Annotated in this window: 48 protein-coding genes, 3 pseudogenes and 1 riboswitch (1 of these 52 running past the window's edge); of the genes and pseudogenes, 39 read left to right on the top strand and 12 right to left on the bottom strand. The window is 43.7% G+C overall.

The window, feature by feature from the left end; all coding sequences use genetic code 11:
* Positions 1–150, top strand: partial view of a helix-turn-helix domain-containing protein gene (locus tag UQ64_RS12750; protein WP_082651112.1) — the 3' portion only. It extends 123 nt beyond the left edge of the window; 150 of the gene's 273 nt are visible here — the last part of the coding sequence; the start codon falls outside the window, past its left edge; its stop codon occupies positions 148–150.
* A 172-nt stretch (positions 151–322) separates the two neighbouring features.
* Positions 323–904: a 50S ribosomal protein L25 gene (locus UQ64_RS12745; RefSeq protein WP_060623857.1), complete on the top strand. Its 582-nt coding sequence runs from the start codon at positions 323–325 to the stop codon at positions 902–904.
* Positions 905–969: 65 nt separating this feature from the next.
* Here the strand turns inward: UQ64_RS12745 and UQ64_RS12740 are convergent, their stop codons facing one another.
* A complete protein-coding gene (locus tag UQ64_RS12740; RefSeq protein ID WP_060623856.1) occupies positions 970–3267 on the bottom strand; it encodes a UvrD-helicase domain-containing protein in 2298 nt (765 codons plus the stop codon).
* Positions 3268–3462: 195 nt separating this feature from the next.
* On the opposite strand from UQ64_RS12740, the gene UQ64_RS12735 reads away from it, so the two are divergent.
* From UQ64_RS12735 to UQ64_RS12715, 5 genes are all read left to right on the top strand, one after another.
* Entirely contained in the window at positions 3463–3831 is a 369-nt protein-coding gene (locus UQ64_RS12735) for a hypothetical protein (RefSeq protein WP_156417536.1), read from the top strand.
* Positions 3831–4061 carry a helix-turn-helix domain-containing protein gene (locus tag UQ64_RS12730; RefSeq protein ID WP_060623854.1) on the top strand — a complete coding sequence of 77 codons (231 nt, stop codon included), beginning with the start codon at positions 3831–3833 and terminating at the stop codon, positions 4059–4061. Before UQ64_RS12735 ends, UQ64_RS12730 begins: the two co-directional genes overlap by 1 nt.
* Before the next feature lie 67 nt (positions 4062–4128).
* The gene (locus tag UQ64_RS12725) at positions 4129–4716 is read left to right on the top strand and encodes a hypothetical protein (RefSeq protein ID WP_156417535.1); all 588 of its coding nucleotides are present in this window, start codon (positions 4129–4131) and stop codon (positions 4714–4716) included.
* Between the two features lie 62 nt (positions 4717–4778).
* Positions 4779–5615 carry a DUF6492 family protein gene (locus tag UQ64_RS12720; RefSeq protein WP_060623852.1) on the top strand — a complete coding sequence of 279 codons (837 nt, stop codon included), beginning with the start codon at positions 4779–4781 and terminating at the stop codon, positions 5613–5615.
* Positions 5616–5626: 11 nt separating this feature from the next.
* On the top strand, positions 5627–6988 hold the full coding sequence (locus UQ64_RS12715) for a sugar phosphate nucleotidyltransferase (RefSeq protein WP_245237951.1): 1362 nt from the start codon (positions 5627–5629) through the stop codon (positions 6986–6988).
* A gap of 98 nt (positions 6989–7086) precedes the next feature.
* On the opposite strand, the gene UQ64_RS12710 is transcribed toward UQ64_RS12715, so the two are convergent.
* Both UQ64_RS12710 and UQ64_RS12705 read right to left on the bottom strand, forming a co-directional pair.
* On the bottom strand, positions 7087–8811 hold the full coding sequence (locus UQ64_RS12710; RefSeq protein ID WP_060623850.1) for a sensor histidine kinase: 1725 nt from the start codon (positions 8809–8811) through the stop codon (positions 7087–7089).
* A complete protein-coding gene (locus UQ64_RS12705; RefSeq protein WP_060623849.1) occupies positions 8789–10357 on the bottom strand; it encodes a response regulator in 1569 nt (522 codons plus the stop codon). Before UQ64_RS12705 ends, UQ64_RS12710 begins: the two co-directional genes overlap by 23 nt.
* A gap of 251 nt (positions 10358–10608) precedes the next feature.
* Between UQ64_RS12705 and UQ64_RS12700 the strand changes: the two genes are divergently transcribed.
* The 4 genes from UQ64_RS12700 (at position 10609) to UQ64_RS12685 (ending at position 16423) form a co-directional block, all read left to right on the top strand.
* A complete protein-coding gene (locus UQ64_RS12700) occupies positions 10609–12321 on the top strand; it encodes a type 2 periplasmic-binding domain-containing protein (protein ID WP_060623848.1) in 1713 nt (570 codons plus the stop codon).
* 22 nt (positions 12322–12343) lie between these two features.
* The gene (locus UQ64_RS12695) at positions 12344–13234 is read left to right on the top strand and encodes an ABC transporter permease (RefSeq protein ID WP_060623847.1); all 891 of its coding nucleotides are present in this window, start codon (positions 12344–12346) and stop codon (positions 13232–13234) included.
* 18 nt (positions 13235–13252) lie between these two features.
* On the top strand, positions 13253–14131 hold the full coding sequence (locus tag UQ64_RS12690) for a carbohydrate ABC transporter permease (protein WP_060623846.1): 879 nt from the start codon (positions 13253–13255) through the stop codon (positions 14129–14131).
* 63 nt (positions 14132–14194) lie between these two features.
* Positions 14195–16423 carry an amylo-alpha-1,6-glucosidase gene (locus tag UQ64_RS12685; protein WP_060623845.1) on the top strand — a complete coding sequence of 743 codons (2229 nt, stop codon included), beginning with the start codon at positions 14195–14197 and terminating at the stop codon, positions 16421–16423.
* Positions 16424–16502: 79 nt separating this feature from the next.
* On the opposite strand, the gene UQ64_RS12680 is transcribed toward UQ64_RS12685, so the two are convergent.
* Positions 16503–17366, bottom strand: a complete 864-nt coding sequence (locus UQ64_RS12680; protein ID WP_060623844.1) for a Cof-type HAD-IIB family hydrolase — start codon at positions 17364–17366, stop codon at positions 16503–16505.
* A 273-nt stretch (positions 17367–17639) separates the two neighbouring features.
* Here UQ64_RS12680 and UQ64_RS12675 point away from each other — a divergent pair, with 273 nt between their 5' ends.
* Positions 17640–18881, top strand: coding sequence for a DUF445 domain-containing protein (locus tag UQ64_RS12675; RefSeq protein WP_060623843.1), 1242 nt, complete (start codon positions 17640–17642; stop codon positions 18879–18881).
* A 156-nt stretch (positions 18882–19037) separates the two neighbouring features.
* Here UQ64_RS12675 and UQ64_RS12670 read toward each other — a convergent pair whose 3' ends face one another.
* Positions 19038–20141, bottom strand: coding sequence for a glycosyltransferase family 4 protein (locus UQ64_RS12670; protein WP_060623842.1), 1104 nt, complete (start codon positions 20139–20141; stop codon positions 19038–19040).
* A 182-nt stretch (positions 20142–20323) separates the two neighbouring features.
* Here UQ64_RS12670 and UQ64_RS12665 point away from each other — a divergent pair, with 182 nt between their 5' ends.
* The gene (locus UQ64_RS12665) at positions 20324–21097 is read left to right on the top strand and encodes a YheC/YheD family protein (protein ID WP_245237950.1); all 774 of its coding nucleotides are present in this window, start codon (positions 20324–20326) and stop codon (positions 21095–21097) included.
* Here the strand turns inward: UQ64_RS12665 and UQ64_RS12660 are convergent.
* Entirely contained in the window at positions 21090–21905 is an 816-nt protein-coding gene (locus tag UQ64_RS12660) for a hypothetical protein (RefSeq protein ID WP_060623841.1), read from the bottom strand. The genes UQ64_RS12665 and UQ64_RS12660 overlap by 8 nt on opposite strands.
* A gap of 383 nt (positions 21906–22288) precedes the next feature.
* On the opposite strand from UQ64_RS12660, the gene UQ64_RS12655 reads away from it, so the two are divergent.
* The 23 genes and pseudogenes from UQ64_RS12655 (at position 22289) to UQ64_RS12545 (ending at position 47588) form a co-directional block, all read left to right on the top strand.
* Entirely contained in the window at positions 22289–24493 is a 2205-nt protein-coding gene (locus UQ64_RS12655; RefSeq protein WP_060623840.1) for a PAS domain S-box protein, read from the top strand.
* Positions 24493–25116, top strand: a complete 624-nt coding sequence (locus UQ64_RS12650) for a C39 family peptidase (RefSeq protein ID WP_060623839.1) — start codon at positions 24493–24495, stop codon at positions 25114–25116. Before UQ64_RS12655 ends, UQ64_RS12650 begins: the two co-directional genes overlap by 1 nt.
* A gap of 121 nt (positions 25117–25237) precedes the next feature.
* Positions 25238–27193 (top strand): type I pullulanase, encoded by a 1956-nt coding sequence (gene pulA / locus UQ64_RS12645; protein ID WP_060623838.1) that lies wholly within the window; start codon positions 25238–25240, stop codon positions 27191–27193.
* 294 nt (positions 27194–27487) lie between these two features.
* Positions 27488–28972, top strand: a complete 1485-nt coding sequence (locus tag UQ64_RS12640) for a glutamate synthase subunit beta (protein WP_060623837.1) — start codon at positions 27488–27490, stop codon at positions 28970–28972.
* Positions 28973–29103: 131 nt separating this feature from the next.
* Complete coding sequence (gene yfcE / locus UQ64_RS12635) at positions 29104–29652, top strand: phosphodiesterase (RefSeq protein WP_060623836.1); 549 nt, start codon at positions 29104–29106, stop codon at positions 29650–29652.
* 146 nt (positions 29653–29798) lie between these two features.
* Complete coding sequence (locus UQ64_RS12630) at positions 29799–30827, top strand: agmatine deiminase family protein (protein WP_060623835.1); 1029 nt, start codon at positions 29799–29801, stop codon at positions 30825–30827.
* A 53-nt stretch (positions 30828–30880) separates the two neighbouring features.
* Positions 30881–31756, top strand: coding sequence for an N-carbamoylputrescine amidase (aguB, locus tag UQ64_RS12625; protein WP_060623834.1), 876 nt, complete (start codon positions 30881–30883; stop codon positions 31754–31756).
* Between the two features lie 129 nt (positions 31757–31885).
* A pseudogene (locus UQ64_RS12620) lies at positions 31886–32147 on the top strand (ATP-binding cassette domain-containing protein); the annotation flags it as partial.
* A gap of 157 nt (positions 32148–32304) precedes the next feature.
* The gene (locus UQ64_RS12615) at positions 32305–32751 is read left to right on the top strand and encodes a tellurite resistance TerB family protein (protein ID WP_060623832.1); all 447 of its coding nucleotides are present in this window, start codon (positions 32305–32307) and stop codon (positions 32749–32751) included.
* A 126-nt stretch (positions 32752–32877) separates the two neighbouring features.
* Positions 32878–33474 carry a TerD family protein gene (locus tag UQ64_RS12610; protein ID WP_060623831.1) on the top strand — a complete coding sequence of 199 codons (597 nt, stop codon included), beginning with the start codon at positions 32878–32880 and terminating at the stop codon, positions 33472–33474.
* Positions 33475–33503: 29 nt separating this feature from the next.
* Complete coding sequence (locus tag UQ64_RS12605; protein ID WP_060623830.1) at positions 33504–34079, top strand: TerD family protein; 576 nt, start codon at positions 33504–33506, stop codon at positions 34077–34079.
* 52 nt (positions 34080–34131) lie between these two features.
* On the top strand, positions 34132–34713 hold the full coding sequence (locus tag UQ64_RS12600) for a TerD family protein (protein ID WP_060623829.1): 582 nt from the start codon (positions 34132–34134) through the stop codon (positions 34711–34713).
* A 247-nt stretch (positions 34714–34960) separates the two neighbouring features.
* Positions 34961–36253: a TerD family protein gene (locus UQ64_RS12595; RefSeq protein WP_060623828.1), complete on the top strand. Its 1293-nt coding sequence runs from the start codon at positions 34961–34963 to the stop codon at positions 36251–36253.
* A 26-nt stretch (positions 36254–36279) separates the two neighbouring features.
* Positions 36280–37020 (top strand): TerC family protein, encoded by a 741-nt coding sequence (locus tag UQ64_RS12590; protein WP_042123539.1) that lies wholly within the window; start codon positions 36280–36282, stop codon positions 37018–37020.
* 171 nt (positions 37021–37191) lie between these two features.
* Positions 37192–38403: an HpcH/HpaI aldolase/citrate lyase family protein gene (locus tag UQ64_RS12585; RefSeq protein ID WP_245237949.1), complete on the top strand. Its 1212-nt coding sequence runs from the start codon at positions 37192–37194 to the stop codon at positions 38401–38403.
* Positions 38348–39778 (top strand): phosphoribosyltransferase family protein, encoded by a 1431-nt coding sequence (locus UQ64_RS12580; RefSeq protein ID WP_082651110.1) that lies wholly within the window; start codon positions 38348–38350, stop codon positions 39776–39778. Before UQ64_RS12585 ends, UQ64_RS12580 begins: the two co-directional genes overlap by 56 nt.
* Positions 39775–40926: a cysteine protease StiP family protein gene (locus tag UQ64_RS12575; RefSeq protein ID WP_060623827.1), complete on the top strand. Its 1152-nt coding sequence runs from the start codon at positions 39775–39777 to the stop codon at positions 40924–40926. Before UQ64_RS12580 ends, UQ64_RS12575 begins: the two co-directional genes overlap by 4 nt.
* A complete protein-coding gene (locus UQ64_RS12570; protein ID WP_060623826.1) occupies positions 40923–41756 on the top strand; it encodes an HAD family hydrolase in 834 nt (277 codons plus the stop codon). The genes UQ64_RS12575 and UQ64_RS12570 overlap by 4 nt, the downstream gene beginning before the upstream one ends.
* The gene (locus UQ64_RS12565) at positions 41753–42808 is read left to right on the top strand and encodes an ATP-grasp domain-containing protein (RefSeq protein WP_060623825.1); all 1056 of its coding nucleotides are present in this window, start codon (positions 41753–41755) and stop codon (positions 42806–42808) included. Before UQ64_RS12570 ends, UQ64_RS12565 begins: the two co-directional genes overlap by 4 nt.
* Before the next feature lie 34 nt (positions 42809–42842).
* Positions 42843–43547, top strand: a complete 705-nt coding sequence (locus UQ64_RS12560) for a hypothetical protein (protein ID WP_060623872.1) — start codon at positions 42843–42845, stop codon at positions 43545–43547.
* Between the two features lie 11 nt (positions 43548–43558).
* Positions 43559–44659, top strand: coding sequence for a toxic anion resistance protein (locus tag UQ64_RS12555; RefSeq protein WP_060623824.1), 1101 nt, complete (start codon positions 43559–43561; stop codon positions 44657–44659).
* A 360-nt stretch (positions 44660–45019) separates the two neighbouring features.
* Complete coding sequence (locus UQ64_RS12550; RefSeq protein ID WP_060623823.1) at positions 45020–45808, top strand: formate/nitrite transporter family protein; 789 nt, start codon at positions 45020–45022, stop codon at positions 45806–45808.
* A gap of 178 nt (positions 45809–45986) precedes the next feature.
* Complete coding sequence (locus tag UQ64_RS12545; protein WP_060623822.1) at positions 45987–47588, top strand: ATP-binding protein; 1602 nt, start codon at positions 45987–45989, stop codon at positions 47586–47588.
* 14 nt (positions 47589–47602) lie between these two features.
* Here the strand turns inward: UQ64_RS12545 and UQ64_RS32105 are convergent, their stop codons facing one another.
* From UQ64_RS32105 to UQ64_RS31275, 3 genes are all read right to left on the bottom strand, one after another.
* Entirely contained in the window at positions 47603–47815 is a 213-nt protein-coding gene (locus tag UQ64_RS32105) for a rhodanese-like domain-containing protein (protein WP_342447586.1), read from the bottom strand.
* Positions 47816–48338: 523 nt separating this feature from the next.
* Entirely contained in the window at positions 48339–50669 is a 2331-nt protein-coding gene (locus UQ64_RS12535) for a TPM domain-containing protein (protein WP_060623821.1), read from the bottom strand.
* 171 nt (positions 50670–50840) lie between these two features.
* Complete coding sequence (locus UQ64_RS31275; RefSeq protein ID WP_167348483.1) at positions 50841–50984, bottom strand: hypothetical protein; 144 nt, start codon at positions 50982–50984, stop codon at positions 50841–50843.
* 292 nt (positions 50985–51276) lie between these two features.
* Between UQ64_RS31275 and UQ64_RS12530 the strand changes: the two genes are divergently transcribed.
* Complete coding sequence (locus UQ64_RS12530; protein ID WP_060623820.1) at positions 51277–54399, top strand: EAL domain-containing protein; 3123 nt, start codon at positions 51277–51279, stop codon at positions 54397–54399.
* Positions 54400–54574: 175 nt separating this feature from the next.
* Here UQ64_RS12530 and UQ64_RS12525 read toward each other — a convergent pair whose 3' ends face one another.
* Positions 54575–55669: a GGDEF domain-containing protein gene (locus UQ64_RS12525; RefSeq protein WP_060623819.1), complete on the bottom strand. Its 1095-nt coding sequence runs from the start codon at positions 55667–55669 to the stop codon at positions 54575–54577.
* A gap of 209 nt (positions 55670–55878) precedes the next feature.
* A riboswitch (purine riboswitch) is annotated at positions 55879–55978 on the top strand.
* Positions 55979–56045: 67 nt separating this feature from the next.
* Here UQ64_RS12525 and UQ64_RS30065 point away from each other — a divergent pair.
* Positions 56046–56449: pseudogene (locus UQ64_RS30065) on the top strand (NAD(P)-binding protein); the annotation flags it as partial.
* A gap of 55 nt (positions 56450–56504) precedes the next feature.
* Here UQ64_RS30065 and UQ64_RS31270 read toward each other — a convergent pair.
* On the bottom strand, positions 56505–56648 hold the full coding sequence (locus UQ64_RS31270; RefSeq protein WP_167348482.1) for a hypothetical protein: 144 nt from the start codon (positions 56646–56648) through the stop codon (positions 56505–56507).
* 303 nt (positions 56649–56951) lie between these two features.
* Here UQ64_RS31270 and UQ64_RS12510 point away from each other — a divergent pair, with 303 nt between their 5' ends.
* Positions 56952–57158, top strand: a complete 207-nt coding sequence (locus tag UQ64_RS12510) for a hypothetical protein (protein WP_060623817.1) — start codon at positions 56952–56954, stop codon at positions 57156–57158.
* Between the two features lie 409 nt (positions 57159–57567).
* Here the strand turns inward: UQ64_RS12510 and UQ64_RS30825 are convergent.
* Positions 57568–57671 (bottom strand): annotated as a pseudogene (locus UQ64_RS30825) (IS30 family transposase); the annotation flags it as partial.

The raw sequence follows: 57671 nt of genomic DNA, 5'->3' as shown, positions 1-57671 counted from the left end.
GAGATGGTACAGTATCCCAGAGACTTGCTCTTAAAGCTTTGTTTATATTTTAATGTACAGCCTGGGGAACTCATCGGAATCGAAGAGTTGAATGAAAGTGATTGTACAATAGAAGAAGTGATAGGTGAAAATGGATTAAGTAAGAGTTAAATAAATTGAGAAAGTGCAGTTGGGAAGAGTTGAGGAATGGGAAGTTGAATTCACTCAAGTCTTCTTTTTTGTGTGGAAAAGGGAGAATTCTGCTAAATTTGACTAGATTATATGGTCATGTTATAATTAGATTGACAAGAATTTATGGTCAAAGAGAGCAGGAAATAAAAAAATGAGTAAATTTATTCAATTAAACAAGCGTACTGGCGAAACAAAGTCCCAAAAAAAATTAGCGAGAGAACAGGGACGTATCCCGGCTGTGTTGTATGGAGTGGGTAAAGATACTTTGAATGTAGAAGTAAATGAAAAAGAGCTGTTGGATACTTTGAAAAAAAATCCACGGGCTATTCTGCAAGCAAAAACTATGGACGGTGAAGCAATGCCGATCATTGTTCAGCATATTCAAAAGAATTCTCTGTCAGCTAAAATCTTGCATATCGATTTCCAGCATGTGAACATGTCTGTAAATATGGATAGTAAAGTTACGATTCATTTTGCGGGTGAAGCAATCGGTGTGAAATCCGGTGGCGTACTGCAAGTGGAATTGTATGAAGTAGAAGTACGTTGTATGCCGGGTGTTTTGCCTACTTCTATGGAAGTAGATATTAGTAAACTTGATATTGGCGATCAGCTGCTAGTTTCTGACCTGATTTTCCAAGATGGAATCGAAGTGCTGACCGATCCGAATGCAGTAATGATTCAGATTAAGACTGTACATGAAGAAGTTGAAGAAGCAGTAGTAACTACAGCCTAAATATATATTTATATTAAAAAAGCAAGTTTCCAGGGAAGAGGAAACTTGCTTTTTTTGCGTGTAAATCATACGGGAACTTCTCTAGTATCCTTCGTCATAGGTGAGCTACATAAGGGGCAGGGCTTTGAGGTTAGATGATCCTCAGCTCCGCCAGCTTTCATGCGTGTCCAACCAGGACAACTATTGCCCGTGCAGTTCCATACCGGAACGACATGGGTTTTTGTAGCGGCTGTTCGGCTGGTCGGCAAGGATCTTGTTGTCACTGTTCTGCTCACCGTAGTCGCTGCTGTGGAAGAAACCGCTGAACGGAAGGCGGATAACATGAAGCGGGAGACCTCCGCTTTTTTACCCCGATGCTGTGCAGGTGAGCTGATAAATAGCTCCTCGCGGGCTCTCGTAACGGCCACATATGCCAGTCTCCGTTCCTCCTCCAGTGCTGCTAAGCTTGAAGCTCCGCTGCTTCCGGCCGCAAGCTTGCGGTCTTTCAGCCGATCACCCTCCAGTGCAGAGCTATGCGGAAGAATCCCCTCAGACGCTCCAATTAAAAAGACTACAGGGAACTCTAGCCCCTTTGATTTATGAATGGTCATTAATGCGATCCGGTTGCCTTGCTCTTTTGTGCCAGGTTGACGATTATGCTCGTTACGCTCCGTGACATTATCTATGAAATCAAGAAAGGCAGGGATGCTGTCAAAACGCGCCGCCGAGGATTCTAGTTCATCCAGCATTTCTTTTAACGTCTCGCGATGTAAGGTTGCTTGATGCCGTTCATTCGCTTCGATGAAATAATCGTAGAATTGGGTACGAATCTGCCGGATTGCTTGTATTGGGGTCAGTTCGCGTATATTCCGGATTAGATCGAGCCGATCTCTTAGCTTGGTTCCTTTGAAATCCTCCATGCCGGGCATGGACAATAAGTGGATTAACGGTCCTTGCTTGGGCTGTCTAGCTTCCATCTGGCGGATGTGATTCATGCCTTTTTCACGGTTCATATATAGCGTCGGCAGGATATTCTCCATCGCTGCAAAATTTCGCCGATTCACGGAGAGTCGCAAATGATCCACTACCGGAGAGATCAGCCAGTGCTCGTACAATAATTGCCCTTCTCCGTAATCAATATAGGGAATATCGCGTAAAAGGAGTAGTTCGAGAACGGCCCGATTGCTGCTCGACGCCCGGTACAACATGGCGAAGTCGCTATATTCTCTTTTGCCGCTAGAAACCTCGTTTAAAATATGCTCAATCATCTGCTCGGCTTCTTCGTCTGCAGTTTGCGGACGCATATATCGTGGCTGACTTCCACTACCTTTTGCGGCTTGCAGGGTTTTGGAACGCCGACGTGTATTGTGCTTGATAATGCCGTTGCCAAGGCCAACGATAGCTGGGCCTGAGCGGTAATTAATATCGAGCGTAATAACCCGTGCTCCGGGATAGAGCTTCTCGAACTCTAGAATGAACTCACTGCGCGCCCCGTTGAAGGAATAAATCGTTTGATCATCGTCACCAACTACCATTAGATTGTGCTGGGGGTGAGCTACCATTTTGACAAGTTCGTACTGCAAGGCGTTTGTATCCTGGAACTCATCCACCATCACGTACAGATATCGCATCTGCAATTCTTGCAAAAGCACCGGACGCTCCTTCAGCATCCGATAAGCGATTAAGAGAACATCATCGAAATCGATTTTGAAATTGTCTAGTTTCCATTGTTCATATATTTCCAGAATGGATTTCATTTCTTTTTCGGCGGTGGTGCCTTCTGGCAGATCTTCCACGGTGCCCATGTTCATTTTACAGGAAGAGAGCAGCGAGAGTAGGGTTTCCGGTGGATAAGCATCCTTCGGCAGTCCGAGCTCACGCATGATCTGCTTCAATAGGATATGCTGACGCCGTGTCTCGCTGAAAATTTCCTGCTGCAATCCCTGTCTGCGCAAGAAAAATAAGAAAAAGGAATGGAACGTGCGGGCCTGCAGCCTTGCGACGTCCGCTGTGCTGACTCCCGGCAGCAGGGCGATTCGTTCGCGCATTTCTGCCGCGGCTTTACTCGAAAAAGTCAGCAATAGCAGCTGACTCGGCGAGACGCCGCGTACGGACAACAAATAACCGGTTCTGCAGATCAGAACCGAGGTTTTGCCGGAGCCTGCTCCGGCCAGTGTCAGCAGCGGCCCTTTATGATGCCGCACCGCAGCAATCTGCGGGCGGTTGAGCAGGATGCCGCCTTCCTCCAGCCTGCGGAAATAAGCGGAGTCCCCCTCCTCCCGCTTCACTAACTCCTTGCTAGTCTGCGCAGAAGCTACTGCCGCTTGCGGGATGCGTTCGCCGGTTGCTCCCAGCGGGATATTATGAAATAAGAGCTTATTCAATAGATTCACCTTCATATATTTCTGAATAGAGTGAGCTCAAAGAATCTAAATTCTATGATGCTTTGAGTTCATCTTAAATAGTGTCTTAAATTTAGCCAATCTACAATATACCATCCCAGCGTTTTTGCTGCACAGAAAAAAATGCTGGATATAGTGTAGGGGATAGGTGGAGTTTAGTTGTGATAGTGGGACTCTGTGAGCGAAATGTACGGTATAAATCCCGTAGAAAAGCGGGAATCGGGGGCCGCGAACGAAAAGAAAAGCAAGAGTGCCTCGAAAAAGAGAAAAATGGGCTCTGCGAGCGAAAAGAAAGGCAAAAATGCCTCGGAAAAGAGAAAAATGGGCTCTGTGAGCGAAAAGAAAGGCAAAAATGCCTTGGAAAAGAGAAAAATGGGCTCTGCGAACGAAAAGAAAGGCAAAAATGCCTTGGAAAAGAGAAAAATGGGCTCTGCGAGCAAAAAGAAAGGCAAAAATGCCTCGGAAAAGAGAAAAATGGGCTCCTTGTGCGGGATGAAGCTATTGAGTTGTAGTTGTTGGGGGGAAAACGGACGACGCAGCAGCTAATGAAAGAACTGGAGGATATTCCGCAAGCGACTATGTACCGTCATTTGAACAAATTGCTTAAGGCGAGAATTCTGCACGTAGTCGAAGAGAATAAAATACGTGGAACCGTTGAGAAGGTGTATTACCTAGCAAATGGGGGAGAAGATATCTCACCAGCTGATGTCACAGAGCAATCCTCAGATGAGCACATGAATCTGTTACTAAAGATCATCACTTCGCTTATGATCTAGGTCCATCTAAGTTGAGCATAAGCCTGATCCCACACCTGACCCGAAGCTTCAAGACTCATTTGCAGATGTGTCAAAAAGATCTCTGAGATTTTTACCGCTGTTTATTCTCATTCCTATTCTATACTGGGCATTATTTAAGTCGATGGGTTATGACCTGAACTGGAAGGCATTCGGACTTGGAGCTTTTGGCTGGGCACAATCGGTAGGTCAAGGCTGGGCTGCAATTGAAGTGTTATACACAATGATTAGCGTCATCATGATTACTTCCATCATTAATCGTACGGATGAGAAATCCATGCAAGCCAAAGAAATACTACAGGCGCAGGGGAATCTTCAGGCTAGCCCGCTTTGGGGAATATTAGAGCGCATTTGGGCATCGGCTTTTCATATTGGGGCAACATTAGTTATTGCTAGTTCGGCATGGCTCGTCATCCCGCTCATTATCGTGCATAGTGGACTCAACTTAGTCGCTGTTCGGATAGCTAAGATTTCAATGTTCGGAACCAATATGTTCGTTGCTGCGGTGGGCTTGATTACGCTGGGCGTTGGTCTGTTTCTTTTTTGTCCGACACACGAACCCTTGAAACTCCATTCAGCCGTACAATTCTGTGATGCCTATTCCTCTTCGTGTCCCTCTCTTATGTTTACAGTGTAGCCCATTCCCTTTCCTTATTATCCTCATATCCTAAAGCAAAATCATGATATGGAGATGACCGTATGCCCTCGCCCATAAAGGTTCGTATAAGACATGCCGCTACCATAGATGTACTGATTCCGGCTATCGAGAAGGATTTAGCTACACTCCCTCATGTTATTGACGCTGTCCGAACACATGTTAAGCATCCGATAGGTCGAATATTGATTGTTGCTCCAAAAAAGACACGGATACTGGATTTCTGCCGGAAAAAGGGCTGCACCTTTGTTGATGAGAATACGGTCCTACCGATTACTAAAAAAGATATTCATTACCGTTCACGGAAATGGGAAAGATCCGGTTGGTTGTTCCAGCAATTGTTGAAGCTGAATGGTGATAAGCTGTGTACGGCTGACTATTTTCTGGTCATCGATGCAGATACGGTCTTAATCGCTCCTCATCGGTTCCGAGAGAAAGGAAAGACGATTTTTTACAGCCGCAATTGGAGTCAGCCGCAGTACTTTGTAACCTATAAGAAGCTGATGGGTAGGAAGGCGGCATCTGGTTCCTCTTTTGTGACGCATTATATGCTGTTTGAACGAAGCCAATTGACTCAAATGAAAAGAGAGATTGAAGTTAAGCATCAGAAGCCTTGGTATTCGGCGATTCTACACAGCATGAACCGCACTAAGCAATTTGCCTTCTCTGAATTCGAAACTTACGGCAATTACCTGTATTCAAAAGATCGTGGGGGCATGAAGATCCAAAAAGCTCGCAATAAAGGTCTCCATATGAATGCAGGTCAGCTTTCCAAGCAGAAGCTGAATGCGCTGGCGGAAAAGTATAGATCATTGTCTTTTCATAAACGGAAGGGGTATGTGAGAACAGCGAGTAGTAAGTCTAGCGCAGGGGGGCGATAGGGTTGCAGATCGTGCTCCTTTCAGGCGGATCGGGGAAAAGGCTGTGGCCGCTGTCGAATGAGATCAGATCAAAGGCATTTTTAAGACTTCTCCCAACAGAAAATGGGGGCATGGAGTCGATGATCGAGCGAGTATGCAGAGGGCTGGATGAGGCAGGACTGTTGGATTCATGCTGCATTGTAACCCATCGCAGTCAGGTGGAGATTACCCGCAAATCTGTTGGCGATCAGATTGCCTTATTAGCGGAGCCGCAGAAGCGTGGGACCTTTACAGCGGTTGCTCTGGCGGCGAGTTATTTGCATTCCGTGAAGAAAATAGACTTAGAAGAGATCGTTGTGGTCATTCCGGTGGATTCATACGTGGAGGCATCTTTTTTCAGTCAGCTTCGGCAGTTTCCCAGCGTGCTGTCCGAATCACAAGCAGATATTGCTCTGATCGGTGTTACGCCTGAATTCCCATCCACCCAGTTCGGGTATATTTTACCGAGTGATGGCTCAGGCGGTATGTCCTTCCTAAAGGTTAAGCAGTTTGCAGAGAAACCAGACGAACTGGCGGCGGCCGATTTCATTTCCCGTGGAGGGCTGTGGAACTGTGGAGTGTTCTCCTGCTCATTAGGGTACTTGCTCTCAAGCATGGTGGAACGGAAGCTTTCAGTAGATTACATGGAGCTATTGGAGCGTTATGACGATTTTCCAGAACGAAGCTTTGACTGTGAGGTGCTGGAACACACGCAGCGAGCGGTAGTTATCCCCTACACTGGGGTTTGGGCGGATATTGGCAGTTGGGATGCGCTTACCCCTCATTTGCAGGAAAAGGCAATTGGCAGGGGGAGCATTTCTGAGGATTCAAAAGGAACCCATTTGGTGAACGAGCTCTCTTGTCCAGTGCATATCATTGGTGCTCCGGGTTTAATCGTGGCGGCGGGTCCAGATGGTATTTTGGTTGCTGGGATCGAGCAGGCGAAACGAATTAAGCAGAAGCTGGAGGGTCATGCCGCAAAACCGATGATTGAAGAAAAGCGGTGGGGGAGCTCACGCATTTTAGATTTCTCACGAACTGCAGCAGGAGCTGAGGTTACAACTTCCAAAATCACGATGTTGGCAGGGAAGCACACCAGCTATCATTTTCATAGGCATACCAAAGAAATATGGTCTTTTCTTTCCGGGAATGGAGAGTACTGTATGAACGGCATTCTTCATGTGGTTGCAGCCGGGGACACAGTCATGGTTCCTATCGGTGCGAGTCATGGTCTGCGGGCGATTACACCGCTCGAATTGATCATCATTGAACTGGTGACGTCTTCTGATGTGGGGGATTATGTACGTGTTTCTGCCGAATGGATGGGGGAGGAAAGCGCTCCTGATTATTTGTAATTCAATAGATTGAAAAAAATCAACCGGGTTTAATCCAGCGTACATGTCCCGGTTGAATTTTTGAGTGCAGCTAGCCAACATCACTGCATTTAAAAGAGTTATAGATCAGAGCCACCTTCGTATCTTTTGGATGGGAATCGGAATGTGACCTCCGTTCCCAGTCCTAAAATACTGGTAATGGACAAGCCGTATTCTGGTCCGTACATTAGCATAGCCCGGTCATTTACATTTTTAAGTCCGTAGCCTATGGACTGGGATTTAAGCAGAAGATTGAGTCGTTCTTGTGGGATGCCAACGCCATTATCCTTTACTTTGAAGATGATACACTCCTCCACCATTTCTCCGGATAGAATAATTTTGCTTCCTTCTTCTTCTCCTCTATTCTCGATACCATGAATAATAGCATTCTCAATTAGAGGCTGAAGCATCAGGTTAGGCATGTAATAAGAGAGAATGGTCTCGTCGATCTGATATTCTACCTCGAAGTTGTTGCTGTGCATGTTAAGCTGAATCTGTATATAAGATTGTACATTCAATAGTTCATCTGAAACTGAAATAATATTATTCCCTTTATTCAGCGTAGTCCGATAGAACGTGGATAGAAGCTGCGCCATTTCACTTATATCTGTTGCATGGATTCGAATGGCTCTCCAATTGATGAGCGAAAGAGCATTATATAGAAAATGTGGATTAATCTGAGCTTGAAGGGCTTTCATTTCATATTCTTTTCGTGAAATTTCCTCAATATAGACCTTATCGATTAATACTTTAGTTTTGTCAACCATGTTACCAAAGCCTCTGATTAAATCCCCAATTTCATCTTTGGATGTACTGGTGACGGTGACTTCCAGCGATCCCTCTTCAACGGTGCGCATATTTTTGCGCAGACGTTTAATTCGCGAATTGAACTTTCGAGAGAATAGATTGGCAGTTATAGCAACGGCAGCAATACAGGCAACAATAACAAGCCCCACAGTCGAGAGGATTTTCCAAGCAGAATTGGTAATCATCTTCGTAGGTTTGCATAACATCACTGTCCATCCTGATATAGGAACTTCGGATTGCAACACAGTGTACTCCGTATTTTTCCAATGCAGCGTATCCAAGTTGTCTGAGTTATTGGAAGAAATATATCCTTCTATACCAGGTGAGGCATAGATCGACTTTCCATAAGCATCCTTGACGAGAATCTCTGAACCTTGAGAGAGTAGGGGTTCAAAAGGTTTGAATAACGAATCGTAATTCACACGTGCATACAGCACATTTTCCTTAGGATCTTTCTGTTTCGTATTAATAATGCGTCGAACAGCAAAAATCTCCTTGTTATCCGTAAACCACAGGACATCGACTGATTTCATCAATGCCGGATACCAATGTTTCTGTTTAATATCATTTAGGGCTCTGACAGTATTGCCATGTGCCAGAAGATTGGTTCCTGTATACAGTGTTATTTGTTCGACACCTGTATTTAGATACCGTGCCGTATTGAAATTTTGGTCAATTACATGGGTTAACTGATCATACATTTCATACATACTTGTATAGGTATGATTGGCTGAATTAATAATTTCCTGATTAAAACTCAAGAAATTCATGAGTTTATTGTAGACATCCAAATGACTATTTAAAGCTAAAGCCCCTTGATTTAAGGCTGCATTCAGATCAGATTTGGATTGCTTAATGAGGGATGATTTAGCTTCTTGATAGCAGAAGCTGCCCAATACAATAACAGGAATCATACTGATTAACATAAATGAAAGCATGATCTTGGTTTGAAACCTCAAGTCGCGAATATTTTGCTTAAGTGTCCGCCAAAGTTGCATAATGCTCCTCCCGATATACAGAGGACTTCTGATTATACTGTCTATATTTTTCTGGTGTGTACCCATAGAAATCCCTGAAATTTTGGCAGAAGTATGAAATATTGCGATAGCCCACTGCAGTGCAAATATTTGATATTTTTTGATGCGTATTTGTTAACAACTCTTTTGCGTTTTGCATGCGGACATTCTTAATATATTTATTAAGCCCACAGCCTGTCTGCTTCTTGAATATAGAGCTGAGATAATGTGGAGACAAATACACTTTAGCAGCAAGCATTTCCAGACTTAGATCATCTGCATAATATTGTTCGATATATTGTTTGACGGCATCGACATCCCGGTTCTGAGTAGGCTCATGGTTGGTGGAGTTCTGATCAATCCGAGCGATACCTTCAAATATGATATCTTTGATATCCCGCAAATCTTCAGATCCATATATGGTCTCGACGGCAGTCTGCAGCTCCATTTCTGATATAGGTGCGGCTTGTGTCATGATTTCTTGATAGATGGTGGAGAACATATACTTTACATACAAATGTGAATACTGTACTTGATGTACGTATTTTTGATATAAAATTTCAGTGTTTGCCCGTAAGCTAAAAAGATCTTGATCCTTCAGATTATTTCGAATCTGATCTAGTAGATGGCTATCTGTAAGGTCTGGATACAAGGCCTCAGAGAAATGTAAGTCATTTTGTGTATTAAATACAAAGGTATCTGGGAGAAAAAAACGATATTCCATCAATTCTTCTAATGAAGTCAAAAGTGAACCTAAATCTAGTATTGAGGTTACTTCTTCTTTCATAGCGAGATAACAATTCACTTTATATTTATCATGGATACAATGATGAAGGTGTATCGCTGAATGATTATCAAACTGGGAAGAAGGAAACTCTTGCTCGGGAAACAGTAGTAGACTCTGACATCCGTTTAAATTTAAGTAATCAGCAGATGTGTCTACTAAACCAAGTACAAACTCTTCGAACTCCGAATCCACAGTTTCAAAAAAAGGCTTATCGAATTCTAACAAAAGCATTTTATTGTAATGGCTGGGTAATTCAATAGACAGCTCTTGAAGAGGAGGAGGGCTTCCGATACCGTTGACTAGAGAGAAGAGTAGATGTTTTCTCACATAGCTTAGCTTTCTTTGTGACGCTTCTTCTTTTTGCTGCTGGTTCTTTAATTCCTGAATGACTTTTTCTAAAGTAGTCTGGAATGCTTCAATGTTAACCGGTTTTAAAAGATACTCGGATACGCCCAGGGAGAGGGCTGTTTTGGCATATTCAAATTCAGCGAATCCACTGAATAAGATCACCTTTAATTTGGGGTATAGCTTTAATGCTTCCTTGGTTAACTGTAATCCATCCATTATAGGCATCCGTACATCGGTAAATAGAATATCGACAGAGTGTGCGCTTACATATTCAAGTGCTTTACGGCCGTTTTCTGCGACATGCAATTGGAGGGGGAAGCCGAGCTCCTTAATGAGAAAAGCAATCCCCTCTCTCTCCTCCTTATGATCATCCACCACCAATATGGATAACATTATTTACCACCTTTCGACATGTAGTGACATTGATATTGTAGTATAACATCTTCGACCGTAGCAATTATTCCACGATATTATCGTTAATGATGAGTATTTATTTGTGTAAAACATAATTTTTTTGCGTTTACGATGGGTAGCAAGAATCTATAAACTTAAGGGAGTAACAATATAAATTTTTTTGAAGCTGGCCGGCGCATTGAAATCGTTTTCTAATACGAGTTTTTTATAGAAAAAGGGAGGCTCTTATAATGAAACATAAATTGAGAAAATCAAGCTCCATAATATTATCATCACTATTAGCTGTTGCTATGGTAGGTTGTTCGAGTTCTAATAACTCTGCAGCAACTACCCCAAAGACAGATGCGAGTGATCCGGCATGGAAAGAAGCACAGACGACTCCATTTGGCGCCTATCCTGAAACAGTTACATATTCTGTTGGACAAGTGGCAACGAGCTATTCAGCACTTGCAGGAACGCCTTATGAGAAAGATACTGCCACAGACAATGTGTGGACAAGATATTTCAAGGATAAGCTGAACATTCAAAATACAACCTCGTTTGAATCCAATGATGGTACAGACTATAGTCAGAAAGTTTCGATGGCGATTGTAAGCGGTGAAATACCCGATCTTATGGTGGTTCCTGATTACGCGACATTGCAACAGCTTTATGAGAACGATCTGATTGCAGATCTGACGGATGCTTATGAGAATACTGCCAGCGATCGAATTAAGGAAATTTATGATTCCTACGGTGGGCGTGTTCTGGATAGCGCAAAGTTCGATGGCAAGCTGATGGCTATACCAACTACTGAAATCTCACATGGTCCTGGTATCCTCTGGCTTCGCAAAGACTGGATGGACAAATTGGGACTTGCTGAGCCGAAATCAATGGCTGACGTGGAGAACATTATTACTCAATTTGTAGAAAAAGATCCTGGTGGTAACGGAGCGGGTAAAACGCTAGGTCTTGTTGTCGATAATGAAAACGTTGCCGGTGTTTCTGGTGGACAATTCTCATTTAATAATATCTTTTCACTATATGGTGCGTATCCAAAACAGTGGATTGATGATGGAAGTGGAAAGGCTGTATACGGATCTGTTCGACCAGAGATGAAGCCTGCACTGACCAAACTGTCTGAGATGTACAAGAATAATTTGATTGATCGTCAGTTTGCAGTACGTACTGGTGATGACCGCAAGGCGCTACTTACAAGCGGAAAAAGTGGTTCTTTCATGGATAACTGGTGGGGAAGCTGGACTGTGGCGGACACGCTTAAGCTGAATCCAGAAGCGGAATGGGTATCTTATGTTGCCCCACAATCAGAGGATGGCTCGCTTACAATGTTCACTGGAAATCCTTCCAGCAGTTATTTAGTTGTTCGCAAAGGCTTTGAACACCCTGAACTCGCAGCCAAGCTTGTGAGTGTTCAATATGACTATCAGCGTTACCAAGAAAAAGATGCAAAAGCTTTGAAACAATTTGAAGATTATAAGAGCATGAATGTTGGCGGATCTCCGCTCGCCATTAATATCGATTATTATGACGCTTTCTATCGTAACGTTGACATCATGAAAGAAGCATTAGAAACAGGCGATACCAGTAAATTAACTAGCAATGAGGATTTAACGGCTTATAACTCCTATAAGAAATTCCTTGATAGTAAGAAGAATGGAGAAACACCAGACTCCAACGCATGGGCTGGATATACTTCCAGTATTACGACAGCTAGTTTGGTGAAATCCTCTAATATTAAAGAAGTGAATCCATTATTCTTTGGAAGTACATCATCCATGACCTTGAAATGGCCGACACTTACTAAAATGGAACTTGAAATGTACTTGAAGATCATTACAGGTGAACAAACACCTGACGCATTTGATAAGTTTGTAGATAGCTGGAATAAAACTGGCGGCGAGATAATTACTAAGGAAGTTAACGAAGCGATAGCAAACAAATGATGTTGAAAGAGATGATCCATAAATGAAAAATAAAAAAGATCAGACAGCATTCCATTTCATGATGGCGCCAGGCATGATTTTCCTGATTATCTTTTCGTTTATCCCAATGTTTGGTATTATAATGGCTTTTCAAAACTATGTTCCGGCTAAAGGAATGAGTGGTTCGTCCTGGGTAGGTCTTGATAATTTCAAGTTTATGCTTCAAATTCCTGACAGCAAACAGATTTTCAGTAATACGATCGTTATCGCATTATGGAAAATTATTGTGGGTACATTTACATCCATCGTGTTTGCCCTGTTATTAAATGAAATTCGTGTGAAGTTTGCTAAGCGATTCATACAGACGGTTGTTTATCTGCCGAACTTCTTGTCATGGGCGATCTTGGCTACTGTAGTCATGAATATCTTCTCTTATGAAGGTCCTGTTAATGCCATGTTGAGCTGGTTTGGAATTGACCCGGTCTTGTTTATGGCCAGCAATACCTGGTTTAGACCGATGCTTGTATTAACGGATGTCTGGAAGGGTTTTGGGTACGGTTCAATTATCTACTTAGCTTCTCTGACCTCCATTGATCCCGGACTTTATGAGGCTGGCTCCATTGATGGAGCCAACCGGTTTAAGAAACTGTGGCACATCACGTTGCCAGGCTTAATGCCAACTATTTTGCTGGTTACAACCTTGAACTTGCCGAATGTATTGAATGCTGGTTTTGATCAGATCTTCAATCTGTATAATCCTTTGGTGTATGAATCTTCGGATATTATTGATACCTATGTTTATCGGGTAGGTCTGGTAGAAAGACAATACAGCTTAGGTACAGCAGTTGGCCTATTACGGTCGGTCGTTGGTATCGTATTGATTCTTTCTGCGAATAAATTGGCGCAAAAACTTACGGATTATCGTATTTTCTAAAGAAAGGGGGGTTCTCCCATTTACGCATCTAACATCAAAGGTCGTATTGCAGATGTTATTATCTGGGTATTTGTTCTAGCGTTTGCCTTATCTTGTCTTATACCGTTAGTCAATTTAGTAGCCATCTCTTTCAGTGACAATGCGGCGGCTTCCGCTAATCTTGTAAGTATATTCCCGGTTAATCCGACATTTAGTTCATATGAAAAGTTATTGTCTGATAGCCAGTTTTGGCGTTCATTTATGATCTCTGTAGAACGGGTAGTGTTAGGCCTGTTTGTGAATATGGGACTGATGATTCTTACAGCCTATCCATTGTCTAAAAGTTCACGAGTATTCACGGGTCAGAAGATTTATATGAATCTCGTTATCTTCGCAATGTTATTCTCAGGCGGATTGATTCCAACCTTTATGGTAGTCAAAGAGCTTAATCTTTTAGACTCCATCTGGTCATTGATCTTGCCGGGTGCAGTACCGATAGGGAATGTGATCTTGCTGATGAATGCTTTCCGTGCTGTACCGAAATCTCTGGAGGAAGCTGCGAATATAGATGGAGCTTCACAATGGAGAATATTAGGTACAATTTATCTTCCGATAGTATTGCCTACGCTTGCCACCGTTACACTCTTTACCATTGTAGGCCATTGGAATGATTACTTTGGAGCCTTGGTGTATATTAATAAAACGGCGAATTATCCATTGCAAACCTATATTCAACAGCTTAGCGTTGAGGTTCAGAATATTACAGATCCTGAAAAATTAATGGAATTAGCAAAAGTTTCGAATAAGACTTTGAACGCTGCTAAAATCGTGGTTTCCACGCTGCCATTATTGTTGATTTATCCGTTTATGCAAAAATATTTCGTTACAGGGATTGTCGTTGGTTCGGTTAAAGAGTGAATATTAGTAGACAGCCGCTATGAGGTTTCATAGCGGTCTATTATTTCAAGTAGGAGGCTCACAATGAATAGCAATCAAGTTCATACATCAATTCTGGATGAAATGAAGACATTTGTCTCTCAAGAAGCCAACCGGGGTATTTCATTTACGAATAAAGAGGCAGCATTTTATTTTACACAATCCCATCATACGGATCATGTGGAACATGCATTTTTTGAGGGACTTAATATTGCTAAGAATAGAATTTTCGGTGGATACACCTTATTCGCAGGTGAGCAGAAGCTAGACAATCGACAATCTGAAGTTTGGGCCTATCCTTATAAAATGGTGCGTAAGCACGCCGATTTGACAGAAGAGCTGTGGTTATTGGATTATCATAATTTATTAGAAATTAGTCTCGCTAATGCGAAGGAAGCCATAGGTATTGTTTTAAGGGGAGAGAATGTTAGCTATATAAACCAACAGGATCATATCGCATTCTTTAGCGCTATCGAGGGAGATTGGGTGATTGCAGTTAGCGCGATCAACCTTTCACCTTTGTACATGGATAATGAAGTTCTAATTGCCGATGCAAACGCTGGGGGTTATTATATCGCTGCAGGTAAGACATCCGAAGAAGCAGCAAGCTTAATCCTTAAAGCTAGACAAGATATTAGCACTTTGAAAGATGAACGTGTTAAGCGGATGGAAGATTTCTTACACCACAATGCCCATCTAACCAGCAGTGATGATACGTTTACTTTAGCTATGAATTGGTTGAACATCACAATGGATCAGTTAGTTACCAGACAGCAGGGTGATGGTATCTATGCAGGACTGCCATGGTTTAACGAATATTGGGGGCGGGATCAATTCATAGCTCTTCCGGGAGCCGTGCTAGTTACAGGGCAATTCGAAACGGCTAGAAATATCTTGCTATCATTCGCAGAGTTTCAGAATACGGACGAAGATTCTAAATACTTTGGTAGAATTCCAAATATCTTGTCTCCTGGAAAGGTGGATTACCATACAACGGATGGTACGCCGCGATTCATTATCCAGTTGCAGGATTACGTTAAGTATTCGGGAGATACAGCGATCATTAAAGAGCTTTATCACAATGTACAATATAGTATTGAAGGTTCCATAAAATATTGGGTAGATGATAAAGGGTACTTGAAGCACGCAGATAATGAAACTTGGATGGATGCCCGGGATGGCAATTTGGAGTCATATTCTCCTCGGGATACCCGTGCCAATGATATTCAAGCACTCTGGTATAACCAATTGCTTGCGGGTGTTTACTTTGCTGAATATATGGATGACAAGGTGAACGCTGATAAATGGAAGGGCATTGCTGAAACCTTGAAGCGCCATTTTGCGGTCGATTTCTTTGATCAAGCGCATCCTTATTTAGCAGACAGACTGGATGCAGAGGACAAGCCAGAATTCTCCTTGCGCCCTAACCAGTTATTTGCTTTTGAAATGTTTGATGATAACGATTTTAAAGCTAGAGCGATTCGTACCGCGTGGGAAGAGTTGGTCTACCCATGGGGCGTTGCTTCTCTAGATAGACATCATCCTTTGTTCCGTCCGTTTCATTTAACTTCTCATTATCCGAAAGACGAGGCTTACCATAACGGTGCGGTTTGGATTTGGCTTAATGGTATTGCGATGCAGCGTATGATTGAAGCGGGGCAGGAAGAAACGGCCTATCAGCTATTCAAGAATATGAACTGGCAGGCCTTGAATTTAGGTGTTGTTGGTGGACTTAGTGAGAATATGGATGCTTATCCTGCGGAAGGTGAGAGCTGGGCGAAGTTGACGGGTGCATACCTGCAGGCTTGGTCCAATGCTGAGCAGCTGCGTGTGTGGTACCAGTATTTCTTAGGTATCCGTCCAGATCTGATTAACAACACACTGACAATTGCTCCAAGAATTCCGCAAGAGCTTGAGTCCTTGGCCTATGATGTGAATATAGGGAATGGACGTATTGAAGCCACCTATAACCGTGGGCCTGAAATCACATACGCCTACACATTCAAGAATGTGGGACTGGAAGTTATGATCGATGTGTCTCCTTTTGAAACGGTATCGCTTGAAGTTAAGCCCAATATGAAGCTGGTTGTAAGACAAGATGATCATACACTGGCAGTTATCTTATATGATGAGAATCGTCAAATGCTCAAGGAGGTTCAGTCAGGGGTATGCGAATCACGTGTTATGCACAATAAGCGGAATAACGAGTTGTTGAAAGACGTTGAGTTTGCAAAGCCATTGAGCTTGGACAATCATCCTTGTATAAAGCTGTAGTAAAAAAAACCTCTGACCCATCCTCAGGATGCTGTCAGAGGTTATTTAGCTGTTTATGATTTAAGCCAGGCATGTTGGTTCAGAATTTAGCCAAGAGATGCTCAAGTCCTGCCGCAACCCCATCTTCCGCATTACTGACGGTAACAAATTCAGCCATTTCTTTTAGAATCGGTGCTGCGTTAGCCATGGCAATCCGGTAGCCGGCCATCTCGAACATCGGTTGATCATTATAGCTGTCACCCATTACGGCTACATCTGTTAGAGAGATGCCATAGTGGGCAGCGAGCATAGCTACACCGGAGCCTTTGTTGGCGTCCTCGTCGTTAATTTCGATATTATTAACATGGGAGGCTGTAATAATGAGGCCGGGGATCGCGGCGAAGCGGGTGGAGGCCTCTTTGAGCAGTTCCCGGTTTAGAGAAAAAGCTAACGTTTTATAAATGACGTTTTCTTCTTTACTCCAAATCTCTTCCATACTTTCGACGTAAGTTACAGCCGCTTGTTGAAACTGCTGATCGATCATTGCTTTTAGCAGCCAGCTGACTTCCTCGGGTACTTCTTCTTCACTCAGTGCAGATAATTTCTCTAACCTTACCCGTTTGTTTAGTTCCACATATACGTTGTCCTCTGTGTACACCTCGTAATACAAATCCGGAATTTCATTCATCCAGCGTAACGCAGGAATGATGTCTTCCTTATTCAGCGGTTTACTTGCTGCGAGCGTGCGGTCAGACAGTGTGACTACTGCACCATTCAGACTGACTACAGGGCATTCCAGATCCGCTAGCCGCAGCTGTCGTTCCGCATCCATAAAAGAGCGTCCCGTAGCAATAATTACGATGTGGCCTAAATTCTGAGCCTTTATAATCGCCTCACGGTTCTTTGGGCTAATTTGTCCTTCTTCATTCAGCAATGTTCCATCCATATCTAAAGCAATCAGCATGTTGTATGATCTCCTTATCCAGTCATAGTTGTCCCCTTCGCGGGCCAGTGAGAACGTTACTTGTATCTTATCATTAATATTCTGAAAACCAAAAACACCTTTTCATTCCTATTCGAATCGTATATTTTTAGAAAATAGTTCAATCGTGGTACAATAGTTGTTAAACTAATCGACTAGCCGAGTCTATCGTCAGTTCATGTTCGTGGGACGTGATCCGTCGGTATTTTTCCTGCGTAAGGACATCGGCAGCTGTGTATGTAAGGGGGACTAATCGTGAGATCCAAAAACTTGGCCACCATGTCACTAGCTTTTATGGCATGTGGGTTTCTGATTACACTATTTCTACCTGAAAATCTCGCCGTGATTCTACTAAGAGGCGGCTTTGAGGCCGGGTTGGTTGGGGGGATTGCCGACTGGTTCGCTGTAACCGCGTTATTCCGCCATCCGCTGGGGCTGCGTATTCCACATACCTCACTGCTGCTCAAGAATCGGGATAAGATTATCCAGTCGTTAATTACCGCTATGGAGACTGAGCTGCTGAACAAAGAGAGTATTGAGAACAAGCTGCGCAAGTTTGGCATTATGTCTATGGGTTCCAAGCTGCTGACGAAGTTCTTTAGCAAGAAGAAGGTGAGAGCCCAGATCCTAGAGCAGCTTAGCGAATTCGTGTCACGTCTTCCGGTAGAGAAAGCTGTGCCTTTTCTTCAAAAGGCAGCTTCCGACTATATTCGTGAAGCGGAGCTTGGGGTTGCAGCTGATAAGATTGTCACTAAATTAATGAACGATGGAAAAGATGTAGCTGCTCTGGATTATGCACTGGAAGGGGTATCTAACTGGAGCGGTCGTCCTGAGACGAAAGCTATGCTGGGTAAGATCGCCAGTGAGAAGCTGGCTGAAGTGAAGCTCGGTGGACTTAAGGGGATGGCTTTTCAGGCTTTCGTTGGATTTATGGATGCAGATATGCTTGGTGAGATGCTGCAAGGCATGCTACAGTCCGGTATTCGCGATTTTCGTGAAGAGGATAGCCCTTATCGTGAAGAGATTATCCGGGAAATTCGGGTGGCGCTGTTCCAGATTGTTAATGATGAGGCTAGAATGGCTTCTGTAAAAGAATGGGCACGCAATGAGCTTGAGGGAGAAGCAGCAACCGCTTTTCTGCATACTCAATTGGAGAACGTACGCAGCAAGGCACTCTCCTTATTGGAAGAGGACCGGGCAGCTGGCGGACGCAAGCTGTTTGCACTATACGCCCTGCTTGTGCGCCGTATTAGCAAGGAACAAGAGTGGATCGGCAGCTGGGAGGAGCGGATTCGCGCTTCATTAATTACATTTGTAGAGGCCAACCACTTCCGAATCGGTCTTTTGGTGAAAGAGAATCTGGATAGCATGGACGATGCTAGTCTAGTGAATATGCTGGAGGATAAAGTAGGTAAAGATCTTCAATGGATTCGTGTGAACGGTGCCTTATGCGGTTTTGTTGTCGGGCTTGTACTTACGGTTGTTCAATTTATTTAAATCAAAGAAGTCCGTCTCCAGTGATTGGAGGCGGACTTCTTTGATTTAAAAATATAAGAAAGTATAAGTTTCACACCGTACTTTATGTCTTGTATTTCTCGCTTAAACGCTCATCGTCCTTATAAGGACGCCGAAGACGTTTATGCTTGTAGGGATCTATTGTTGTACTAAGGCAGCTTGGTAAAGCCGCTCTAAATCAGTTGCCGTACGTTGCCAATTGAAGACCTCAAGCGCATCCGCTCTTCCATGTTTCCCGATGGTTGCTGCCAAATCCGGATTCCGGCCTAGCCGCAGCAAATTTCTAGCAAAGGGCAAGGCTTCGCGATATCTTTCCACCAGATATCCGTTATGGCCGGAGTAGATAATTTCGCGGATACCGCCATTGCTAGAAGCGATGACGGGCAGTCCCGAGGCCATGGCCTCTACATTGACAAGTCCAAAGGATTCATGATTCTGGGAGGGACATACAAAGCAGTCGGCTGCTTGATAAAGGGTATGAATATCTTCATGAGCTACATTCCCAAGGAAGGAGACGGATACGCCTAGTCGCCGTGCAAGCAGCTTCAGCTGTCGCAAATACGAGGGGCTTCCTTTGCCTGCAATTACAAGATGAGCAGGAAGGTGTTTATTTACATGGTACATAGCACGTATCAAGACGGGTACCCCTTTGCGGGGGATGACTCGACCGACGAATAAGACGGTATAGGCCATCGGAAGTCTGTAAAATCTGCGAAGATGGTATTTTTCCTGTGTCGTTACAGGAGTGAATCGATCAAGATCTGCTCCGAGCAGGACGATACGGATTTCATTGTTTAATTGAGGGAAGCGATGGGTCAGTCTTCGTTGTAGAGAATGGCTGTTCGCAATAATCAGATCTGCTCTTGCCAAAGCCCTAGCAGTCTTATCTGTGTCCGGTGTGAATGTAAGAGAATGCAGAAATAGAAGTACCGGAAGATGAGGGAACCGTTTCTTTACAGCAGACATAAGATGGGGGCGATTATCGATCTGAACGATATCAAATGACTCATTCTGAACGTAGTCTAATACCGAAGTACGATAATGGACGGGAGTACTTGCGGGCAAACGAATGATTCTGACCTGCTCCAATATTGAGGCATCGGGCAGTCCCGGTGCTCTTCGGCTCACAATGGTAACCTTATGTTTCTCAGCCAGCCTTCTGGCAATGGCCCAAATGCAGATTTCTACTGAACCGTCTCCCGGAACCGGGAGACGTTCCGGCGCAATAATACAAATATGCATGGTTCATGCCTCCTCTGATCCGCTAATGGTTATCCTCTTCCCACCATATGCAGCTTAAGTATCTGGAGATACATCTGAAAGCGGAGAGGGCGTTCAACCCATGCCATTCAAATAGTTGAAGCATAAAATACTAAGGCTAGGCAAGGCTGTGATTATTATTTGAGTGACAGGGGAGAGGGCAATTGGGAACGAAGTTAAAGTCGGCGTTGACCAGCAAATGGATTAAAACCAAGGTGCTCATGCAAAGTTCAGAGATTTCACCGCTCATTCCAGAAACGGTGAAGTTTAGTAAAGCAAACTTAAAGACGATGCTCTTGAAATATGGGATGATTTACGTTAAACCGGAACATGGCACCTATGGTAATGGTGTGATGAAGGTTGAACAGAGTAAGGATTTTCATGGAACAGAATACAAATACCAAAGTGGAACAAAGATTAAGACCTTTGGAGCCTATGACACCTTTTATTCATCCCTTAAGAAAGCGACACGCGGACGTAGTTACTTGATTCAGAGAGGGATCGTTTTGCTGAAGCACGGAAAGCATCGCTTTGATATCCGTGTGATGGTCCAGCTCAGTCCGCGTGGCAAATGGGAAACGACCGGATTGATCGGCCGAGTAGCTGAGAAAGGCAAGATTGTTACCAATTATCATAACGGTGGTACGCTAATGTCTATGGAGAAACTACTGTCGCCTCATTTGAACGATGCTCAGCAAGCCCAGATGCTTAAGATATTGAGAAAGCTAGGTGAGGATACCGGACGTTTCTATCATAAGAAATATCCTGGCTTTAAACAGATCGGTGTAGATGTAGGTTTAGATAATCACATGACACCTTGGATTATTGAAGTGAATACTAGTCCGGATCCGTATATTTTCAAACATCTTCCTAATAAAAGCATGTACCGCAAAGTGATGGCTTACCGCAGAGCAAGTAAGAAGAAGTCCGCTAGCTGATTTGTTTCTTCGTATTCGCTATAACAAGGGAAACCGTTTGTTCGAGCTCAATTATTTTTTGTTTGTGGGTTGCGATTTGACGATAACCAGAGACCAGTGAAGATAGGGACTGGGTGGTTAGTGTAAGATTTTGTTTGCGAATTGCTGCTTTAAAGTCAGTCCAATCTGCTGAGGCACGTTTGTTTAACGAGGTGATTACGCTCTTGTTAGATTTGATCGTGATTTGAGGACTTTCAATGCCAGATAAGGTTTTACGAGCTTCGGCTATCTTTTGGATACGTGTCTTTTTCGTGGCGCTCAGCTGATTTTGTTTGTCGCTGATCTCTTGCCGTGCCAACTGAACCAAGATTTTCATAGCATCACCTTGGGCGCGCAGTACGGTATTTAAAGTCTTATTCTTAAGAGACTTAGCGATACTAATTCGTTTGTTAAGTGCACTATACTGGTCGAATAAAGGCTGATAGCGCTGCTTGCAGCTCTTAACGGAGGCTTCCAATCGGGTCACTGCTTCAAGATCAATCCCTTTAATTTGTTGACGGACCACAATTAGCGACTGCTCATTATTGTAGTGAAGGATTCGGATCTGCTCCTCGCGCTGATCATACTGCAGCTTTAAGGTGGATAAATCATTGTACAAAGAAGTCAGCTTAACCCTGGCAGGACCTTCTGCCGTCGCGGACGTCAGATCAAAAGCCGCTTTAATAGAAGGGGTTAATTCTGTTATAGATGCAGCAAAAGCTCCTGATGATGTGCTTAGCAGTAGCAGGACCGTCAACAGTAGTAAGGGCATGGACTTAAATACTTTCATTTGTTCTCCTCCTATTGTCGTAACCTAATGACAACAAAAAAAAAGCACCCGTAGCAAAGGCAAAAGCCTTTATTACGGGTGCTTCCAGCGTAATAGGTCACGAACGATATTATTAAAATATAATAAAGTATAAGTTTTACATCTATACTTTATGTCTTATATTTTTCGCAGAAAACGATCATCGTCCCTGAGAGGACGCCGAAGGCGTTTCTACTTATGTTTAATAATAGTTTGTCTCTGAGCATCCAGTCAATATTTAAAATTAAACTATTCCCTATTCAGAATGATACTAGGACATTTCATTACTCACTTCTCTTATCGTATACTGAACTATGAAGGGTATTGAGTGGTGCAACGTTCGCAACAGAGGAGGTCTGGATTAGATGGATAACTCGGTAGAATATAGCATGATGTTAGAACATGCATTTATGAGGTCCCCAGAGGGAATGGCCGTACTATCTTTAAATGATGGTAATGGCAGCTGGCTAAAGGTTAATCCGGCTTTTTACAATCTACTTGGCTTTACGGAAGCCGAGTTTCTTGCTGGGGCTATTTTTGCAGAAATGGGAAATAGACAGTTGTCTTCGAAAGAGCTCTCCTATAGATTGGTGATAGACGAGCTTCAGAATTCCCCAACAGGAAGCTGGAAGAAGGAAGAGTGCTTTCTTAACAAAGTGGCTCACCCGGTATGGCTTTCTCTGACGTTCTCAGGATTTGGAGCAGCAGGACAAGCCCCTTCGTATATTATTGTGTACGCCGAAGATATTACGGACCGAAAGATTGCAGATCAACAAATCGCAGATCATCGAGAGCTAGAGGAACAGATTTTTCAAAGTGAACGTAATTATAGATTGATATCCGAGAACTCGCTGGATTTAATCTCGCGTCATGCTGTTGAAGAGCGTAAACAGTTCGAATTCAAACTTCAGGAGAATGAACAGCGCTATAAATCCTTATTTGAATATAATCCGTCTGCTGTGTACTCAATGAATTTGCAAGGGGATTATTTAACAGCCAATGCGAATCTGGAGAAGCTGACCGGATATTCGCTGGAAGAACTGATCGGAATGTACTTTGGTCCCGTTGTGCATGAGAAGGATATGGAGAAGACGCTGTATCATTTTAACTTAGCCGCTAAGGGATATCCCCAAAGCTATGATCTGACACTTATTCATAAAGACGGGCATTTTGTAGAGATTAATACCACTAATATTCCGATCATTGTAGACGATCAAGTGGTTGGAGTATATGGTATTTCTCGTGACATTACGGAACGTATAAGATATACAGAACAAATTGAGAAGCTAAGCAATGAGTACACCCTTATATTAAATGCTGTATCGGAGGGTATTTTTGGGCTCGATATGGAGGAGAAGGTGACCTTCATCAACCCTGCAGGTTTGCATATGCTCGGCTATGAACATGATGAGATCATGGGGCATTCCTATCTGGATCATATTCAGCAGACAGCGCTTGATGGGATTCATTACCGGCCTGAGGAGTCTCCACTTATCAAGGCCATTAGGTCAGGGGGGTCTTACCAGAGCAAGGATGCAGTTTTATGGCGTAAAGATGGTACAAGCTTTCTTGCAGAGTACCAGGTAACCCCTCTTTTTGATAAAGGCGAACCTAAGGGTGTTGTTGTCGTGTTCAGGGATATTACAGATGAGAAGGAGATCATTCGGGCCAAGGAATCTGCGGAAAAAGCGGACCAGGCTAAATCAGAGTTTCTAGCCATTATGAGCCATGAAATACGCACGCCTATGAACGGCATAGTGGGGATGACTGATCTGCTTGCAGAGACGGAACTGGATGAAGAGCAACGTGAGTACACAAATATTATTAAGGAGAGCAGTAGTTCTCTTCTATATATTCTGAATGAAATTCTCGATTACAGTAAAATTGAGGCCGGAAAAATGATGATCATACATGAGCCCGTGCATCTTCGAGAGGTACTGGACAGTGTAACGGATCTATTTATGGCTAAGGCTTTGGAAAAAAATCTTGAGCTGTCTTACAGCATGGCGCCAGGAGTTCCTACGTTCATTATGGGAGATGCAGGACGATTACGTCAGGTGTTGGTTAATCTGGTCAGCAATGCGATTAAATTCACTGACCGAGGTAATGTCTGTATTTACGTAGAGCAGAAATTGTCCGTGGTTTCAAAGAAATCGACTTTAAAATTTAATGTAAGGGACACTGGGATAGGTATTCCTTTAGAGAAGCAGCATCAGTTGTTTCAATCGTTCTACCAGCTGCACTCCACGTTTAATCGTAAGTATGCCGGGACGGGGTTAGGACTGGCCATTTGCAAGAAGCTTGTTGAGCTGATGGGTGGTGCCATTGCGGTAGAAAGTAGCGAAGGAGAGGGCTCCAATTTCTATTTCACGCTACAGATTAATCCTGAAAGTAGATATGAGGGTGATGAGGAAGAAGTTGCTCAGACAGAGCAAAGACCCGCACAGGAAATGGAACCAGGAGCTGATTCAGAGGTGCCTATGGATGTTGGTGGGAATGTGATTTTACTCCCGGAGGGCCCTGTCCTTTCAGATTCTAAGGCGAACTCTTCAAAAGGAGAAACATCCTGATGAAGCATAGAGGCTCCAGTCTCAGTAACAAACTACCGGCGGATCCATACACACAGTGGGAGGCTGGGGTATCAGCCCCGTCTTCTGCATGTGGACCTGCGACAATGGCAGCTTTAACCGAGTATTGGAATACCCAGCTAGGAATGGATTTTATTCGTGGAACAGGTCATTTTCACTCTAAAGCAGATCATATTAATTACTTATACAGTCATCACGGAGGAACCCCTTTAGGCATGAGTACACGTCGGTTTGTAAAGGGAATTACAGCTTATATCAACGCCTCAATCTCGCCAAAAGGGAAGCATAGGCTATCCATCTCTACTTTTAATGATTTCAATGTATATAAAGCGGAGATTGATGCAGGTCGACCAGTAGCTGTTAAATTTGATAAATGGTTTAATTTTCGGTGGAGAGGGAAATTTGCTTATGACTACCACTGGGTATTAGGAATAGGTTATGAGGTACCTGATAACGGGGATCGTCCAATTCTCATCATTCAGGATAATGGCGTGAGGTATAAGGATGGTAGAATTGCTCTTTGTAAAGAACGACGCATTCCATATTTTGTGAATAAAGACATCATTACGATGGTGGGAATGAATATCTTAGAAACGCCTAGTTAATTACGATTTGACTAGGAGATTGCCCTGAAAAAAATGATCTAACTATTTCGAATCAAACGTTTGCACAAATCCGAGGATCATACTATAATCCAGTTAATAACTGGAAAAGGGGATAGGTGCTTTGTCCGTACAAAAGGAAATGAAGGAACCCATTTATTATGGTGATCCTGCGACTACTAGAGGGATTTCCGTATTCGCTCAGGAGTTTGATCAGTTGTTCAGCTATGACGGGGATGATCTGGGACTTACATATTCATCGGCCTGTTCATCGTTTTGCTTGTGGGCCCCTACGGCTCAAGAGGCAGAGCTAGTAATCTATGACTCATGGCAAGGAGCTGCAGAGTGCAAATATGCTATGATTCGCGATATCCGGGGAACATGGAGAGTTACGGTTGACGGTGACCTGGATGGCAAATTCTATACTTATCGAGTTCGTCTAGGTGAACAGTGGAATGAAGCAGCTGATCCTTATGCACGGGCTGTTGGCGTGAACGGTGACAGAGGTGCTATTCTAGATTTGCGCAAGACAGACCCTGAGCGGTGGACAGAAGATAAGCCGTCGTTTGAGGATCCTGTGGACGCCATTATTTATGAACTTCATTTGCGTGACTTATCCATTCATCCGGCAAGCGGCATGGCTCATAAGGGACAATATCTCGCTTTGGCGGAAGAAGGCACTCGTGGACCTGATGGCATTCTTACGGGACTCGATCATATCGCAGATCTCGGTGTAACCCACGTACAGCTATTGCCTATTTATGATTATTCTACAGAGAGTGTAGATGAGACGAAGCTGGATGAACCCCATTTTAACTGGGGTTATGATCCGAAGAATTATAATGCTCCTGAAGGTTCCTATGCTACGGATCCCTATGTCCCCGGACTACGTATTCAAGAGCTAAAAACAATGATTCAAGCGCTTCATGATCGTGGACTCCGTGTCATTATGGATGTTGTTTACAACCATGTGTACGACGGATATCGCGTGAATTTCACCAAACTGGTACCTGGCTATTATTTGCGTTATAAACAAGACGGGAGCCTGTCGAATGGCTCTGGCTGCGGGAATGACGTGGCTACAGAACGCTTGATGATGTCTCGCTTCATCGTGGAGTCTGTAGTCTATTGGGCCAAGGAATACCATATCGACGGCTTCCGCTTTGATTTGATGGGCTTGATGGATGTCGATACGATGAGGGAAACTCGGCGGCGTCTGGATGGAATAGATCCATCCATTATGACGATTGGTGAAGGCTGGATGATGGGGACAGAGCTGCCGATGGAACGGCTCGCTCATCAGAAGAATGCCTCCCTTATGCCAGGAATCGGACATTTTAATGATGATTTCAGGGATGCTATTAAAGGAAATATCTTTTTGTACGATCAGCCGGGCTTCATCAGCGGAATGATAGGCTTGGAGCCTACGATCAAGGCGGGGATTGCGGGAGGAATTGACTTCAGCCCAGGAATCAAGCAATTTGCCGTGGAGCCTCAGCAAAACGTTAATTATGTGGAGTGTCATGATAATCATACCTTATGGGATAAAATCGTATTGTCCACCGTGGGTGAGACGGTCACTCAGCACCGTTCCATGCACAGACTAGCTTCTGCGATAGTGTTCATGAGTCAGGGAATTCCTTTTATCCATGCGGGTCAGGAGTTTATGCGTACGAAGGACGGGGTGGAGAACAGCTACAAATCCTCGATCGAGATCAATCGTATGGACTGGGAATTGTGTGCTGCGCATCAGGAAGATGTGACGTATATGAAGCAGCTAATTGCACTGCGTAAAGCTCACCCGGCCTTCCGTATGCGAACGGCAGATGACATTCGGAACCATTTGGTTTTTGAAAAAGCACCGGCAAGTGCAGTAGCTTACACGCTGCGTGGCCACGCTGGAGGAGATGCAGCGAAGCATATTTATGTTCTTTTCAATGCGAATGCTGAACAGACCACTGTTCTTCTGCCACAGCTTGGAGCGTGGAAGACCGTCTTCGGGGCTGATCTTACGCAGGAGCTGGCTGGAAATAGGCTAACTGTAAGTGGGATTGGTACAGTAGTTTTGACGGCGAAATAAATAGTCTTTTACAAGATCATTATTAAAAAGCATGTGGAGTAACGTACTTTAATCAGGTACAGTACACTGTGTGCTTTTTTTGTTTTTTTATTTCCTTAATTTGATTGTTTCATTTTACATAAAAAGGTGACATTACTCATTTTCGATGATGATATTGGATGTTAATATGAAGGCATTTACTTTGGCGCTTTAGAGTGGCATAAGCATAACGACAGACAATCATAGAGCGTATTTTTCCTGAGTGCATCGAAACAAAGCTCCATTTTGTGGGGATATTTAGAGAGGATGAAAGAGATGGGGAAAGCAACCGGATTTTTGGAATTTGAACGGCAGACGCCTTCGGAGTGTGAAGCGCTGGAGCGGATTAAGAATTGGGATGAATTCTCGATTCCTATGGATGAAGAGAATCTGCGCGAGCAAGGCGCACGTTGTATGGACTGTGGTACGCCATTTTGCCATGTAGGACGTCTGTTGTCTGGTATGGCTTCCGGCTGCCCTCTGCACAACTTGATTCCGGAATGGAATGATATGGTTTATCGTGGAAACTGGGAGGTTGCACTGAAACGTCTGCATAAGACCAATAACTTCCCTGAATTTACTGGACGTGTGTGTCCGGCACCTTGTGAAGGTTCTTGTACAGTAGGGATGAACGGCAAGCCCGTTACGATAAAGTCGATTGAAAAGTCGATTGTAGATAGAGGTTTTGAAGAAGGTTGGATTGTTCCAGAACCGCCGCTTACTCGCACAGGTAAAAAGGTAGCTGTAGTGGGCTCGGGTCCAGCAGGTCTTGCCTGTGCGGCTCAGCTTAACAAGGCAGGGCATACAGTGACTGTATATGAACGGGCAGACCGGATTGGCGGTTTGTTGACTTATGGTATTCCGAACATGAAGCTGGATAAGAAGACGGTTCAGCGACGGGTAGACTTGCTTGCGGCTGAAGGTGTTACATTCGTGACTCGCATAGAGATTGGGCTAGATATCTCGGCTTCACAACTCAAGGCAGAACATGATGCTGTGGTCCTGTGTGGCGGTTCTACGCAGGCACGAGATCTTCCTATAGAGGGTCATGAGCTGCGGGGCATTCATCAGGCTATGGAGTTTCTGACACTGAATACTAAGAGCTTACTGGATTCAGAGCTTGCTGATGGTGAATACTTGTCTGCGGCAGATAAGGATGTAGTGGTAATCGGGGGCGGGGATACTGGCACAGACTGTGTCGCCACGTCGATCCGCCACGGCTGCCGTAGTGTGATCCAGCTTGAGATTATGCCACAGGCTCCACTGACCCGTCAGCCTAGCAATCCGTGGCCAGAATGGCCAAAGGTTCTTAAGGTGGACTATGGCCAAAAAGAAGCGGCCTCGCTGTTTAAGGGAGATCCACGTCGTTATCTTGTTTCGACGAAACGTTTTGTCGGCGACGATGGCGGACATGTGCAGGAGCTGCACACCGTGCGAATTGAATGGACTCGTAACGAACAGGGACGGATGATTCCGGTTGAAGTACCGGGCAGTGAGGAAGTACTAAGGGCGCAGCTGGTACTGCTTGCATTGGGATTCACAGGTCCCGAAGAGACTGTACTAGGCGAGCTTGGGGTGGAACGCGATGAGCGTGGAAATGCCAAGGCGGAGTTTGGAGCACAAGCGACTAATGTAGAAGGTGTATTCACCGCAGGCGATATGCGCCGAGGACAAAGCCTTGTAGTCTGGGCTATTGATGAGGGTCGTCAGACTGCGCGCGAAGTGGACCGATTCTTGATGGGCTCATCGAATTTACCGTAAGGATAGAGGCATATAAAGCAGGACGTTCCTTTTGGGGGAGCGTCCACTTTTGCGTTGTTAGCATATTCAAGGTTAAAATTGTGATCTAAGAGCAAGATTTACTTAAGTTAAGTCGAAAAGGAGAACACATGATGAAGCTAATATTTATTTCCGATATTCACGGATCTTTATTCTGGCTAGAACGGGCTTTGGAAAAGGTAGAGGAAGAACAGGCAGACAGTCTTGTTATCGTAGGAGACTTTTTATATCACGGTCCCAGAAATCCACTGCCGAAGGGTTATGACCCACAGGGAGTTGCTAATAAACTGAATGAATATAATAAAAAGAAGCCCATCACAGCAGTACGCGGTAACTGCGATGCTGAAGTGGACCAGATGCTGCTGCAATTTCCGATGATGGGCGATTACGTCATGCTCCTGCATGAAGGCAGACGAATCTATGTTACACACGGTCATGGCTTTAGTATTGAGAATTTACCGGCACTATCCGAGAAGGATATCTTTATTCAGGGGCATACCCATATTCCGGTTGCGGATGTAAAAGAGGGAATATACGTGCTGAATCCCGGTTCGATATCGCTACCTAAAGAGAATAATCCGAATTCCTATGGTGTCCTTGAGGGTGGAGAGTTCATCGTTAAGGATTTTGAAGGCAATGTGGTAAAAAGAATTACATTATAAGCTCAGTCAGATCACGTGTGGCCCGAATTTCTTCCAACATTATTAGTGGTCTAGGGAATTGAGCACTAGAACATATTATTGTATGATGAGGGAGGAGTTTTAAGGGTAGAGCTGGCTCCAAATATAATAGTAGAGGTAGTTAACACATGAATCCTAAAGAATTAAACTATACAATGCCACCGGAATGGGGCAAGCATGAACGTACTTTTATCTCCTGGCCGGTGCAGGAATCCATGTGTTTCCCGGATAACCATGAGTCTGTATGCCAAGGTTATGCGGAGATCATCACAGCCATTGCTGAGTTTGAACCGATCAAGGTCATCGTTAACCCGGAGGACGCAGAAAGAGTAGAACATCTGGTTAGTGGACCGAATGTAACGCTGCTGCCTATAGCGCATAGCGATGCTTGGCTGCGTGATAACGGACCTACCTTTGTTGTTAATAAAGATGGCGTTCTAGCAGGCGTGAACTGGAAGTTCAATGCTTGGGGTGGCAAATATTCACCTTGGGACCTGGATGACGAAGTGGCGCCACAGATTCTCGAACACTCACAAGTTACACGCTTTGATGCACCGCTGGTGATGGAAGGCGGCTCGATTCATACGGATGGAGAAGGCACTTTGATTACTACAGAAGAATGTCTGCTCAATACGAACCGCAATCCGGAATTGAAGCGCGAGGATATCGAAGAATACGTGCGGAATTATACAGGTACGGAGACTATTATCTGGCTTAAGCGTGGTTTAAGTGGTGATGAAACCGATGGCCATGTGGATAATATCGCCTGCTTTGCTGCTCCAGGTAAAGTCATTATTCAGGTCTGTGAGGATCCGCAGGACGAGAATTTTGAGATTACACAGGAAAATCTTCGTATTCTGGAGAATGCGACAGATACGAAAGGGCGTAAACTGGAGATTATCCGGATTCAGCAGCCACCACGGGTAGATCATGACGGCAGCCGTCTGACGCTCAGTTATTTGAACTTCTATTTCGTAAACGGTGGAATTATATTGCCTGTGTTTGGCGGTACAGCGGTGGAAACAGATAAACTTGCCGAGGAAGTGCTAGCTGGTTTGTTCCCGGACCGTAAGATTCGTACAGTTAACGGTATGGCGGTCATCACCGAAGGCGGGAATGTTCACTGCACTACGCAGCAAATGCCTGCTCAGCAATAATTGAAGGAAACTAAACGTCCAAAGGGACATTTATATACAAGGAGGACAGATTCTTGAGAAATGTAAAAGTAGCTGCGACACAAATGAGCTGTTCCAGCAATATTGATGAGAATATCAGCAAAGCCGAAACATTGGTCAGAGAAGCGGCGGCACAGGGAGCACAAATTATTTTGCTGCAGGAGCTGTTTGAGACTCCATATTTCTGCCAGAAAGAGAAAGCTGATTATTACGCATATGCAACAGAGCTTGAGCATAACAAAGCGATTAATCATTTCACAGCAATAGCTAAGGAACTGCAAGTGGTGCTGCCGATCAGTTTTTATGAGAAAAAGAATTACGCACGTTATAACTCACTAGCTGTAATCGACGCCGATGGAACGATATTAGGCAAATACCGCAAGAGCCATATTCCGGATGGTCCAGGGTATGAAGAGAAATTCTACTTCAATCCGGGAGATACTGGCTTTAAAGTATGGAACACTCGCTATGCCAAGATTGGCGTAGGGATTTGCTGGGATCAATGGTACCCAGAAGCGGCTAGAGTGATGAGCCTGATGGGGGCAGAGATTCTCTTCTATCCAACAGCTATCGGATCAGAACCGCAGGATGGATCGATCGATTCCAAGGATCATTGGCAGACCTGTATGCTTGGACATGCAGCGGCTAACCTTATTCCAGTTGTTGCCTCTAACCGTATCGGTGAGGAGATTGATGAAGATTCTAGCATTAACTTCTACGGCTCTTCGTTTATTGCGGGACCGCAAGGTAATAAAATTATTGAAGCAGGCCGAGACGAGCAAACCGTGCTGGTGAGCGAATTTGATCTGGATGCTTTGGAAGTCGGACGGATCGAGTGGGGCGTCTTCCGTGATCGCCGGCCGGATCTGTACAAAATGATTGGTTCCTACGATGGGGACATCATTCTTTAATAGAGTTCACAGTAAATGTGCTAAAGGCATTGCAAGGGAGGGGAGAATCTCTGGCAGTGCCTTTTTTTGTGTTTCAACGAGAAATACGAAGGGTCTTCGAACAGAACTACGCATAAATATCAGGATACACGGCCCAAAATTATGCTTTTTGATGAACCTACCTCTGCGCTTGATCCAGAAATGGTTGGTGAAGTGCTGCGGTGATGAAGGATTTGGCCCGTGAGGGGATGACGATGATCGTTGTGACCCATGAAGTGGGCTTTGCGCGTGAGGTTGGGGATCGTGTGCTGTTCATGGAACAGGGCGAAATCGTGGAAGAAGGCAGTCCAGAGCAATTGTTCGGAAATCTGTGCAAGATCGGACACAATCTTTTCTATCAAAAGTACTGTAAAAGTCTGGAAAAGTAGAATATTGCTATTTTATCAGGTATATTAGAAGAGTAAACCGTGATTCAGGGATCTACTATGAAAATTCTGTCGGATACGTGGAGAGGAGGCTCTGGGATATCTTTTGTTATCATAATCTTGCAGTGATAGAAGGAGAAAACGATGAGCACATTTAAAAGCTGGTTGAACACAACTAAAAACGGACTAACAGAACAAGTAAAGAAATTTAAAAATAAAGATTTCATGAATGCGGTAGTTGCGGGCTGCGCCTTAGTTGCTGCTGCCGACGGTAAAATAGAAGAAGCTGAAAAGAATAAAATGGCTGGTTATATGAATATGAGCAATGAGCTTAAGGTATTTGACATGAGAGATGTCATTACCCAGTTCAACTTTTATGTAAGTAACTTTGAGTTCTCACCAGAAATTGGTAAGCAGGAGGCACTGAAGGCAATCGGTAAGTTTACCGGTAAACCAGATGTGGGACGCGTAATTGTAGGTGTATGCTCAGCTATTGGATCAGCTGATGGTGATTTTGATGACAATGAAAAAGCGGTTGTACGCCATATTTGCGGTGTCTTGGGGTTAAACCCTAGCGAGTTCAGTTTATAAACGATATAAAATCATATACATGATTTCGGATGAAACGTATTTAGTTCTTTAGCGTATCACTCATATAACATCCAAAAGCTAGACTAACAGATGGTGATTCTTTTAAGGGAATGGAGGTACGTAAAGTTGGCTGGAATTAATCTAGTAAAAGGTCAGAAGATTGACCTCACAAAAGGTAATGCAGGTTTATCTAACGTAATTGTAGGTTTAGGTTGGGATCCGGCTGAGCCGGCTCGAGGATTCTTCGGTGTGAAGAAACAGGCCAACGTGGACTGTGATGCTTCAGCGCTGATGCTGAACGAGAATGGTAAGCTAATTAAGAAAGGTAACCTGGTGTGCTTCCATAACAAGCAAAGTCCTTGTAACTCTGTTATTCACTCCGGAGACAATCTTACGGGTGATGGGGCCGGAGATGATGAGCAAATCATGGTCAACCTGAATGCCATTCCTTCTGATGTGCACAAGGTTCTGGTGGTTGTGAATATTTATGATGCCACGAACCGTAAACAGGATTTCGGACTGATCAAATCAGCTTATATCCGTGTGATGAATGCTGTAGGCAATAGTGAGCTGATCCGCTTCAATCTATCTGATAATTACAATGGCTATACAGCACTTATTTGTGGAGAGCTTTACCGGCAAGGTGGAGAATGGAAGTTCGCCGCAATTGGTGAGGGTAGCCACGCGGCACATATCAATCAACTGGCTGAACGCTACGTATAATCCAAATAAAAGAAAAGAGGAATGTTATCATGGCAATTAATCTATCTAAAGGTCAAAAGATCGATTTAACAAAGACAAATCCAGGTCTGTCCAAAATTACAGTGGGTCTTGGTTGGGACACTAATAAATATGATGGCGGTAAAGATTTCGATTTGGACGTTTCCGTATTTTTGACTAATGCGAACAGCAAAGTTGAAAAAGAAACCAACTTCATTTACTTCAATAATAGACAGAACGAGAACGCTTCTGTTGTTCATACAGGTGATAACCGTACGGGTGACGGTGATGGTGATGATGAGCAGATTCAAGTGGATCTTCTGAGTATCCCAGCGGATGTAGAAAAGGTAGCTTTTACTATTACAATTTATGAAGCTGAAGCAAGAAGCCAAAACTTCGGACAAGTTTCTCGTTCTTATGTGCGTATCGTAAATGATTCGAACAATGAAGAACTAATCCGCTTCGATTTGGGTGAAGACTTCTCTATTGAAACTGGTGTTGTTGTCGGTGAATTGTACCGTCATGGTGCAGAGTGGAAGTTCAATGCAATCGGTAGCGGCTACAAAGACGGTTTGAGCGGTTTGACTCGCGATTACGGCCTACAATAAATCTTGTAGTTACACAGTGAACTGAATCTACTCATGAAAGAAGGTTATGTCAGTGACGATCAGTCTTTCTAAAGGACAGCGGATTGATCTTACCAAGACTAATCCAGGTCTGACAAAGGTAGTAGTTGGATTGGGCTGGGACACTAACAAGTATAGTGGAGGTCAAGATTTTGACCTCGATGCTTCAGCGTTTCTGCTTCATGAAGACGGCAAAGCTAAAGGTGCAGATGATTTTGTATTCTATAACAACCCAAATGGTGGTGCAGGTTCTGTAGTCTACACGGGAGATAACCGTACAGGAGAAGGTGACGGAGATGACGAGCAAGTTATCGTTGATTTCAGCAAAGTCCCTACCCATATTCAGCGTATTGGTATAACCGTAACGATTTATGATTACGAAACTCGTGCACAGAACTTTGGACAAGTATCCAATGCTTTCGTACGAGTTGTGGATGCTTCCACAGATCGTGAAGTACTCCGTTTCGACCTGGGTGAGGATTTCTCAACAGAGACGGCAGTTGTATTCTGTGAATTCTACCGCAATGGTGCGGATTGGAAGTTCCAAGCAGTAGGTAGTGGTTTTGGCGGCGGCCTTAGCGCATTGTGTAAAAATTATGGACTGGACGCGCAATAGCATCTTCCGGGCGGGGTCATCACCGATCCTGCCCTTTTTTAAAATATAATAAAGTATAAGTTTCACACCATACTATATGTCTTATATTCCTCGCTTAAACGCTTACCGTTCTTATAAGGACGCTGAAGGCGTTTATACTTGATTGATTAAGGATTCCCTCACATATATTTCTCGCTTAAACGCTTGCCGTCCTTATAAGGACGCCGAAGGCGTTTATGCTTGCTCCATTTATAAAGGTGGTGTAAGAATGGGTATTACAGTTGTCAAAGGACAAAAGGTTGATCTAACGAAGGGTAATCCAGGACTTAATTCTCTTATCGTAGAGATTGGATGGCAATCGCCATCTTCACTAGAGATTGATACTTCTGCTTTTCTGCTTGGAGCGCAAGGTAAAGTAAGCAAAGATGAGGATTTGATATTTTATAATAATCCGTCTACACCTTATATCAGATACAAGGAAATGCCTACATCAAACAGCCTCAAGCAATTTGACGTGGAATTAAACAAAGTCCCTTCTGATGTGATGAAACTCGCGTTTACACTTACCATCTATGATGGCGAGAAGCGAGGTCAAAGTTTTAGGCAGGTAAATCAGGCCTATTTTCGGATTCTGAATCAAGTAACAGGTGCGGAGCTTCTCCGATGTGATCTTGAAAATCATTTCTCCGTGGAAACGGCTGTTGTGGTAGGAGAATTATATAGATATAGCAGTGAATGGAAATTCAGCGCCATTGCCGCGGGTTTTGCTGGTGGTCTACAGGAACTGTGTCGGAATTTCGGGATAGAAGCGAACGATGAACCGACACCGACGCCGACACCAGTACCTAAGCCTGCTGCTCCGCAGCCAGAGCTTAAACGTCAATCAGCGCCGATAGTGGAGCCTAAGATTCAGATTCCGCCTCCTCCTGCACCTTCACCTGTAACACCTCCTCCGGTCAATCTCAACTTGAAGAAGATCGAACTGAAGAAAAAAGGTGATTCGATCAACCTGAAGAAATCAGCCGGTGGTTTGGGCGAATTGCTGATTAATCTCAACTGGAATCAGAAGCAGGGTGGAGGCCTTTTTAATCGTAAGAATGGTGTGGATTTAGATCTTGCTTGTCTATATGAGCTGAAGAATGGCAGTAAGGGAGTAGTACAAGCGCTGGGCAATGCCTTTGGCTCGTTAAACCAACCTCCTTATGTCATGCTTGACGGAGATGATCGGACAGGCTCTGTATCAACCGGTGAGAATCTACGGATTAATGGCAGCAAAATTGCTGATATTGAACGGATTCTAATTTTTTCTTTTATTTATAAAGGCGTTACCAATTGGTCAGAAGCTGACGGTGTTGTCACGATTACCCAGAGTGGCGGCCCCGATATTATTGTCAATTTAGACGAGCATAACAACCGCAAAGGTATGTGTGCAATCGCGTTATTCCGGAATGTGAATAACGAGACCTTCAGTGTTGAACGGCTGGTCCAATACTACAGTGGTCATCGGGAGATTGATGAAGCTTATGGATGGGGACTGCGCTGGGTTGCTGGCAGTAAATAAACGATTTTTTCGGAGGCGCAAGTGTAATGGATTGGTTCGCTGATTTTTTCAGGAACATTAGTGAGAACTACGGTCATTTTTTCTCATGGAGCGATGTGGTAGGAACGCTCTCAGACCCGGTTAGCTGGGGAATTATTGGTAGCTTAGTTCTGCTAGAGGGGCTGCTCTCTGCAGATAATGCGCTTGTGCTCGCCGTCATGGTGAAGCATTTACCTAAAGAACAACAGAAGAAGGCGCTATTTTACGGAATTATAGGTGCTTATGTATTCAGATTTTTGGCTATCGGTCTCGGGACCTTTCTTATCAAATTCATGTTGGTTAAGGTTCTCGGTGCAGCCTATCTCTTTTATATCGCTTATGGCGGGTTATTTAAGGGCGGTGGCGATGAGAAGATCGAGAATAAGGGGTTCTCTTTTTGGAAGACAGTACTCCTTGTTGAATTAATGGATATTGCCTTTAGTATTGATAGTGTCATTGCTGCCTTTGGAGTCAGTAACCAGGTTTGGGTACTCTTTATGGGCGGAATCATAGGCGTTCTGATGATGCGGGGAGTAGCGCAATTATTCTTGAAGCTTATTGATAAAATCCCGGAACTCGAGCGTGCCGCTTTTGCGCTTATTGCTATTATTGCTGGTAAAATGCTCGCGGGCGCTTTTGGGTACGAAATGCCACATGTATTATTCTTTTCAATCATTATTCTTGTATTCGGTGGTACGATCCTTTACAGCGTACTGCGTAAGAAAAAAGAAGCCCATAGAAATGCTTGATTTCAAAGCTAGTTGAACACTGCTGCTTTCAGGTAATCGTATATGTTTATAGCGTAGGCCTTCACTTATATATGAGAGAACCAGATAAGGTATAGCTGGTTCTGCCACTCTCTATAGGAGAGGCCTACGCTTGTTTTGCTTGGCTTCGCAAAACTATAAGGGGGAACCATCTTGAGATACTTCGATTACCTGACGAAAGAACAAGAAATAGCCTTATTTTTTAATCCACCGATTTCATTCAACCATAATACTACGAGCAAGGATTTGCTGGCTCATGCTGTTGGTGCTGCCCTTTATATGCCAGCAACTCGTGCTAGTGTTCCTGAAGACATTTTGAAGCTTAAAAGTGCAGGGCTTGTAACCGTTATTATTGATCTGGAGGATGCGATCGGAGATAACGAGGTTGACCATGCAGAAGAGTCTCTCATTCAGCATCTTATTTTTCTCGCCGCATATGAGGAGAATGAGCCAAGCGGGAGTGATAGTCTTCCGCTTCTCTTCATTCGAGTTCGTAATCCAGAGCAGCTACGGCAGCTAATTTTTCGATTAGGATCTTTGGTTACGATGTTAACGGGTTTTGTTTTTCCTAAGTTTTCGGTCGACAACGGAATCCAATATTTTGAGGCGATTGCCGATTACAATAGAACGCGGAGCTACTCAGACCCTGTGCTGTATGGCATGCCAATTCTGGAAAGTGCGCCTATTATTTACCGAGAGAGCCGGGTAGAGAGTCTTTTATCTATTCGTAATTTGCTAGGGAACTATCGTGAATATGTGTTGAACGTTAGAATTGGGGCAACAGATTTCTCTAGTTTATTTGGATTGCGCCGTAGTCCTGATATTAGTATCTACGATCTTACCCCTATTCGAGATTGCATATCGGATATTATTAATATTTTTGGTAGAGTGGAAGAAGGGTATGTAATTTCCGGACCAGTCTGGGAATATTTTGCGAATAAAGGGCATCGGGTGCTCAGGCCACAGCTACGTCAGACTCCGTTTGAGGATACCTATGGTAAAAATGGCCGAGACATGCGAAATAGTTACATTTCTAGCAGCATGGATGGGCTTATTCGTGAAGTGATTTTAGATAAGGAAAATGGGATCTTGGGCAAGACGATTATACATCCCTCGCATCTCAGACCTGTTCAGGCCATGTATACGGTTATGCATGAGGAATATGTTGACGCCTGCAGTATCGTAGAGAGTAATGATGGTAGCCTTGGAGTCTTCAAGAGTCAATATTCTAATAAGATGAACGAAATCAAACCACATTTGAACTGGGCAAAACGTATTTTACTACGATCACAAGTATACGGGGTGTTACATGAACAACAGCATTTTGTCGGATTATTACCCGAGAACGAATTTACACACGTATAACATAGTCGAGAACCTGCAGGTCACGGTTACTGAAACATCTAATCCCTTTCATTTGCCTGTGGATACTTTATTCTCCATGGCAGCCCGAATCAATAAGAAACGTTCCTTTCTGTTTGTCAGCAAAGTGCTTGGCAAACATATCCCTGTTAATCCATACACCTCTCTGCTAAGTGGTGCTGCATTGGCGCTTCTGTTATATCAGGAGATGAACGGTAATTCTACGGATACTGGTAGGATGGAAGACTTACTGGATAAAGCTGTACACGGACTGATTCACCCTGAGTCTGCCAAGGAAGCCTATCAGCATTTGTTAGCCGCACGGTTAGTTCTTCCTAGGCCTGTTGTCTTTATTGGCTTTGCTGAGACTGCAACTGCACTGGGTCACAGTGTGTACAACATGTTTGCCGACGCAGCATCATATATTCATACTACTCGTGAACAAATCATTGATGTAGAGTCGATTGTTAGCTTTGAAGAGGAGCATTCACATGCGGTTGATCATCTCTGTTACGCCTTAAACGCTGAACTGTTATCAGGGACTGAGCCGATTATACTAGTGGATGATGAGATTACAACGGGGAATACAGCAATTAATACGATCCGTGATATTCAGTCTAAATTCCCTCGGGAGGAATACGTAGTCGTTTCTATTTTGGATTGGAGGAGCGGCAATAATCTTCTCACCTATAGCGAGTTAGAACAGGAACTGGGGATTCGGATTAAGTCCTTGTGTTTGCTTCAAGGAAGTATTGAAGTAAAAGGCACGCCTTTGCTAAATGCTAGGAATGACAAAGATTTGTTACCATCTTCAGTGGAATCCGAAGTGGTGACCACTTATGTGGTGGACGGTTTAGAACGTCTGCAGGCAACATCCGTAGATTCATATGGTGACACCAACTCGTCTCCTTATGTGAAATACAGCGGACGTTTCGGACTGGAATCGCTGAATAATGATGATCTTGATGTAGGCGTAACCCGGATAGCCGTACAGCTAAGAGAACTACGAGGGGTAGATTCTAGGACTCTAGTGATGGGTGTAGGGGAATTTATGTATCTTCCTATGCGGATAGCGGCTGAGATGGGGGAAGGCATTTCATATCAGTCCTCTACTCGCAGTCCAATCCACCCTGAGCGTCGACCAGATTACGGGGTGCATAGTGCTGCCGCATATCCTTCAGCTGGCGATCCGGAAGTTAAAAACTTTATCTATAATGTGGATCCTGATCAGTATGATGAAATATTTGTACTGATTGAGCGTGATGTACCGCATGAACGAATGAAACCCATGCTTGATATACTGAAGAAACTGGCCCGCCATAAAGTACATCTTATTGTACTGACCCCTGAAGGAAGAAGTGGAGGCCCCCAGCTATGAAGGGAACAAGTAATCATAAAGTCATGGACAAAAAAATTGCAGAACCGGTTCCGCTAGGTAGCTATCCACCGTCAGATGTTATGTTTCTGCTGAAGGATATTAGTGATGTTTCGCTAGAACTGGCGACGGAAGAAAGGGAGGAAGCTATTCAATCGGGTGTCCATTATTCTGAGATGCTGCCTGTTGAATATCAGCCTACCGAGCAGTATATTGACTTGTTTCATGAGACGCTACAGCAATCGGCTAAAAAGGTAGCTTTGGCTGTTGCGATTGTCTCTGAGATGATTGTCACAAGAAGAGGGCTAGGCTGTGTGCTTGTCTCTTTGGCTAGAGCAGGAACTCCCGTTGGGATATTGATTAAGCGTTATATAGCACAGAGATATGAAGTAGATCTACCGCATTATAGTATTTCTATTATTCGAGGAAAAGGTATAGATGAGAATGCGATACTCTACATTCTGCAGAATCATGGACTTGATGCTGATTTGCAGTTTGTTGATGGATGGACAGGAAAAGGGGCTATCCGTGGGGTGCTGATTGATTCATGCAACAGCCTCTATGAGAAGTATGGTATTCGCTTAAATGATGATCTTGCCGTTTTGGCTGACCCTGGTAACTGCGCAGGCACATTTGGGACTAGAGAAGACTATCTCATTCCTAGCGCCTGCTTAAACTCTACCGTGTCAGGGCTGATGAGCCGAACGGTGTTACACGCTGATCTCATTGGTCCTGAGGATTTTCATGGCTCAAAGTTTTATAGGGAGTGGCTGGATGCGGACGAGTCCAATGTATTTATTGATACCATTTGCCCGTATTTTCCTTCCGTAGTAGCAGAAGCGAAGAGCGTTTGCGAACAGATGCTGGAGCATACGCCAGATATCACTTGGCAGGGTCTTCGTGATATTCAGAGTATTCAGGAGACTTTCGGTATAGATAACATTAATCTGATAAAGCCGGGAGTCGGCGAAACAACCCGCGTATTATTGCGCAGAGTACCTTGGAAAATTCTTGTCGATACTATGGATAATCCGAATCTAAAGCATATTCTTCTCTTAGCGAAGGACCGGGGTGTTCCTGTTGAAATCTTTCCTGGAATGACGTACTCCTGTTGCGGAATAATTAAACCGCTGAAAGGGGAGACAGAATGATATATGCTAGTGATCTAGACCGTACTTTGATCTATTCTTTAGGTGCAATTGGTGTTCCTGAGAATACTCCGGGTCTAATTCCGGCGGAAATCATAGAGGGAAAGACAAGATCCTATATTTCGCAGCAAGCACTCAATCAGCTGCTGGATCTTATCACGCGGGTTATTTTTATCCCGGTTACTACGCGTACGATACAACAATATAAGCGTATTAATCTGTTTCAGGAAACGCTCATACCTGACTATGCGGTTACAAGCAATGGGGGAAATATTCTAATCGGTGGTGTTGTCGATAAGGAATGGAGAGAATCAATCGGTGGATTGGTAGCTCGTCACTCTGCTGGGGCTGAAGAGGTTAGATCATATATCAAGGCTATTGTACGAGAGGATTGGATCATTAGTGAGAATTATTGTGATGATCTATTCTATTCCTTTATGGTTTATCGGGATCAGTTACCTTTAGATGAAATCACCAATCTATCAGACCGGCTCTACAACCTCGGCTGGAGAGTTTCTTTACAAGGCCGCAAGCTGTACGCTGTGCCGGCAGCCGTAAACAAAAGCGACGCTATACTTCATTTGCGGCGCACCGTTCGCTCTGAACCTATGGTGGCCTCCGGGGATTCACTGCTAGATAAGAGTCTGCTTGAGAGTGCCGACTATGCTATTGCCCCTTGCCATGGCGAAATATTTGCAGAGCAGCAGAGTGGTCTTGTAAAATCAAGGTATCCGTTTACCAAAGAATCGGGTGTATTTGCTGGGGATGAGATTCTGCAGTATGTAAATATGATCTATAATAATCTAACTGCATTGGGAGTGGGGCCACTATGAAAAAGGTAAATATTTATTTCAATCGTTGGTTTTCCGTGGCTTACCATTATATGAATCTCCTCCGCAATAACGAGGATGGTATACCGGTTCAAATCTTTGCAACACACCCTGATATCCGCCATATGTCGCTGCAAGGTGCTGATTTTGCTGAGACCGAGCCGGCGCTGAAGGGGATAGAATATGTTCAGTTTTGCGTTGATTTCTGTCGGCGTAATGAGATTGATGTTTTTATTCCTCGGCTAAACATGCTTGATATTGCTTTACATGTGGCAATGTTTGATGCAATTGGTACGAAGGTTCTGGTCTGCAGAGATCTTGATCTGCTGGAGTCCATTATGGACAAAGGTAAATTTTACGAGAATGTAAGTGAGCAGGGCATCATGAGTATCCCCGATTATCATGTGGTTAGTACAGCGGAGCAATTTAAGGAGGCTTACGAGGACCTTGTTGCCAAGGGACATCGTGTCTGCTTTAAGCCTACTGAAACAGAAGGCGGGTTAGGCTTCCGCATTATCGACAATACCCGTGATCCTCTTCAGGAGCTTTTTGGGTATGTGACTCCATTGATTACGTTTGATGAGGCCTATCGTATTCTTGCAAGCAAAACGACTTTCCCTGATTTGATGATTATGGAATTGCTGGAAGGTTACGAGTATAGTATAGATTGTCTGGCAGATGAGAACGGTAAGCTGTTAGTGGCTGTGCCACGCCGTAAAGTGGGCGGTCGTCTGCGTTTGATGGAGCATATTCCGGAACTCGAGGAGATCGCTGCTAGAGTTGCAGAGGTTTATAAAATCCCCTTCAATTTCAATATTCAAATGAAATACAATGGAGATACGCCAAAGCTGTTGGAAATTAACCCACGAATGTCCGGTGGACTGCATATGTCATGTCTGTCAGGGATTAACTTTCCTTATTTAGCCGTCAAAAGCGCACTCGGTGGTGAGGTTCAGCCTATGAATTTTGAAGGAGATGTACTGGCCAGCCATCTGGAGCAACCGATGATTATGAAAATAAACGGTGAATCCGTCATTCCGGATGCCGTGAATTGAGCGTTCATAAAGTCGCTCACAAGAGGTGAGAACAATTCAGTTTAAATCGAAGGTTTTGCTTTACGCCGGTATCGGCTATGTTGTCGCTGTATTAACGAGCTCTTTTCTGCCTGAATTCATCTCTTTGCTGTTGCCCTTAGCGGGTGCAGGGATAGGTGCTCTGGTAACGAGAAGTCCAAGAATTAATCTCCCGGCGGAGGTGTTGCCAGCAGGTCCTGTGACGGCACCTATTGCTCCGCCGCCCGCTGCGAGCGCTCCACAATTAAGTAACACGACAAATGATACTACATCAAGTAACCACGGCTTTGACGGTAGAACTGAGGGCGCTGTGAAGATTGGACCGGAGTTCGCTCCGGTTGTGGAGTATCTTAGCATTCTGGAAGATATGATTATCTCAGAAGGGCAAAAGGATACGCTGGACAATGAAATTGTCGAGAAATCACTGGCACTCTTCGCAAGGCTTCAACGTGTAATTCCACTGCTGCAGGAGCTGAATAATGGCGAGATTAATCATACAGTCCGCAGATTGATTCTGAAGGATTTGAATGGTGTAATCAACCCGTTCTTACGCCTAGGCGGTGAAGCAAAGACGAAGAATCGGAGAATGCTGCTGAACGGTCTAAGAGATGTCGATTCCAAAATATCAGATATCGCGTCCACGATCGAACATAAAGACCTGATGGAACTTCAGACGAAGGCGGAACTGATTCATCAGCGGTACAGCAGTTCCGAACTATAGGAGGGAATCCCATGTCCACGCAGTTGATCCAATTAAAAAAAGAAGATGAACAAAAGGTAGTCGAGGAAGCGGCGCAATTAATTGAGAAGGTATCTCAAACGGATACTGTTACACTGGATTCCCTGATGGATGATATCGGTAAGCTTGGGGTTAAGACGCAGGAAAAAGCAGGCCAAACCTTGAAGCTGCTGGATCGCCCAGTGAATGACTTGATGTCAGGCAAACGCGTTGAAGTCCCTAACATGATTATGAAGCTACGGAACGAGTGTGGGAATCTGCAGCAGAGTAAGAATGTGAGCTTCTTCGGCAAGATGCTGCGCAAGAGTCCGATGAAGAACTATGTGTATAAATATCAGTCGGTCCGCACGAACATTGATGCCATTGTTACAGGGCTTCGTGATGGTAGAGATACCCTTGAAGAGAGCATTGTGAACATGCGCCAGCTGAAACGTACATCCATGGAAGAGATCTATAACCTTCAGACTAAAATTGCTTTTGGCACTAAGTTGAAAGAGCTGTTCGAGGTGGAGATCGCGAAGCCTGAGAATGAGTACCGTAAAGCTTACCTAGAGCGCGGTTTGCGTAAAGTGATGGTTCGTATTCAGTCGATGACAGAAATGATTCTGCTGTACAATCAAGCGATTGCTGCTACAGATATCATTAATGACAATAATGACAAGCTGATTGATTCCGTGAATAACGCTATTGATAAGACCTCTAATCTAATTACAGTGTCGGCAATGATTGCGATGTCGTTAGCGGATCAGGAGAATGTGATCAACGCTGTAGAAGCGACGAATAAGACGATTGAAGACCAATTTAAAGAAAATGCACGTCTGCTGCGTACCACTACGGAGAAAACAACCGAGTTGCTATCTAAGCCTTCTATGTCTATGGAAGCTGTGAATCAAGCGATCGGCGATCTGCTTAGCGCATTAGACACTTCAGAACAGTCTAACCGTCGTATTATTGAGAGTTGCCAGGATTATACGTCTAAAATGACGGCAATCAATACTCAATTAGGCAATCGTTTAGGGCTGAATGAGGCAGACAAACCTCAGGCACTGAAGCAAGGAGAAGCTGAGAATCAACTGAGCAGTTTCTTGAACTAATTATTTCTGACAATGAAGAAATACAGAGAATAGAACGAGAAACCTGTTGAATTTATTCAACAGGTTTTTTGTATACCGCTAGCGCTCAATCATAAAGCCCTATCCTTACACATAAGTTGTCACAAGACTACATGTGAGGGAAGTGAGGATAGGCATATGATCTTAGGGTGCTTGATACTCGTGCTTATCATCGTTGCCAGTAGTGAAAGAGCAGAAGCGATTGCGAAAATGAATGAGGACACTTAGGATTATTACCATGATTTGGTTCAAGTAATTTCCAACTGGTTATTGGGTATAATAACGTAAGATTGCACATTAGCCCATAACTAGCTGGAAAACCCACATTCCTAAGGAGGTCACATGGAGAACGAGGCGCTGCTACAGGTTGAACAATTAGCACTTAAGAAACAGAAGATCTATCGGCAAAGTGTATTGCGCTATATTGCCAGAGCCATGCTGGCCAGCATGTTTATCGGGTTCGGTGTAATAGTAGCATTCAAGACAGGCAACTACTTCTATATGGAGCATTCACCATTTGCGTATCCAATGGCTGCTATTACTTTTGGAGCAGCGATCATCCTAATCTCATACGGTGGAGGGGACTTATTTACCGGAGATACTTTCTATTACACGTACACGGCTTTGAGACGCAAAATGAAATGGTCCGAGGTTGTACGCATGTGGGTCATGAGTTATATTGGTAACATTCTTGGTGCTGCTGCATTTGCACTGTTGATTTTTTTAACAGGCCTGTTTTACAGTTCTGATGTAAATGGTTTTTTACTATATGTGGTTGAGCATAAAATGGAGGCTCCGGCAGGTCAGCTTTTTTTCCGTGCTATCCTCTGTAACTGGCTCGTTTGTATGGCTTTTTTCATCCCGATGAATATTAAAGGCGATGGGGCCAAAATGTTCGCAATGGTCTTATTCGTATTCTGTTTTTTCATCTCCGGATATGAGCATAGTATTGCCAATATGTGTACCTTTGCGATTGCATTAGTCCTTGATCATCCTGGAACCGTTTCGTGGGGCGGTGTAGTACATAATCTTGTGCCCGTCACAATCGGTAATCTGATTGGTGGTGGAGTTCTGATGGGGGTTATGTATTATTATGTGAACAAACCTTTTCTAGACGACACGAAGCATTAAGAAGAACGGCTAACTCGGAACTTCGCTCTCTAATAGAGCGGAGTTTTTTGTGCTGCAAGAAATTTATTCTCCATTGGGATATTTTGATTTTTTAGGGTTCAAAAGGATTAGAGGGAAAGAAGTAGAATACATATTAGTATTGCAAAATTGAAGATTCATACAGAATGGGGAAAAGGCTTTGGAAAAGACAACAGGGATACTGACCGATGAGACTATCATTAAGGCTTCCAATCAGCATTGCATTGATCAAGGAATAGACCCTGAGCAGCCTCCTATTTTTCCAAAATGTTATGCTGCAGATGAATTGGGGTCACAGCTCCATGTATATAGTGAAGTGATTGAGGTTATTGATTTTTTTGTAAATAAGTTTCTTTCTTCAGTAAAAGGCAATCCGATCCTTGTTACGATATCGGATGATGCAGGTTATCTATTAGCGTTCAAAGGCGATCCGACGATTATTGATCTCGTAGGGCAGGTTGGCATTAAAGAAGGTGTGCAACTAAACAAAGAAGTGGGTACAAATTCAATTGCGTTGTGTCTCGAGCATCAGCGGCCATTTCAGTTGAAGGGACAAGACCATTATCATCATATTCTACATCGTTTAGTGTGCTGTACGGCTCCCTTTTATAGAGAGGATGGGCGTGAAATTTTGGGGACGATATCATTTATGGCGGATATAGATGTGGCCCATCCCCACCTATTACCTTTGCTCTGTACCATGGCTGACTCCATCGAACGCGAGATTTTGCTGCGTAGAGGGAATGCTGAGCTTCAGCTTCTAAATCGAATTCTATTGGATACTAATTACTTGGGTGTTATTATAACGGATGAACTTGGAACGATCGTCAATATAAATGAGAACTGCTTAACCATGCTTCATTTGGATGGTGAACATCAAGAATCTGTTATTGGTGCGAGTGTCTTCGGAATTCGGAATGTAGGTTCTTATTTTCAGCACGTCATTCTTCAGCAGGAGGGATGTGCCGGGCTGGAAGTAATTCAGGAGAGTAACGGTTTGTTTGAGCATTATATGCTGGATGTGCTTCCGGTTTATGATTCGAATGCATGTTTGGCTCGTGTAATTGGGAGTCTTCGTAATATCACAGAGATAAAAAAAACGGAAGAAGTGCTGCGCAATACAGAGAAGCTAGTGGTCGCTGGACAACTGGCCATGAGTATCGCACATGAGATTCGAAATCCGCTGACTACAGTCAAAGGAATGCTTCAACTGGCCAATAAAGATTCGCAACTGCTACATTATGATCTTATTATGTCAGAAGTGGAAAGAATGAACCTCATTGTGAGCGAGTTCCTCATATTAGGTAAACCGCAGGCCGCGCATTATAGGATAGAACAATGTAGCTCGATTCTGCAGGAAGTGCTCAGCATCTTTGCGATTCAAGTGGAGATGAATAATATAACATTGAACACGCAATTCCATTATGATGCCAAAATCGTATGTGACCGTAATCATATCAAACAGGTCTTCCTAAACATTCTAAGAAACTCAATAGAAGCCTTGCCTTTTGGCGGAAGCATTACAGTAGTCCTGGATGTGGAGAATGGATACCAGATGATTACCTTCACAGACAACGGAGAGGGTATGAACCAGGAAGTGCTGGATAAATTAGGGCAGCCTTTTCACACGACCAGAGGTGATGGTAATGGACTTGGAATTATGATTGTTAAAAAAATAGTGTCTGCACATAGAGGACGCGTGGCCATAGTTAGTGAAGAGGGCGTAGGTACAGCTGTTACGATTTATCTGCCAATAAAATAAATGGCTTACCGAGTTTACATCTTCCAATATAGCGGCGCTTGTTCATAGAGTGTGCCTTCCAAGTTGCCGCCTTCTTTACGCCAATATTCAATGCCGCCGAGCATTTCTTTTACACGAAATCCCTGGGCGGCTAATTTAGTAGCTGCTTGGCTGGCGCCATTACAGGCTGGACCCCAGCAGTATAGCACAAGAACTTCTTCTCGGGAGAAAAGAGCATCCGGGCGGATTCTGCCAGAAGGAAGGGAGATCGCCCCGGGGAGATGAGCCTCTTCTTAAGAATGACTATCTCGAACATCTATAAGCTTAAAGCCGCCTAAGCCCCGCGCAGGTCATAGGCAACATTTGCAACATCTGTCTCGTATGCTCCTTTGGCATTGAAATAGTGTGCTGCGGCTTCGGGTGTGGCGGCAGGGGATTTAGGATCTGGGATTTTGGAGCGGTTCGGAAGAGGAATGGCCCCAACGTTCGCTGGTAACGGCTTGCTGCCTTATGCTCGGCAGAGCTGTTAATAAATGAAGAAGCCAAGGAAGTAATCTTCGGGGGGCATAAGGGTGAACTTATTATTGGTGCTATAGAGACGCTGGCAGCGTATTATTTGCCGCATCGGCTCTATCGTTATAGAAATGACTATCCGGGTTGGATTTCTCCAGCTTTTAATACATTCATTCAACAAATGAAACAGCAATAATTTATTATTAAAAAGACTCTTCCGCCTAAGCAGGCTGGAAGAGTCTTTTGTTTGGAGATGGACTACCACTTGGATCCGCCTGATGAATTTCGGCCAGACTTCCCGCCACCACCACCCCAAGAAGAACCGCCGGAAGATCTGCCACCTCCGCCGCCTCCACCCCAGGAAGAACCTCCGGAGGAACGACCCCCACCAAATCCACCCGAGGAAGGAGGACCAGAGGACATCCGTTTGCGGGCCTGCGCTCGACGTTGTTGTTCTCTCATCATAGCTAATTGGGCTAGTCGTTCTTCCTCCTCCTTCTGACGAACGAGTCGGTTCGCTTCATTCACAAAAGAAGCGATCTGTGAATCATAAGAACGACCTAGGGATTCCAGTTCCTCAAGATTGTAAGGCCGGGATGCCAGGCGTTGTTCCAGTGCACTGTATTCTGGCAGTAAGGATAGCTCAAAGCGAATTCTAGATGATAATCCTCTGCTATGCAGCATTCGCTGGGTCGTTTCCACCCGGCTTTGCCCTTCGGAGAACAGGCGATTGACCTTATCTAGTCTTTCATTGAGTGCATTTAGACTTTCCGAAACGCCGTCGAACTGTCTTGCAGCCTCATCCAGTAAGGCTAGTAGTTGCTCAAGCGCATTGTGGGCCTTGTCATATTCGCCGTGCTCATCGCTGGTCCAATTCTCGATCTGAGCCACTTCACTTGCACCTTCCCGAAGGCGCGTGTTCCATTCTGTCAGGATGTTCTCCACAGTCGCTACATGTTGTTCTTCAAAATATATTCGTGCTTCTGTAATCCGGCTCTGCAGTCCGTCTCGCCGCTGTTTCAATTGGCTCCATTCGGTGCGGAATGTCTCTAAATCTCTGCGGTTGTTCTGCCGAAGCAGTGCTTGTTGTTCTGTCATAGCAATAGCCTCATCCAGGAGCAAGTCAAGATTGGCACCAATCCTGCGTACCTCATCCATATCTCCTGTGCGTAGCGGCGCTTCAAGAGTCAGCGACTCTGCACGGGCCTGCTCCAGCCGGTCGTACGGTTTTACCTTCATGTTGTGAAGTGAATTCTGTTCGATAATACTTGTGATTTTCGCACGGGCAGCAGCTAATACCGTAGGGAAATTGTTAAGCTTATCACCATAGAGATCGACATCTTTCAGATCTTGTTCAATCTTTTCTTGTCGTTCCTGTGCATCCTCGGTAATCTCTTGTGCAGCAATAGGATCAAAAAGCTCCAATTGATCTGCCTTTGAGGTCTCTTCGGCAAGCTCCTTAAGCTCTTCTACAATTTCTTGAAGTGCATAACCAGTTTCTTTAACCGCATCTTGCAGCTGCTCTTCAAGCTCTGGTGTATCCTCTTTCAGCTCAGTAATACGTTGTTTAACATTACGATCCGCTTCACTGATGACAGCAATATTCTTCTCTTCCTCCTCAAGCGCTGCGCGGAAGGAGGCTTCTGTCTGTTGCAATTGTTCCACGGCTGCCTTAAGGGCAGTCAAACGATAAAAGGGTGGCTGTATACCTTGCCCATCACTTTGGAGCGAAGAGATTTCAACAAGTTTTGCAGACAGTCGTTTTGAAATGCCTTCTACCAGTACCTCAGTTTTCCCCTGAACGATCCCCTGAAATGGCTTTAATGACTCCAGTGCTCGATTCGCTTGTACTAGCAGATTAGATAACTGCTCCTGTTGCTCGCTTAGTTGTTTACGTCGACGCAGACCTGTGATCACTATAAAGAGCACGAGTAGTATTAGCACGATCCCGATTAGAATAGCGGCAATTGTAAACATGGAGCTACTGGAGCGGTTTGCGGTACTGACCGAGGTCCCTGGTTTGCTTGAGGTTCCGTTCCCTGTACCAGTGTCCACAGTACCAACTGCGCTACCACTCCCTGCACTTCCCCCAGTATTTCCAGTGCTTTCCCCGATGGAATGGATCGCTTTAATTAACGCCTTTGTTCCTCCAGCGTAGTCCCCTTCTCTGGCATAAGGGATGAAATAAGTATCAAGTAGCGCTGTAATGGCAGCACTTCCTGAGTTTCCCCCCTGATTCTGGGACCAGGCATTTAACGAGGTTTGAAAGCCTGGGTTGTTAAAATTCAGTTCAATGGACTGTTCGCCAGCGGAGATCAGCAATAGAATATCACGTGTGGACAGTCCCCATGAGGCATAAGCATCATCAGCGTACTTATCGGCCGGAGTACCGTTTAAGGAACCCACGGTGAGTACATGTAGAGTAACGAGATCTCCAGTGGCGGCAGCAGAGATGGACGTCGCTTCTGCGGAACTAAACATTCCAGCATTATCGGTAACTAATCCCTGCTGAGCAGGGATTTCGGCGGCATATGCACCGGGTACCCATAACACGCTGATCAATAAGAATAAAGCTATATACTTTTTCAAGCTGACACGCTCCAATCTGAAGGACTTTGTATTCAATATATTATGCTGATAATTATACTATATCATTAACCATCAGGTGACCCAGAGTCCCTCTATTCTTACAAGGCCTCGAATCATACCCGCAAAAAAAGCCGCATTCCTTAAAAGGAATGCGGCGAATATGCAGAAGGATTATCTTGTCGGTAGACAGAGAATGTATTGCAATCTGGATTTAATTTCTTTTTGCCATTTTAAATCTCCAACTTTAACGGCAAGATTGAGCAGATCCAGATAATCGTCAACCTGTAGTGTTGTTCGGGTAGAGGTAACGTTCATGGGTGATCAGTCTCCTTTTTAACTTAAATATAGTAAAGTGAAATCAATTACTTATTTAATAATGATAATCATTATCAACTTGTATCATTATTGCTATTATCCACATTTTCCATCTAAAAAGCAATATAAAAATGTAGCATCCCTAATTTTATATAATTTGCAAAGGGAAGGGATTATCGATAGGATTTGCGTATATTGTGTGACGAGGACGGAAATAGCAGGGGTATTGACATATTTTGTCGAATATAATTAAGGATATTACTGTAAATTCAGTAAAAAGGGGGAATGGGCGATGAAGCAGTGTAAACTGTTGCTTCTGATTAGCATTCTGTTTATGCTCTTACCTCCTACTGCCATTCACGCCGAAAGAAAGGAGATAGAATATCAAGTAGAGCTGGAGTATCCACCTTATAAATATGTGAAAGATGGGTACATGACCGGTTTTGATATTGATTTGAGTAGTTTGATCTTTGAGAAGCAGGATTACGACGTCCACTACAGTAGAGGGAAGTGGCCTGATGTGTATAATCGGCTCGTTCAGGGAGATATCGAAACTGCGGGTCTAATGGCAATAACCGAAAGACGAAAACAAGAGTTGTTATTTTCAGAACCTGTTTTCAAAAGCTATATTTCCATCTACATAAGGCGAGGGCTTAAGGGTGAGATCGATTTAAACACGTTGAAAAAGTATAAGATAGGTCTAGGAAACGGACAGTATTCTGAAACAGTACTGAACGGGAAGCTGGGGATTAATGATTACGTAGAATATGCAACGATTCCTGAAGCTTTAAAGGCTTTAGAAAAAGGGGAGATCGACCTTCTATTTGAGAATCAAGGGGTGGTCGATTATCTGCTCGTTGAACAGGGGGAGCCAAACAATATTATAAAAGAAATGAGTAATCTCTACCCCAGGGATGTAGCATTTGCAGTCAGTAAATCCAAGCCGGAGTTGGTTTCTTATATTAACGAGAGATTGGACGAATTGCAGCGTTCGGGTGCTTTTGAAGAACTGTACCAGAACTATTTCTACGTTCATTCTGATTATTATAAAGGCATGATCCACAAGCGATTGGTGTGCGGAGCAATCGTTCTATTCTGTCTTCTTATTCTTAGTTTAATTTTGCTTAAATTATATAATAACCGTTTACGGCGTGCTGTTTATTCGGAGCATCAATTTTTTGAAGATGTTATAGAGCATAGCGGCATGGTAGTTTGGGCGGTGCAGGCAGATAAAAAAGTAGTGCGGTTTAATAAGTTTGCTGAGCGGATGACGGGTTTAAGCGAAAAAGAGGTGCTGGGAGTAAATATTAAGGATATCGATGGTCTAAAAGGTAGTACGGCTGCAATCCGTGATCTTTTGATGCGGGCAATACGGTATGAATATGTTAACAACGTAGAAATTAAGCTCCCAGACCAGTCATCTGAAGCGCGATATTTCTCATTCCGGACAGCCTTATTAAAAGGGCTTGATAAGCAAGCAGCCGATATCTTTGTACTTGTAGGTGTGGATATCGATAATCGTAAACAAAATGAGCTGAGGCTACAGCTAAGTTATAAGGAATTGGAAGCTACATACGAAGAGCTCTCAGCGACAGAGGTCGATCTGCAGGAACAATTTAATAGGCTTCAAATCAGTGAACGACGTTTCCGGCTCACTACAGAAGGTTCTGGCGCATATATGTGGGAGTTTGATTTGGAGACGAGACGTTTTAATTTATCAGATCGATGGTATGACCTCGTAGGTTACACGAAGAATGAAATCAACTCATTTGAAGAGGGAGCCTTTAGTATTGTTCATCCCGATGACCTAGCTTCAACCCGTAAGCTTAAACATGATCACCTGGAGGGTGTTACACCTATTTTCGAAACGGAGTTCCGCATGATTACCAAAGATAATCAGATCGTGTGGTTTGAAGTTAGGGGTAAGGCTACCGTTAATCCAAAGGATGAAGTTCTGTTATTCATGGGCTCCTTGATTGATATCAGCGAGCGGAAGCAAGCGGAGCTTAAACTGAGCAATAGCTACCAAGAGCTTGGGGCGACCTATGAGCAGCTCGCGACCACTCAACAGGAGCTTCTAGTACAATATAATATGCTTCTAGACAATCAGAAACATATGCATCGTCTGGCTTATGTGGATGCGCTCAGTAATTTGCCTAACCGTTTATGTCTGCTGGAGTCCATGGAGAAGTATCTAAAGCATCCGGGTGGGAAATTCGCACTACTGTTTCTGGATTCAGATAACTTCAAATACATCAACGATACCTTAGGTCATAAATCCGGGGATGTACTCATTCGGAAGGCAAGTGAGAGATTGCAGTCACTGATGCGGGAAGGAGATATGCTCTCACGGCTAGGCGGAGATGAATTTGTTATTTATATTAAGGATACAGAGGACCGTGAGGCTGTATTGAATCTGGCAGAGCATATAATGAGAGCGTTCAGGCACTCTTTTTTGGTAGGTGAGAGCAATCTGTACGTCTCGTTAAGTATAGGAATTTCTTTTTATCCAGAGGATGGAGAGACGACCGAACAAATTTTGAGTAATGCAGACGTGGCGATGTACCGTGCTAAAGAGGATGGCAAGGGAACTTATGTAGTCTATGACAAATCGATGCATACAGCGTTTAATGAACGAATGAATATAGAGAAGCATTTGCGCAGTGCTATGAACAACAATGAATTTGAACTGTACTATCAGCCACAGTTGGATATGCATTCCGGATTCATCTCAGGTTTTGAAGCATTAATTCGTTGGAACAGCCCATCGCTTGGTTTTGTATCCCCACTTTCATTTATAAAAATTGCTGAGGATTCCAGGCTGATCATCGATATTGGTGAATGGGTGCTTCGCGAATCTTGTGTCTTTATGAAAGGTATTCAAGATCGCACAGGATTTCCTTATAAAATATCGGTGAACATTTCAATTATTCAGCTATTCCAGAACGATTTTATCGAGATGGTACAGGATAGTCTGGCTGTAAGCGGCCTAAATCCAAGCTGTCTTGAGCTGGAAATCACGGAGTCTATTTTTATGAAATCATTTGAGAGTATCCTGGGTAAGCTGCAGTTTCTAAAATCTAAGGGCATTGGCATCGCCTTGGATGATTTCGGAACGGGTTATTCATCACTTAGCTATTTGCAGCAATTGCCGATTTCAACGCTCAAGATGGATAAAACCTTTATTGATTCGCTCTCAGAAAAAGTTAACAGCCAGTCTTTTGTGCAGTCCATTATACAGTTGGGGCATAATATGGGACTTAAAGTTGTAGCAGAGGGTGTAGAAGAGGTTATTCAGATGGATTTGCTCAAGCAATTAGGCTGCGACAAGGTTCAAGGCTACCTGATTAGCAGACCTGTGCCAAAGCAGGCAGTTGTAGGGCTTTTGGAAACACAGAGGCGCTGTGGGATATAGCTGTCAGATTCAAACTTACAGATGAACACAAACAAGCCCGTAAAAATATCCGTGGGCTTATTTGTTCAAATATAAGAATTTATAAGTCTCACGCTATATATTATCCTTATATTTCTCGCATAAACGCTTACCGTCCATTAGGGACGTCGAAGGCGTTTTTGCTTGTGTTCGGTCTTTAGCTGATTACGATTTTGTTCTTCCCTGTATTCTTAGCCTCGTAAAGTGCATCATCTGCCTTCTGAAATGTAGAATTCTTGGAATCTGAACCTGCGAAATTGTGCATACCGATACTGACGGTTACGCTATTATCGTTCATTTCCGCAAAAGGGATATCGGAGATGGCTGTTAAAATTTGCTTCATAATCTTAAGTGAATGATCAAGGGTTTTAGAAGTTAGAATGACGACAAATTCTTCTCCGCCGAAACGAGCTGCGAAATCATCAGGACCGATATGTTCGAGGAGGACCGCTGCAACCTTTTGTAATACGATATCTCCAACGGAGTGCCCGTAGGAATCATTTACTTTTTTAAAGTTGTCGATGTCCATAACGGCTAGCTGCATGGGAAATGGATTACTCTGCTGATGATCGATCAGCCATCCTAAGTATTCATGAAACGTTTTATGATTATAAAGGTCAGTTAGGGGATCGATCTTAGATAGGCGGTCCATGATTATATTCTGAATGCGCAATTCCTGTTCTGATTTTACCGAGTTCTCCAGGGATCGCATCAAATCACGCCCACGACCGATGACTGCAAAGCCTGCTAAAGCAGTAGCTGCAAAAATAAGTGCAACAATGATAGTTTGAGTTATCGGTACGTAGCCTTGACTATATGTCTTGATAAATAAAATGATCGTGTACAGTAGACAAACGGCAGAAGAGGCTATCATATAACTACTGTTCATATAGATCATGGATACAAGCAGCGGCAGCAGCATAATTAATGAAATAACATATAGTTCATCATTGAGATTGAAGATAATCAGAAGCGGAAATAAATGGCTTGCAACCGTTATGGCAAGCTCGGACCATACAGGTTTCCATCTATAGATGCATTCCAGAATAATGATCAAAGTCACTATGATGGAATCAGGAATCAGCGACTGCGCAATATACTCTCCCATGGTTAGGGTATCCGGATGTTGGTCCCATAAGCATAGAGAAACAAACATATGAATACTTAAATCCACAATCAGGATGATCCAGAATGCATTGAGAAGCACACGATTCCAATGGGACTGACGAGGAGTTTGAGATGTAGTATGCATAATATGTTCCTCTTTTCCAGTGGCAATTTGCTTATATATTCGACAATAATTTATGAGTTCCTTTTGACTATTTCTTGGTAAAAGGACAATTATTGATTAATGTTCGTGTTTTATTTTTAATAAACATTATTAAAACGATTAATACATATTTTATAATTAAAAAGCGAATTATATTGTCGGTAAATCTCAGGAATATCCCTATTGGCTCGAAAAAATAATGATCAGCTGTTCGTATATCCCCGAAGATAAGGTTTGGGGGGTTCTACAGGGAACCGTAAATTCCTGGCTACGGATAGGGTGCCTTTGACATACCTATGTTGTAGTCGTTTTTTTTGTTGAGTAAACATCTAATAAATGCGATTCATGGAAGGAACAGATGAGTAAATATGATGTGATTGTTGTGGGTGCAGGTCCCGCAGGGATATTTGCTTGCTACGAGCTGACGCGCAAGGCGCCGCAATGGAAGGTACTTCTCGTGGACAAGGGTCATGATATCTATCGCCGCAGTTGTCCAATTTTGGAAGAGAAGATCAAGCTCTGTCCACCGGCTTCTGGCCGAAAGGAATTTGCGGGGTGCCTGCCTGCTTGTTCGATTACTGCGGGCTTCGGGGGAAGCAGGAGCTTACAGTGATGGCAAGTTCAATATCACAACAGAATTCGGCGGTTGGATGACCGATTATTTGGTTCCTTCCAAGGTGTTAGAACTGATCTGCTACATTCGATGAGGTGAATCTGGAGCATGGGGCTACACCGATCATTACAGATCCTACGACCGACAGTGACGTCCCCGTTGATCTAGTAGCCCAAATTCCCCTAGCTCCCGGTATTTCTTCATCTATTTCTTTACTCGCCCTTGGTTGTGAATCTCAAAATACTCCGTAATTTTCCGATAAGCCCATCTTTCTTCCACATGTAAACGAATGGCCTCTTTTTTAATCTCATACGTGTATGCTTTAAACTTCTGTCCTTTAATCGCCATAAAAATGCACCTCCTAGATTTCCATTGGATATACCAGGGGTTTTATCCAAAGTCTATTCTAAGGGGTGCACTTCAATTTCTCCGAGGGGGGTTAATTATAAGCTGCAGCTTCTTATTAAGAAGACCATACGCAACTTCATTGATCTGAGAGTATCTGAAAGGGAAGGGGAGGCTTAATTGATTATTCATCCATCAAGTAACTACCCATGGCACTTATCATTTCGGTATGGAATTATTTCCAAATAAATTTAGTGACTAACAATATGGTATAATATAGAATTATATACCAATGGAGGGGTTTTCTTGAAGAAAATAATCTTATATGTTCTTGGATTTTTATTTGTTATTGTTCTGTTTAGTTTGTTGATATATCCAACACCGTATAGGTACTTAGAGTTTGAATATGATAATAATGGTGGAAAAGTACCTGTCAAAATAAACACAATAACTGGGAAAACAGAAACATTTACTCCTATGAATGGTTGGACTGAAGTAGAAAACCATAATTGAACCCTTGAAGTGGTCTTTCTTGTGCTTTATGATTATTTAGTTTTTGGACAGTAATGTAGCGTAAGTGTTCCAGGGTATTCAAAGACAACTAAATCCTCGTTATACAACTCAATTGTACCAACAGGATATCCTTTGGGTGAATGATAATTACCAAATTTACGGCCGTTTCTGTGTAATATTGCTGATACTTCGCGGTTGTAAAAGTTAATCTTCTCGGAAATTTGTACTGCACCCCTTACCGGGGATATTAAAGGATGGTGTTGATTTGAATAAAATTTGGATTTATTTTCTTTCGGTTATTCTATTATGTGGAACTAACGTGAGTTGTTAATAGAACGTACAATTTGGCCTAGAGTTCTTCAAGCATGGTCTCATGTTGTAGAGAGCAAACTTTATTTATGACGGATTGTCAAGTTAAGTGCGACACTTCGGACATGAAAGATTCGTGAGCAGACTTCCACCCCAGACATTTCCGGGGGCGGTGGTTGATGAGATCTAGGGCGTGGGCAAGCT

This window comes from Paenibacillus etheri (assembly GCF_001012825.1).
GTDB classification, from domain to species: domain Bacteria; phylum Bacillota; class Bacilli; order Paenibacillales; family Paenibacillaceae; genus Paenibacillus_AQ; species Paenibacillus_AQ etheri.
This window is presented reverse-complemented; position numbering and strand designations above follow the sequence as displayed.

Bases quoted from the DNA above. Each gene is read 5' to 3' on its own strand.
- UQ64_RS12745 (WP_060623857.1), top strand. From the start codon at position 323: ATGAGTAAATTTATTCAATTAAACAAGCGTACTGGCGAAACAAAGTCC.
- UQ64_RS12730 (WP_060623854.1), top strand. From the start codon at position 3,831: ATGAAAGAACTGGAGGATATTCCGCAAGCGACTATGTACCGTCATTTG.
- UQ64_RS12720 (WP_060623852.1), top strand. From the start codon at position 4,779: ATGCCCTCGCCCATAAAGGTTCGTATAAGACATGCCGCTACCATAGAT.
- UQ64_RS12710 (WP_060623850.1), bottom strand. From the start codon at position 8,811: ATGCAACTTTGGCGGACACTTAAGCAAAATATTCGCGACTTGAGGTTT.
- UQ64_RS12705 (WP_060623849.1), bottom strand. From the start codon at position 10,357: ATGTTATCCATATTGGTGGTGGATGATCATAAGGAGGAGAGAGAGGGG.
- UQ64_RS12700 (WP_060623848.1), top strand. From the start codon at position 10,609: ATGAAACATAAATTGAGAAAATCAAGCTCCATAATATTATCATCACTA.
- UQ64_RS12695 (WP_060623847.1), top strand. From the start codon at position 12,344: ATGAAAAATAAAAAAGATCAGACAGCATTCCATTTCATGATGGCGCCA.
- UQ64_RS12685 (WP_060623845.1), top strand. From the start codon at position 14,195: ATGAATAGCAATCAAGTTCATACATCAATTCTGGATGAAATGAAGACA.
- UQ64_RS12680 (WP_060623844.1), bottom strand. From the start codon at position 17,366: ATGCTGATTGCTTTAGATATGGATGGAACATTGCTGAATGAAGAAGGA.
- UQ64_RS12670 (WP_060623842.1), bottom strand. From the start codon at position 20,141: ATGCATATTTGTATTATTGCGCCGGAACGTCTCCCGGTTCCGGGAGAC.
- UQ64_RS12660 (WP_060623841.1), bottom strand. From the start codon at position 21,905: ATGAAAGTATTTAAGTCCATGCCCTTACTACTGTTGACGGTCCTGCTA.
- UQ64_RS12655 (WP_060623840.1), top strand. From the start codon at position 22,289: ATGGATAACTCGGTAGAATATAGCATGATGTTAGAACATGCATTTATG.
- UQ64_RS12650 (WP_060623839.1), top strand. From the start codon at position 24,493: ATGAAGCATAGAGGCTCCAGTCTCAGTAACAAACTACCGGCGGATCCA.
- UQ64_RS12640 (WP_060623837.1), top strand. From the start codon at position 27,488: ATGGGGAAAGCAACCGGATTTTTGGAATTTGAACGGCAGACGCCTTCG.
- yfcE (WP_060623836.1), top strand. From the start codon at position 29,104: ATGAAGCTAATATTTATTTCCGATATTCACGGATCTTTATTCTGGCTA.
- UQ64_RS12630 (WP_060623835.1), top strand. From the start codon at position 29,799: ATGAATCCTAAAGAATTAAACTATACAATGCCACCGGAATGGGGCAAG.
- UQ64_RS12615 (WP_060623832.1), top strand. From the start codon at position 32,305: ATGAGCACATTTAAAAGCTGGTTGAACACAACTAAAAACGGACTAACA.
- UQ64_RS12605 (WP_060623830.1), top strand. From the start codon at position 33,504: ATGGCAATTAATCTATCTAAAGGTCAAAAGATCGATTTAACAAAGACA.
- UQ64_RS12595 (WP_060623828.1), top strand. From the start codon at position 34,961: ATGGGTATTACAGTTGTCAAAGGACAAAAGGTTGATCTAACGAAGGGT.
- UQ64_RS12590 (WP_042123539.1), top strand. From the start codon at position 36,280: ATGGATTGGTTCGCTGATTTTTTCAGGAACATTAGTGAGAACTACGGT.
- UQ64_RS12580 (WP_082651110.1), top strand. From the start codon at position 38,348: ATGAACAACAGCATTTTGTCGGATTATTACCCGAGAACGAATTTACAC.
- UQ64_RS12575 (WP_060623827.1), top strand. From the start codon at position 39,775: ATGAAGGGAACAAGTAATCATAAAGTCATGGACAAAAAAATTGCAGAA.
- UQ64_RS12570 (WP_060623826.1), top strand. From the start codon at position 40,923: ATGATATATGCTAGTGATCTAGACCGTACTTTGATCTATTCTTTAGGT.
- UQ64_RS12565 (WP_060623825.1), top strand. From the start codon at position 41,753: ATGAAAAAGGTAAATATTTATTTCAATCGTTGGTTTTCCGTGGCTTAC.
- UQ64_RS12555 (WP_060623824.1), top strand. From the start codon at position 43,559: ATGTCCACGCAGTTGATCCAATTAAAAAAAGAAGATGAACAAAAGGTA.
- UQ64_RS12550 (WP_060623823.1), top strand. From the start codon at position 45,020: ATGGAGAACGAGGCGCTGCTACAGGTTGAACAATTAGCACTTAAGAAA.
- UQ64_RS31275 (WP_167348483.1), bottom strand. From the start codon at position 50,984: ATGAACGTTACCTCTACCCGAACAACACTACAGGTTGACGATTATCTG.
- UQ64_RS12530 (WP_060623820.1), top strand. From the start codon at position 51,277: ATGAAGCAGTGTAAACTGTTGCTTCTGATTAGCATTCTGTTTATGCTC.
- UQ64_RS12525 (WP_060623819.1), bottom strand. From the start codon at position 55,669: ATGCATACTACATCTCAAACTCCTCGTCAGTCCCATTGGAATCGTGTG.
- UQ64_RS31270 (WP_167348482.1), bottom strand. From the start codon at position 56,648: ATGGCGATTAAAGGACAGAAGTTTAAAGCATACACGTATGAGATTAAA.